Origin of the sequence: Sphaerisporangium krabiense, assembly GCF_014200435.1 — a bacterium.
Classification (GTDB): Bacteria; Actinomycetota; Actinomycetes; order Streptosporangiales; family Streptosporangiaceae; genus Sphaerisporangium; species Sphaerisporangium krabiense.
In genome coordinates, this window is sequence record NZ_JACHBR010000001.1 from 1208899 (window position 1) to 1266569 (window position 57671).

General features: G+C 71.1%; 54 protein-coding genes and 1 tRNA gene (1 of these 55 running past the window's edge). 29 read left to right on the forward strand and 26 right to left on the reverse strand.

The window, feature by feature from the left end; translation table 11 throughout:
* A protein-coding gene (locus BJ981_RS05225) for an SAM-dependent methyltransferase (RefSeq protein WP_239139447.1) crosses the window boundary here: on the forward strand, positions 1-105 show its final stretch. 657 nt of this gene lie to the left of the window's left edge; the window shows 105 of its 762 coding nt (coding positions 658-762); its start codon lies off the left edge, out of view; it ends in the stop codon at positions 103-105.
* A gap of 120 nt (positions 106-225) precedes the next feature.
* Here the strand turns inward: BJ981_RS05225 and BJ981_RS05230 are convergent, their stop codons facing one another.
* From BJ981_RS05230 to BJ981_RS05250, 5 genes are all read right to left on the reverse strand, one after another.
* A complete protein-coding gene (locus tag BJ981_RS05230) occupies positions 226-732 on the reverse strand; it encodes a TrmH family RNA methyltransferase (RefSeq protein WP_239139446.1) in 507 nt (168 codons plus the stop codon).
* A gap of 272 nt (positions 733-1004) precedes the next feature.
* Positions 1005-1391, reverse strand: coding sequence for a tautomerase family protein (locus BJ981_RS05235; RefSeq protein WP_184608569.1), 387 nt, complete (start codon positions 1389-1391; stop codon positions 1005-1007).
* A gap of 83 nt (positions 1392-1474) precedes the next feature.
* Entirely contained in the window at positions 1475-2026 is a 552-nt protein-coding gene (locus tag BJ981_RS05240; RefSeq protein ID WP_184608571.1) for a hypothetical protein, read from the reverse strand.
* A 202-nt stretch (positions 2027-2228) separates the two neighbouring features.
* On the reverse strand, positions 2229-2531 hold the full coding sequence (locus tag BJ981_RS05245; RefSeq protein ID WP_184608573.1) for a hypothetical protein: 303 nt from the start codon (positions 2529-2531) through the stop codon (positions 2229-2231).
* Positions 2532-3018: 487 nt separating this feature from the next.
* Positions 3019-3312, reverse strand: coding sequence for a hypothetical protein (locus tag BJ981_RS05250; protein ID WP_184608574.1), 294 nt, complete (start codon positions 3310-3312; stop codon positions 3019-3021).
* Positions 3313-3506: 194 nt separating this feature from the next.
* On the opposite strand from BJ981_RS05250, the gene BJ981_RS05255 reads away from it, so the two are divergent.
* Positions 3507-3707, forward strand: coding sequence for a site-specific integrase (locus tag BJ981_RS05255; RefSeq protein WP_204070435.1), 201 nt, complete (start codon positions 3507-3509; stop codon positions 3705-3707).
* Between the two features lie 107 nt (positions 3708-3814).
* On the opposite strand, the gene BJ981_RS05260 is transcribed toward BJ981_RS05255, so the two are convergent.
* Positions 3815-3899 (reverse strand) — tRNA-Tyr (locus BJ981_RS05260).
* Between the two features lie 141 nt (positions 3900-4040).
* On the opposite strand from BJ981_RS05260, the gene BJ981_RS05265 reads away from it, so the two are divergent.
* The 3 genes from BJ981_RS05265 to BJ981_RS05275 all read left to right on the forward strand — a co-directional run bounded on the left by BJ981_RS05265 (position 4041) and on the right by BJ981_RS05275 (position 6939).
* Entirely contained in the window at positions 4041-4529 is a 489-nt protein-coding gene (locus BJ981_RS05265) for a YajQ family cyclic di-GMP-binding protein (RefSeq protein ID WP_184608575.1), read from the forward strand.
* A gap of 954 nt (positions 4530-5483) precedes the next feature.
* Positions 5484-6311: a TolB-like translocation protein gene (locus BJ981_RS05270; protein WP_184608576.1), complete on the forward strand. Its 828-nt coding sequence runs from the start codon at positions 5484-5486 to the stop codon at positions 6309-6311.
* 52 nt (positions 6312-6363) lie between these two features.
* Positions 6364-6939: a pyridoxamine 5'-phosphate oxidase family protein gene (locus tag BJ981_RS05275; protein WP_184608577.1), complete on the forward strand. Its 576-nt coding sequence runs from the start codon at positions 6364-6366 to the stop codon at positions 6937-6939.
* A 20-nt stretch (positions 6940-6959) separates the two neighbouring features.
* Here the strand turns inward: BJ981_RS05275 and htpX are convergent, their stop codons facing one another.
* The 7 genes from htpX to BJ981_RS05310 all read right to left on the reverse strand — a co-directional run bounded on the left by htpX (position 6960) and on the right by BJ981_RS05310 (position 14713).
* Positions 6960-7814 carry a zinc metalloprotease HtpX gene (gene htpX / locus BJ981_RS05280; RefSeq protein WP_184608578.1) on the reverse strand — a complete coding sequence of 285 codons (855 nt, stop codon included), beginning with the start codon at positions 7812-7814 and terminating at the stop codon, positions 6960-6962.
* A gap of 182 nt (positions 7815-7996) precedes the next feature.
* Positions 7997-9460, reverse strand: coding sequence for an NADH-quinone oxidoreductase subunit N (locus BJ981_RS05285; protein ID WP_184608579.1), 1464 nt, complete (start codon positions 9458-9460; stop codon positions 7997-7999).
* Positions 9457-11187: a complex I subunit 4 family protein gene (locus BJ981_RS05290; protein WP_184608581.1), complete on the reverse strand. Its 1731-nt coding sequence runs from the start codon at positions 11185-11187 to the stop codon at positions 9457-9459. Before BJ981_RS05290 ends, BJ981_RS05285 begins: the two co-directional genes overlap by 4 nt.
* Positions 11184-13133, reverse strand: coding sequence for an NADH-quinone oxidoreductase subunit 5 family protein (locus BJ981_RS05295; RefSeq protein WP_239139445.1), 1950 nt, complete (start codon positions 13131-13133; stop codon positions 11184-11186). The genes BJ981_RS05290 and BJ981_RS05295 overlap by 4 nt, the downstream gene beginning before the upstream one ends.
* Positions 13130-13486, reverse strand: a complete 357-nt coding sequence (nuoK, locus tag BJ981_RS05300) for an NADH-quinone oxidoreductase subunit NuoK (protein ID WP_184608583.1) — start codon at positions 13484-13486, stop codon at positions 13130-13132. Before nuoK ends, BJ981_RS05295 begins: the two co-directional genes overlap by 4 nt.
* Before the next feature lies 1 nt (position 13487).
* Positions 13488-14018: an NADH-quinone oxidoreductase subunit J family protein gene (locus BJ981_RS05305; RefSeq protein WP_184608584.1), complete on the reverse strand. Its 531-nt coding sequence runs from the start codon at positions 14016-14018 to the stop codon at positions 13488-13490.
* The gene (locus tag BJ981_RS05310; RefSeq protein ID WP_239139444.1) at positions 14015-14713 is read right to left on the reverse strand and encodes a NuoI/complex I 23 kDa subunit family protein; all 699 of its coding nucleotides are present in this window, start codon (positions 14711-14713) and stop codon (positions 14015-14017) included. The genes BJ981_RS05305 and BJ981_RS05310 overlap by 4 nt, the downstream gene beginning before the upstream one ends.
* 185 nt (positions 14714-14898) lie before the next feature.
* Here BJ981_RS05310 and BJ981_RS37795 point away from each other — a divergent pair, with 185 nt between their 5' ends.
* The 6 genes from BJ981_RS37795 to BJ981_RS05340 all read left to right on the forward strand — a co-directional run bounded on the left by BJ981_RS37795 (position 14899) and on the right by BJ981_RS05340 (position 21223).
* Positions 14899-15975 (forward strand): ComEA family DNA-binding protein, encoded by a 1077-nt coding sequence (locus BJ981_RS37795; RefSeq protein ID WP_184608586.1) that lies wholly within the window; start codon positions 14899-14901, stop codon positions 15973-15975.
* A 126-nt stretch (positions 15976-16101) separates the two neighbouring features.
* Positions 16102-17520 carry a serine/threonine-protein kinase gene (locus tag BJ981_RS39020; RefSeq protein WP_184608588.1) on the forward strand — a complete coding sequence of 473 codons (1419 nt, stop codon included), beginning with the start codon at positions 16102-16104 and terminating at the stop codon, positions 17518-17520.
* A gap of 216 nt (positions 17521-17736) precedes the next feature.
* Positions 17737-17997 carry a hypothetical protein gene (locus BJ981_RS05325; RefSeq protein WP_184608590.1) on the forward strand — a complete coding sequence of 87 codons (261 nt, stop codon included), beginning with the start codon at positions 17737-17739 and terminating at the stop codon, positions 17995-17997.
* Between the two features lie 22 nt (positions 17998-18019).
* Positions 18020-19408 (forward strand): hypothetical protein, encoded by a 1389-nt coding sequence (locus BJ981_RS05330; protein WP_184608591.1) that lies wholly within the window; start codon positions 18020-18022, stop codon positions 19406-19408.
* Complete coding sequence (locus BJ981_RS05335) at positions 19405-20355, forward strand: MBL fold metallo-hydrolase (RefSeq protein WP_239139443.1); 951 nt, start codon at positions 19405-19407, stop codon at positions 20353-20355. Before BJ981_RS05330 ends, BJ981_RS05335 begins: the two co-directional genes overlap by 4 nt.
* 124 nt (positions 20356-20479) lie before the next feature.
* Complete coding sequence (locus tag BJ981_RS05340) at positions 20480-21223, forward strand: SDR family NAD(P)-dependent oxidoreductase (RefSeq protein ID WP_184608593.1); 744 nt, start codon at positions 20480-20482, stop codon at positions 21221-21223.
* Here the strand turns inward: BJ981_RS05340 and nuoH are convergent.
* From nuoH to BJ981_RS05360, 4 genes are read right to left on the reverse strand one after another with little or no spacing between them, the layout of a single operon-like run.
* Entirely contained in the window at positions 21220-22173 is a 954-nt protein-coding gene (gene nuoH, locus BJ981_RS05345; protein ID WP_184608595.1) for an NADH-quinone oxidoreductase subunit NuoH, read from the reverse strand. The two genes, BJ981_RS05340 and nuoH, sit on opposite strands and share 4 nt — an antisense overlap.
* On the reverse strand, positions 22166-22792 hold the full coding sequence (locus BJ981_RS05350) for an NADH-quinone oxidoreductase subunit C (protein ID WP_184608597.1): 627 nt from the start codon (positions 22790-22792) through the stop codon (positions 22166-22168). Before BJ981_RS05350 ends, nuoH begins: the two co-directional genes overlap by 8 nt.
* Positions 22789-23349, reverse strand: a complete 561-nt coding sequence (locus tag BJ981_RS05355) for an NADH-quinone oxidoreductase subunit B (RefSeq protein WP_443729011.1) — start codon at positions 23347-23349, stop codon at positions 22789-22791. Before BJ981_RS05355 ends, BJ981_RS05350 begins: the two co-directional genes overlap by 4 nt.
* A 33-nt stretch (positions 23350-23382) precedes the next feature.
* Complete coding sequence (locus BJ981_RS05360; protein WP_184608599.1) at positions 23383-23754, reverse strand: NADH-quinone oxidoreductase subunit A; 372 nt, start codon at positions 23752-23754, stop codon at positions 23383-23385.
* 533 nt (positions 23755-24287) lie between these two features.
* Between BJ981_RS05360 and BJ981_RS39025 the strand changes: the two genes are divergently transcribed.
* The 5 genes from BJ981_RS39025 to BJ981_RS05380 all read left to right on the forward strand — a co-directional run bounded on the left by BJ981_RS39025 (position 24288) and on the right by BJ981_RS05380 (position 29499).
* On the forward strand, positions 24288-24377 hold the full coding sequence (locus tag BJ981_RS39025) for a putative leader peptide (RefSeq protein WP_311745338.1): 90 nt from the start codon (positions 24288-24290) through the stop codon (positions 24375-24377).
* Positions 24378-24720: 343 nt separating this feature from the next.
* Positions 24721-26574, forward strand: a complete 1854-nt coding sequence (locus BJ981_RS05365) for a 2-oxoacid:acceptor oxidoreductase subunit alpha (protein ID WP_184608600.1) — start codon at positions 24721-24723, stop codon at positions 26572-26574.
* Positions 26567-27640 (forward strand): 2-oxoacid:ferredoxin oxidoreductase subunit beta, encoded by a 1074-nt coding sequence (locus tag BJ981_RS05370; protein WP_184608602.1) that lies wholly within the window; start codon positions 26567-26569, stop codon positions 27638-27640. Before BJ981_RS05365 ends, BJ981_RS05370 begins: the two co-directional genes overlap by 8 nt.
* A gap of 110 nt (positions 27641-27750) precedes the next feature.
* Positions 27751-28194 carry an RrF2 family transcriptional regulator gene (locus tag BJ981_RS05375; protein WP_184608604.1) on the forward strand — a complete coding sequence of 148 codons (444 nt, stop codon included), beginning with the start codon at positions 27751-27753 and terminating at the stop codon, positions 28192-28194.
* A 72-nt stretch (positions 28195-28266) separates the two neighbouring features.
* Positions 28267-29499, forward strand: coding sequence for a globin domain-containing protein (locus tag BJ981_RS05380; protein WP_184608606.1), 1233 nt, complete (start codon positions 28267-28269; stop codon positions 29497-29499).
* Here BJ981_RS05380 and BJ981_RS05385 read toward each other — a convergent pair.
* A complete protein-coding gene (locus BJ981_RS05385; protein ID WP_239139442.1) occupies positions 29457-30518 on the reverse strand; it encodes a substrate-binding domain-containing protein in 1062 nt (353 codons plus the stop codon). The two genes, BJ981_RS05380 and BJ981_RS05385, sit on opposite strands and share 43 nt — an antisense overlap.
* A gap of 90 nt (positions 30519-30608) precedes the next feature.
* Here BJ981_RS05385 and BJ981_RS05390 point away from each other — a divergent pair, with 90 nt between their 5' ends.
* The 3 genes from BJ981_RS05390 (at position 30609) to BJ981_RS05400 (ending at position 33138) form a co-directional block, all read left to right on the forward strand.
* Complete coding sequence (locus tag BJ981_RS05390) at positions 30609-31040, forward strand: MarR family winged helix-turn-helix transcriptional regulator (RefSeq protein WP_184608609.1); 432 nt, start codon at positions 30609-30611, stop codon at positions 31038-31040.
* A 126-nt stretch (positions 31041-31166) separates the two neighbouring features.
* A complete protein-coding gene (locus BJ981_RS05395) occupies positions 31167-32378 on the forward strand; it encodes an acetamidase/formamidase family protein (protein ID WP_239139441.1) in 1212 nt (403 codons plus the stop codon).
* Positions 32379-32532: 154 nt separating this feature from the next.
* Positions 32533-33138, forward strand: coding sequence for an AmiS/UreI family transporter (locus BJ981_RS05400; RefSeq protein ID WP_184608612.1), 606 nt, complete (start codon positions 32533-32535; stop codon positions 33136-33138).
* Between the two features lie 62 nt (positions 33139-33200).
* On the opposite strand, the gene BJ981_RS05405 is transcribed toward BJ981_RS05400, so the two are convergent.
* Complete coding sequence (locus BJ981_RS05405; protein ID WP_184608614.1) at positions 33201-34910, reverse strand: DUF4082 domain-containing protein; 1710 nt, start codon at positions 34908-34910, stop codon at positions 33201-33203.
* A gap of 391 nt (positions 34911-35301) precedes the next feature.
* On the reverse strand, positions 35302-35910 hold the full coding sequence (gene rfbC, locus BJ981_RS05410; protein ID WP_184608616.1) for a dTDP-4-dehydrorhamnose 3,5-epimerase: 609 nt from the start codon (positions 35908-35910) through the stop codon (positions 35302-35304).
* 216 nt (positions 35911-36126) lie between these two features.
* Between rfbC and BJ981_RS05415 the strand changes: the two genes are divergently transcribed.
* The 10 genes from BJ981_RS05415 (at position 36127) to BJ981_RS05460 (ending at position 49939) form a co-directional block, all read left to right on the forward strand.
* Positions 36127-36786 (forward strand): class I SAM-dependent methyltransferase, encoded by a 660-nt coding sequence (locus tag BJ981_RS05415; RefSeq protein WP_184608618.1) that lies wholly within the window; start codon positions 36127-36129, stop codon positions 36784-36786.
* A 215-nt stretch (positions 36787-37001) separates the two neighbouring features.
* The gene (locus BJ981_RS05420) at positions 37002-41009 is read left to right on the forward strand and encodes a DUF4082 domain-containing protein (protein ID WP_184608620.1); all 4008 of its coding nucleotides are present in this window, start codon (positions 37002-37004) and stop codon (positions 41007-41009) included.
* 78 nt (positions 41010-41087) lie between these two features.
* Positions 41088-42125: a Gfo/Idh/MocA family protein gene (locus BJ981_RS05425; protein ID WP_184608622.1), complete on the forward strand. Its 1038-nt coding sequence runs from the start codon at positions 41088-41090 to the stop codon at positions 42123-42125.
* The gene (locus tag BJ981_RS05430; protein ID WP_184608624.1) at positions 42122-43090 is read left to right on the forward strand and encodes an NAD-dependent epimerase/dehydratase family protein; all 969 of its coding nucleotides are present in this window, start codon (positions 42122-42124) and stop codon (positions 43088-43090) included. The genes BJ981_RS05425 and BJ981_RS05430 overlap by 4 nt, the downstream gene beginning before the upstream one ends.
* Positions 43087-44247 carry a glycosyltransferase gene (locus BJ981_RS39030; RefSeq protein ID WP_184608626.1) on the forward strand — a complete coding sequence of 387 codons (1161 nt, stop codon included), beginning with the start codon at positions 43087-43089 and terminating at the stop codon, positions 44245-44247. Before BJ981_RS05430 ends, BJ981_RS39030 begins: the two co-directional genes overlap by 4 nt.
* The gene (locus tag BJ981_RS05440; RefSeq protein WP_184608628.1) at positions 44244-45368 is read left to right on the forward strand and encodes a DegT/DnrJ/EryC1/StrS family aminotransferase; all 1125 of its coding nucleotides are present in this window, start codon (positions 44244-44246) and stop codon (positions 45366-45368) included. The genes BJ981_RS39030 and BJ981_RS05440 overlap by 4 nt, the downstream gene beginning before the upstream one ends.
* A 2-nt stretch (positions 45369-45370) precedes the next feature.
* A complete protein-coding gene (locus BJ981_RS05445; protein ID WP_184608630.1) occupies positions 45371-46582 on the forward strand; it encodes a glycosyltransferase in 1212 nt (403 codons plus the stop codon).
* Between the two features lie 43 nt (positions 46583-46625).
* Positions 46626-48098 carry an oligosaccharide flippase family protein gene (locus BJ981_RS05450; protein ID WP_184608632.1) on the forward strand — a complete coding sequence of 491 codons (1473 nt, stop codon included), beginning with the start codon at positions 46626-46628 and terminating at the stop codon, positions 48096-48098.
* Positions 48099-48174: 76 nt separating this feature from the next.
* On the forward strand, positions 48175-48840 hold the full coding sequence (locus BJ981_RS05455) for an acetyltransferase (protein WP_184608634.1): 666 nt from the start codon (positions 48175-48177) through the stop codon (positions 48838-48840).
* Position 48841: 1 nt separating this feature from the next.
* On the forward strand, positions 48842-49939 hold the full coding sequence (locus BJ981_RS05460; protein ID WP_184608635.1) for a DegT/DnrJ/EryC1/StrS family aminotransferase: 1098 nt from the start codon (positions 48842-48844) through the stop codon (positions 49937-49939).
* A gap of 90 nt (positions 49940-50029) precedes the next feature.
* Here the strand turns inward: BJ981_RS05460 and BJ981_RS05465 are convergent, their stop codons facing one another.
* The 6 genes from BJ981_RS05465 to BJ981_RS05490 all read right to left on the reverse strand — a co-directional run bounded on the left by BJ981_RS05465 (position 50030) and on the right by BJ981_RS05490 (position 57571).
* Entirely contained in the window at positions 50030-50782 is a 753-nt protein-coding gene (locus tag BJ981_RS05465; RefSeq protein ID WP_372436951.1) for an ABC transporter ATP-binding protein, read from the reverse strand.
* Positions 50779-52650 carry an ABC transporter permease gene (locus tag BJ981_RS05470; RefSeq protein WP_184608637.1) on the reverse strand — a complete coding sequence of 624 codons (1872 nt, stop codon included), beginning with the start codon at positions 52648-52650 and terminating at the stop codon, positions 50779-50781. The genes BJ981_RS05465 and BJ981_RS05470 overlap by 4 nt, the downstream gene beginning before the upstream one ends.
* Before the next feature lie 467 nt (positions 52651-53117).
* Positions 53118-53780, reverse strand: coding sequence for a DUF4097 family beta strand repeat-containing protein (locus BJ981_RS05475; protein ID WP_184608639.1), 663 nt, complete (start codon positions 53778-53780; stop codon positions 53118-53120).
* A 59-nt stretch (positions 53781-53839) separates the two neighbouring features.
* Positions 53840-54481 carry a response regulator gene (locus tag BJ981_RS05480; protein WP_184608640.1) on the reverse strand — a complete coding sequence of 214 codons (642 nt, stop codon included), beginning with the start codon at positions 54479-54481 and terminating at the stop codon, positions 53840-53842.
* Positions 54469-55725 (reverse strand): sensor histidine kinase, encoded by a 1257-nt coding sequence (locus BJ981_RS05485; protein ID WP_239139440.1) that lies wholly within the window; start codon positions 55723-55725, stop codon positions 54469-54471. Before BJ981_RS05485 ends, BJ981_RS05480 begins: the two co-directional genes overlap by 13 nt.
* 628 nt (positions 55726-56353) lie before the next feature.
* Positions 56354-57571, reverse strand: a complete 1218-nt coding sequence (locus BJ981_RS05490) for a serine hydrolase domain-containing protein (RefSeq protein ID WP_239139439.1) — start codon at positions 57569-57571, stop codon at positions 56354-56356.
* Positions 57572-57671: the final 100 nt, after the last annotated feature.

Genomic DNA, 57671 nt, shown 5'->3' on the forward strand with positions numbered 1-57671 from the left:
CTGGAGCCGGGCGTCGTCCCGGTCACCAAGTGGCGCCCCAACCACCCCGAACTGAGCGAGCCGCCCGAGGTGGCCTGCGCGGGCGGCGTCGCCAGAAAACCCTGACCGCGAAGCCGGAATCACGGTCGCGGGACATCTCCGCGCAGGGACCGCCGGCGACGGCGGATCCCGGCCGAGTTCATGGCGTCCTTTCGTCGTCCGTCTCCGGGCCCCTGTATTCGGGCCTCAGGCGAAGCCCGCGAGTTTGTAGAGCACCAGCGAGCCCGCGACCGCCACGTTGAGACTGTCCCCCACGCCGATCATGGGAATCTCCACCACACCGTCGAGCAGGTCGAGCGCCTCGGGCGGGATACCGTCCCGCTCGTGCCCGAGCACGGCGACGGTCGGCCGGCGGGCCATCGGCAGGTCCGCCAGCCGGATCGCGTCCTCGGCCAGCTCGACCCCAAGGACGGACACCCCGTCCTCCCGCTGCCCGCCAAGCCAGTCCAGCGGCTCACGCACCCAGTGGACACACGACGACTGCCGCAGCGTGTTCCCCCGGTCGAGCGCCTCCCGCACCCACGGCAGCCGAGGCACGGCCAGGCACGCGCCGACGGCGTCACAGGTACGCAGCAGCGTGCCCAGGTTCACCCCGTACAGCGGCCACAGCGGCGCGGCGATCAGATGCCCGAGACACCGAGGCGGCCGCCGCCGCCGCTCAGCACGCAGTTCCTTGGTCGTGCGAACCCGCACAGCGGGCCGGCTCACCACAACCTGCGGACGGCCTCCGCACAATGAAAACGCGACTGAAAAGGACGCTTTCAGCGGCGCGCCCGAACCATCGACGAAACGTCTGGACCCCCAGCATACGGGCAAGCCCTCGCCCCACCGCAAGATCCGCTACGCCGTACCAGCCGTACCGGCCTCAACAGCGCAGGTCATACAGGGTACGGCTTCCCACCGGGCACGGCTCGGCCGTACCACCCACCGGCAAGGTCTCACCTACCCGTGCCCGGTGGGGCCTTTCACAGATTGACGGGATAGCTGAGCGACAGCTCATCCGCCGGAACCCCCCGGATTCCCCAGTTGGCTTTCGGCATCTCGACAATGGTGAGCTCGATGTCATCGACGGACAGCTCGAGCCCCGCCGCCAGCCGCTCGTACACGGTACGGATCAGCTCACGCTTGGCCTCGTCGGAACGCCCCGTGAAGCACAGCACCTCGATGATCAGATACCGATCACTGCGCTGCGGGCAGATCATGTCCTCGGGATCGAGCAGCAAGAAGCGATGAAACCGCTTCTCCGACGGCAGCCTCCACGCCGCCCCCAGACACTCCTGCAACAGATCGGAGATCCTCCCCTGCTGCCCCGCCCAAATGTCGCGCCGACCATAAACCTTGATCTGAGCCATCTACCCAGTCTGCACCGCATCGCCCCATCTCGGAGGAGTCCCCGAAGGGTCTCGGCTGGGATGGGAACGCCTGGGGCCGAGTGCTACTTGGGCCGTTTGCAGAAGCCGATGTACTGCCAGTGCCATGGCGTTTCGCCTGATGACTTCAGGTAGACGGCCTGCTCGCCTCCCGATCTCAGCACCCGGACCGGGATGGGCCACTCCGTACGGGGAACGGCCTTGCAGTCGGTTACCCGGTACTTCACCTGCAACCCCATCTCCTCACCGGGAAGCAGCACGTAGGGGCCGCGCCGCGCCGGCAGGAGAAGCTTCATCCCCGGTCCACTCCGCCCGAACCCGACGATCGTGACGGCTTCCTTGCCCTCGTTCGTGATGCCTATCGTGAGGTCAAGGTCACCCCCGCCCTTGCCATCACCCGAGCTGGATCCACCGGCGCCACCGTTCGCCACGATGCGAGGCGCAGAGACCGACACCGGAACCGGAACACTAGTGATCTTGGGAGTCGCGGCGCCAGACGCCTCTGCCACGCTGATCGCGCAACCGGCCTCAGCGACAAGGCCGACAGCCGACACGACGGCAAGGGCGAACCGACCAGGCCGCGACCGTAAGAAGGGCTCTTTGCTCACGTCGGCCATGATCCACCATGGTCGGACGACGCGCGACAGACATTCAGAATCGTCAACAAGCGGATCGTGGACGCGCTTGCCCCCGGACACGCGCCGGATGAGATACGAAGGGTCCTGGATGATCTCCAGGACCCTTCGACGTTGCCAGGAGTACGGCGCCCCCGTCCTCCGTACTGGAAGCGGGGGCGTCGTCACGCCGCTCGGCGTCGCGTCAGTCGGCGAACACGGTGTATCGGTACCGCACGTAGCACGGGCAGTTGACCGACGAGATCTCGCCCACCCCCACCAGTGGACCGGACATAGCGACCCCTCCCACCCAAGGGTTCACGTGCACGCCGCTCACGTAAACCGCCTGCCTGCCTGTGCCGCCCGTGCACTGGCTGTAGGCGACGTACCCCTCCTGCCAAGTGGTGCAGCCCGTCTGGATGGCGTGGGCGGGGGATGCGGAGCCCACAAGCAGCGAGGCGGTGAGCAGGGCGAGGGCGGACACGGCTGCGGTCCGGTTCATTCTCATGTGCGCTTCCTCCGGCTCCGAAGGTAAATGGCGCGTCCATTAAGAAACTTTCCTAAGCAGAAGATACGCGCTGGACGATGCGAGTCAAGAACGTTCCGCCACCCACCTCGGCAACCACAGGCCTACCGGCGAGGGGAAGTTCTTCTTACGTCGATGGCCGCGTTCGTCGAGTTGGGGGGACCGGGACATCATGTGCCTGACGCTCGATGTGTCCTGGCCGGAGGTCAACGCGATGTCCAGGACACATCGCCGTTGCCTGGACGGGACGCCTTCCGTGAGAGGTCCGGATCATGGTGTGCGACATGGACAAACGGCCCTTGTTCCATTCCGCGTATATTCCGGGAGCAGTGACGCACGGCTGCTTTCGGCCGTGCCCGGCTGCATGGGGCCGGAAACCAGAAGAGGCCCCGGAGGGCCTCTGAGCTAGAGTTCTGCTGGTGGCAGGTCCAGGTTCGAACCTGGGCAGGCTGAGCCGACCGCCTGTCGATCAGGGGATGTACACCTCGTAGTAGTAGCCCGCCGGATTAACGCTACCTCCGCGGTACCAGTGGCAGCCGAGAAGCGAGGTGTATTGACCGTTCTGCACAGCATCATCGAAGGCGAGTTTACAAGCGGCCTTGGTCTGGTAGGGACCCTGCAGATACCAGTCCTGTGCCGGCCAGCCCGCGGCGGCCACGGCCGCGCCGGTCTGGGTGGCGGCGAAGGCGGATCCGGTAGTAGCCAGGATACCGGCGCCCAGCGCCACGGCGAGTACAGCGGAATTCAATCGGCGAATCCTCATTGTGGGTGACTCCTCACATTCGGGAAGCAACACCTTCAGATGACCACCGGCTACGAGCATCGTCAAGACCGAGCAAGGCATTCCCCGTGTGCTACCAATCACCTTCCCTGGGTTCCTTTCGGCCCTCAGCGAGAGCTACAGCGCGCCCGGCCAGAGAGCAGGCGTTCACGGCCGATGAAGCCGCCCCACTGCTCATGGATGTGCCCTACACCCTGCGGCCCGCGGCCGTGTCCACGTGGCTCAACGCCGGCGTCCCAGGGCTCCAGGTCGCCGAGTGGGCAGGGCACAGCGTGAACGTGCTTCTGCGGATCTACGCGAAGTGCGTCCTGGGACAGGACGCCACCGCCCGGAAGCTCATCAGCGCCGCCCTGAAGCCGCCACAGGAGGCCAACTGACAGCGACGCGGATACGACGCGGAGGGCCGTAGAGAGCCAGCGTCAGCCGAACACGACAAGAACGGCCCCTGACCGCGTTCACGCTGGTCAGGGGCCGTTTCTGCTTGTGGTGGCAGGTCCAGGGTTCGAACCTGGGTAGGCTGAGCCGACGGTTTTACAGACCGCTCCCTTTGGCCACTCGGGCAACCTGCCGTGTCGGCCGCTCTCGCGGTGACAGGTAGAAGAATAGCGGACTTCAGAGGTGCCTGTGACACCGGTTTGTCCCTGGCCTGATCCACACGAGACGGGGTGAGTGTCGCTAGGGTCGGGGGGACGAGAGAGGACACCTAACCGATGGCCGACAGCAGTTTCGACGTGGTGAGCAAGATCGACCGGCAGGAGGTCGACAACGCGCTGAACCAGACGGTCAAGGAGGTCGGGCACCGCTTCGACTTCAAGGGCACGGGGGCCGGGATCGCGTGGTCGGGGCAGGACATCACGATCAAGGCGAACAGCGAGGAGCGGGCGAACGCGGTCCTTGACGTGTTCAAGGAGAAGATCATCAAGCGTGGCCTGTCGCTGAAGATCTTGGATGCCGGGGAGCCGAAGTTGTCCGGCAAGGAGTATCACCTGACCGTCGGTCTCAAGGAAGGCATCGACCAGGAGCACGCCAAGAAGATCTCGAAGATCATTCGGGATGAGGGGCCGAAGGGCATCAAGGCGCAGATCCAGGGGGACGAGCTCCGGGTCAGCTCCAAGAAGAAGGACGAGCTGCAGGAAGTGATCGCGCTCCTGAAGGGCAAGGACCTGGACATCGCCCTGCAGTTCACCAACTACCGGTAACCGGTAGGACGGTTCTGCACGGCGGGTAGGACGGGTCACCGTCAGGACCGGTAGGGCGGGTCTGCACGGCGGGCAGGACGGGTCACCGTCAGGACCTGTAGCACGGGTCGGCACGGCGGGCAGGACGGGTCACCGTCAGGCCGGTAGGACGGGTCGCGTCAGGGCCGGGTCGGGCATCACCGTGAGGATGGGGGCGGGACGTGCTCAGCGGAGTAGTCGGTCGCTGAGGTGTCTCGGGGCTGGTCCGGCGTGGGCCTGGCCGTGTTCGAGGGCGGCCATCCCGGCTTTTCTTCGTGATGGTGTGGAACCGGCTGTTCGGTGTCTGGGGGTGGGGTGGTGGGGACCGGCCGCGGCCTTGTGCGAGGCGGCCATCCCCTCCTCTTCTCGTGATGGGGGCGAGCCGGCTGTTCGGCGTCTCAAAGGCCGCAGTGGTGGGGACCTAGCGCGACCTTGGTCGGGGCGGTCGTCCCGTCTTCTCGTGAGTCGAGGCGGTCGTCCCGGCTTCTTCTCGTGATGGGGGCGAGCCGGCTCTTGCGCGTCTCAGCGGGCGGGGGCGTTGGGATCGGGCGCAACCTTTTGTGGTGTGGCGGCATCTATTGGGGATGTCGAAAGGATTGCGCCATGGAGAAGGTGCGCAGGGTTGGGGTCGTCGCCGGGGCCGTTGTGATGGTGGCGGGTGTGGTCGTGGGAACGGCTCCGGGGGCGAGTGCGAGTGTGTCGGAGGTCAGGCATGCCTCCGCCGCTACGACGGCCAGGGCCGCAGCCGAGGGCACGGCGGGTGCGCGGTCCTCGGCGGAGGCGGAGGCCCGGTCCTCGGCGGGGGCGGAGGCGTCCGGCAGGGGGGCTCGGGCGGCTGCTCGGACGCGGGGGGCGGCGGGGACCGTTCGTTACGCGTGGCTGGGGAGTTGTGCCAAGGGGAAGTACGAGGTCCCTTGCGGGGACTGGAAGTTGGTGATGCGGAGCGGGAAGACCCTCGCGGTGCGGGACGCGACGGTCTTTCCGGTCAAGGCGAACGGGAAGGCGGACAAGGAGGGCAGCGCGCCGTTCGCGGTGAGCGCGGACGGGACGCGGATCCTGTACTTCCGTAAGTCCGACCGCAAGCTGGTCTGGAGGGAGGCCAAGGGCGGCCGGGCGCACGGCCTGCCGGGAGCGACGGCGCGGGTTCCGAAGGGGATCGGCATGGACGACGTCCACGCGGCGCTGTCGCCGGACGGCGGCGTGGTGGTGCTGGACTACCTCGACGAGGGCGATCGGTTCCCCACGCTCGTCGTCGACCTGGCCGACGGCCACGTGGCGCGCATCCCGGGTTCGGACGCCGTCCACGGCTTCAGCCCGGACGGCCGCCGCATTCTCGTGTCGCGCCAGACCGGCGACAACACCACCGAGTTCGCGGTGTACGACACCGAGGGCGCGCAGGCGGAGAGCCGCGAGGTGCCGCAGGTGGTGTCGAACAACGCGCCGGTCGCGCTGGCGGACGACGGCGTGACGGTCGCGGTGGTGATCGTGCCGTCGAAGGGGCGGCCGCGCCTGCGGCAGTACGACCTGTCGACCGACGCGGTGTCTCCGGCCGTCGATCTGCCGATCCCGGCGCAGGACTCGCCGTACCAGATCTTCTGGGACGGCGCGGGCAAGCTGACGCTCTGGCACCTGAGGGCACAGGAGGGCGGGATGATCTCCCGCATCACGGCCAGCGCCGTGGATCCGGCGACGGGCGGTCTGCGGAAGATCGATTCCTTCAAGGGCCCGTCCCACGTATGGACCTGGTGGCTTCCCGGGGAATGACCTCGCACCGGCCCCCGCCGTAAAGTCCCAGGAAAGGGACTAGGAGGGGCACATGGGGAAGGTGCATGAACGACTGAACGACCGGCTGCGCGAGTTCATGGCTCGCCAGCCGGTCTTCTTCGTGGCGACGGCGCCCGAGCACGGCGGGCACGTGAACGTCTCGCCCAAGGGGTACGCCGACACGTTCGCCGTCCTGGACGACACCACGGTCGCCTACCTGGATCTGGACGGCAGCGGCGTGGAGACGATCGCCCACGTCCGGGACAACGGGCGGGTCACCCTCATGTTCGCGGCGTTCTCCGACCCGCCGAACATCCTGCGGCTGTACGGCCGGGGGCGGGTCGTGACGCCGGGGGACGCGGACTTCGCCGAGCTGCTCACGCTGTTCGGCCCGCATCCCGGCGTCCGGTCGATCATCGTCGTGGAATGTGATCGCATTTCCGACTCGTGCGGGTTCAGCGTGCCGTTCATGACCTTCGACAAGGACCGCACGCTGCTGGACGAATGGGCGGAACGCAAGGACGTCCAGCAGAAGCGCGCCTACCGGGCGAGGAACAACCGCGAGAGCGTCGACGGCCTCCCCGCCCTGAGCGCCGAGGAGACGGACCCCGTGACGCAGCGCTCCTGACGGCGGCCCGCACGGGCCGGTCAGCGCGGGTAGCCGGCGAGGCGTTCGAGGCGGGCGACGCGGGCGGCGGTCGAGGGGTGGGTCGCGAACAGGCGGCCGACCCCGGCGCCGCGGAACGGGTTGGCGATCATGAGGTGGGACGCCGAGGTGAGGCGGCTCTCCTCCGGCAGCGGCAGCTGCCGGGCGCCCATCTCGATCTTGCGCAGCGCCGAGGCGAGGCCGAGCGGGTCGCCGGTGAGCAGGGCGCCGGACTCGTCGGCCTGGAACTCGCGGGACCGCGAGATCGCCATCTGGATCATGCCGGCGGCGACCGGGCCGAGGATCATCATCAGCAGCGCGCCGAAGAAGCCCGGCCCGCCGTCGTCGTCGTCCGAGCCGCCGAAGAACACGGCGATGTAGCTGCAGTAGGTGATCATCGTGGCGAGGGCGGCGGCGACCGAGGAGATCAGGATGTCGCGGTTGTAGACGTGCGACAGCTCGTGCGCGATCACCCCGCGCAGCTCGCGCTCGTTCAACAGCCGCAGCAGCCCGTAGGTGACGCAGACGGACGCCCTGCGCGGGGAGCGGCCGGTGGCGAAGGCGTTCGGCTGCATGGTGGGCGAGACGTAGAGGCGCGGCATGGGCTGGCGGGCGTCCGTCGACAGCTCCCGGACGATGCGGTACAGAGTGGGCTGTTCGACCTCGCTGACGGGCCGGGCGCGCATGGCGGACAGGGCGATGCGGTCGGAGAAGAAGTACGCGACTCCGTTGGCGGCCAACGCGACGACGACGGCGAGTTGCACACCACGACCGCCCCCCAGCCACGCGCCCCCCACCAGGATCAACGCGGACAGGGCACCGAGGAGAACGGCGGTTCGCAGGCCGTTGTGGTGCACGCTTCCCCCTTCCGGATGTTGCGCTCATCCCTGGCAACGCTTGTGGCCTGCCCGAACGTTCCCGCCGACCGGGCGTGGCGGCTCAAATCCATGGGGGAGCGCACGATCGCGACAAGCGCCGCCGGGCCGGTCCGGTATTCCCACGGCGCGCCGGGCGGCGTACGGCACCGGCCGCCGAGGGGTCAGCCGACGGCGGAGAGCACGAGTTGCGGCGCCACGGAGAAGGCCACGGAGACGAGCAGCGCGGCGGCGACGGCGATCGTCACCGGACGGACGGCGACGCCTCCCGCGGGTCGCGCGCCGGGGGCCGGGGTGAAGAGGCGGGCGGTCCAGGCGATGTAGTAGTAGAGCCCGATCACGGTGTTGACCGCCATGACCACGGCGAGCCATCCGAGGCCGCCCTGGACGATCTCGCGGAACACCACGATCTTGGCGAAGAGCCCGGACAGGCCCGGGGGCAGGCCGGCCAGGCAGATCAGGAAGAAGCCGAGCGCGACCGCGGCGGCGGGCCGGCGGAAGGCCAGCCCCCGGTAGTCCTCCAGCTCGTCGCGCCCGCCGGTGGTCATCACGACGGCGAACGCGCCGGCGTTCATCGCCGCGTAGATGGCGAGGTAGGCGGTGGACGCCGCCGCGGACGTCTTCGCGGCCACGGCCAGCGCGGCGAGGATGTAGCCGGACTGGGCGACCGAGGACCAGGCGAGCAGCCGTACGGCGTGCCGCTGCCGCAGGGCGAGCAGGTTGCCCGCGGTCATGGTGAGCGCCGCCAGGACGGCCACGACGGGCCCCCAGAGGGCCGCCTGGCCCGCGAGCGCGATCGTCAGGACCAGGATGAGCCCGGCGAACCCGGCGGCCTTGGAGATGACCGAGAGGAACGCGGCGACCGGGACGGGCGCGCCCTGGTAGACGTCGCCGGCCCAGAAGTGGAAGGGAACCGCGGCGATCTTGAAGGCGAACCCGGCCAGGACGAGCACGACCGCGACCGTGATCACCCCGGCGGGGACGGCCGCCGGGGGCGCGGCGAGGCGGGCGGCGATGCGGTCGAGGTGCACGGACGCGGTCAGGCCGTAGATCAGCGAGACGCCGAACAGCATGACCGCCGTGGAGGTGACCGAGACGAGGAACAGCTTCAGCGCCGCCTCCGACGCCCGCGCGTCGTACCGCTTGAGCGCGGTGAGCGCGAACACGGGCAGGGACACCAGTTCCAGCGCGACGACCAGCATGACCAGGTCGCGGGACGCGGGCAGCGTGACGGCGCCGGTCAGCGCGCACAGCAGCAGGAAGTACCACTCCCCCGCCGGGATGGCCGCGCCGGCGAGCTGGGTCATCGAGAGCAGCACGATGACCACGGCCGTGGCGAGGACGATGGCGGCGAAGACCTGCGTGAGACCGTCGGCGACGTACGAGCACGAGGCGGGGAGGCCCGAGGGCTCGGCGGGCACGCAGAACGTGGCGAGCCGGTCGCCCCGCGCGGCCTGGACGGCGACGGCGGCCAGCGCGCCGAGGACGCCGGCGAGCGTGACGAGACCGAGGGCCGTACGGGTGGCGGGCGTGCGCGGGAGGAAGACGTCCAGCAGCAGCACCGCCCCGGCCAGCAGCGCCAGGATCAGCGGGGGCGCGACGGCCGCGTAGTCGATGGACTGGATCATCGTGCCCCCAGGAACGCCTGGACGGCGGGGTCGGTGAGGGAGAGGAGCAGCTTGGGCCAGAGGCCGAGGGCGAGCGTGAGGACCACCAGCGGGATCCAGGAGGCCAGCTCGTACGGGGTCACGTCGCCCGGACGGCCGGGGCCGGCGGCCGGGCCGGGGGGCACGGGGCCCTCTCCCGCGGCGGCGAGCCGGGCCTCGCGCTCCTCGGCCACGGCGGTGCCGGTCGCGACGGGCTCGACGGGCTCGGCCCCCTCCACCGGCTGGACGCTTCCGGGGCGTGACACGTCGGGCGGGGTGCGGACGCGGGGTTCCTCCGGTATCTCGGCCGTGACGACCAGCGGTTCTTCGGCCGCGGGGCCGCCGCCGGGGTAGGCGAGGGCGGGCAGGGGCTCGCGGGGCGGGCCGTGGGTCAGGCGGGAGAGCATGAGGAGGAAGTAGGCCGCCGTGAGCACGCCGCCGAGGCCGCCGACGGCCATGAAGGCGAGGAACAGCGGGCGTGACTGCCCGGGGGCGGGCCGGAAGGCGCCGAGCAGCGCGAGCATCTCGCCCCAGAACCCGGCCAGGCCGGGCACGCCGAGCGAGGCGATGGCGGCGAAGGTGAGCAGCGAGGCGAGGTACGGCAGGCGGGCGAGCATGCCGCTGCCGAGCCGGGACATCTCGGTGGTCCCGTACCGCTCCTTGACGGCGCCGGCGAGGAAGAACAGCAGCCCCGTGATCACACCATGGGCGATATTTCCGAACAAAGCGGCGTTCATCCCGACGGGCGTGAGCGTCGCCAGCCCCAGCAGGACGAACCCCATGTGCCCCACCGACGAGTACGCGATCATGCGCTTGAGGTCGCGCTGCGCCAGGCAGGCCAGCGACCCGTACACGATGCCCGCCACGGCGAACGCGCCGAGGAACGGCGCCACGGCGGCGGCCCCCTCGGGCAGGACCGGGACGGCGATCCGTGCGAGCCCGTAGGTGCCCATCTTGAGCAGGACGCCCGCGAGCAGCACCGACCCGACCGTCGGCGCCTCGGTGTGCGCGGCGGGGAGCCAGGTGTGCAGCGGCCACATCGGCGCCTTGACCGCGAACCCCAGCGCGACCGCGAGGAACGCGAGCACCTGGACGCCGCGCGACAGGCCCGCCCCGTGGGCCTCGGCCAGCCGGACCATGTCCAGGGTGCCGGTGTGCGCCCAGATCAGCAGCAGGCCGAGCAGGAGGACGGCCGAGCCGAGCAGGGTGTAGAGGATGAACTTCACCGCCGCGGCCCTGCGCCCCGCGCCGCCCCAGACCGCGATCACGAAGTACATCGGGACCAGGACGATCTCGAAGAACACGAAGAACAGCAGCAGGTCCAGCGCCAGGAAAGTGCCGATCATGCCGACTTCGAGCACCAGCAGCGTGAACACCAGCGCGCGGTGGCGTCCCCCCTCGGGACGGTGGCGGGTCAGGTAGAGGAAGCACAGGAACGTCAGCAGCGCCGTCATCACCACCAGCGGCAGCGACACCCCGTCCACGCCGAGGTGGAAGCGCAGGCCGAGCCCGGGGATCCAGGGACGGTCGATCGCGAACTGCACGTCCCCGGCCCTGCCGGCGTCGAAGCCCGCGGCCACCACCACGGCCACGGCCAGCGTCACGCCCGAGACCACCGCGCCGTACCAGCGGGGCGCGGCGCGGGTGAGCAGCAGCACGGCCGCGCCGGCGAGCGGAACGGCGAGGAGGACCACCGGCAGAACGCTCATCCCAGCACCACCGCCGCGACCACGAGGATCAGCACGCCGGTGAGGACGCCCGTGAGGTAGAGCTGGGCGTTGCCGGTCTGGACGCGGCGCAGCGCGCCGGAGGCGGCGAGCGTGAGCCTGCCGGACCCGCGCACCGCGCCGTCCACGACGGTGTCGTCCGCGCGGGCGACGACGCCGGCCAGCCACAGCACGGGGGTGACGAACAGCCGGCGGTAGACGGCGTCGACGTGGAAGGCCGCCTCGCACGGGGCCCGCAGGGGGCCGAGGACGCGGGCCGGGTCGGCGGCGGGGTCGGCGCGCCAGGCCGCGTAGACGACGCCCGCGCCGAGCAGGGCGACGAGGACGCTGGTGACCGCCGACGGCCACTCCAGCAGCTCCGTACCCCCGAAGCCGAGCAGCAGCGCGGGGACGGCGAGCGCGCCGATGGGCAGCAGCATGGACGGCGGGGCCTCGCGGCCGTCGTAGACGTGCGCGACGCCGGGCTCCGGCTCGGGCAGGCCGACGTTGTGGACGCGGCTCGCGCCGAAGAACGTGCGCAGCCAGAGCCTGGTGGCGTACGCGCCGGTCACGGCGACGGTGAGCAGCGCGCAGCCGTACAGCAGCCAGGCGGCCGCGTCGGTGAGGACGTGGCCGCCGGTGGAGTGCTCGATGGCGGCGAGCACGGCGTCCTTGCTGAAGAAGCCGCTGGTGGGCGGCAGCCCGGCGAGGGCAGCCAGGCCGATGGTCATGGCGGGGAAGGTGATCGTCATGGAGCGGCGCAGGCCGCCCATGTCGCTCATCAGGTTGGAGCCGACGGCGTGGATCACCGCGCCCGCGCACAGGAACAGCAGCGCCTTGAACGCGCCGTGCGTGACCAGGTGGAAGATCGCCGTGAGGTCGGACCCGGCGGCCAGGCCCCCGGCCATGTAGGCGAGCTGGCTGATCGTCGAGTAGGCGAGGACGCGTTTCAGGTCGTCCTGGGCGAGGGCGGCGAGGGCGGCGCCCAGCATGCCGAGGGAGGCGATGACGGCCAGCAGGTCGAGCGTGGGCCGGGCGGGCAGGAACGCCGGGAAGAGCCGGGCGACGACGAAGATTCCGGCGGCGACCATGGTGGCGGCGTGGATGAGCGCGCTGATCGGCGTGGGACCGGCCATGGCGTCGGGCAGCCAGGTGTGCAGGGGGGCCTGGGCGCTCTTTCCCGCCACGCCGAGCAGGATGAGCATGGTGGCGGCGACCAGCACGGGCGTCGGGAGGTACGGCGCGCGGGCGATCACCTCGTCGACGCGGAAGCTCCCGGCGGCGACGCCGAGCGTGAACAGGCCGAAGAGGAAGCCCACGTCGCCGAGGCGGGTGACGAGGAACGCCTTGACGGCCGCGCGGGAGTTGGCGCGGTCCTCCCACCAGTGGCCGATCAGCAGGTAGGAGCACAGGCCCATGACCTCCCAGCCCACGTAGAGGATCAGCAGGTCCCCGGCGTGGACGACCAGCAGCATGGCGCTGGTGAAGAGGCTGATGAACGCGCTGTAGGACGGGTAGCGCGGCTCGTCGCGCATGTACCCGACCGAGTAGATCTGCACGGCGAGGGCGACCACGGTGACCAGGACGGCGAGGAGCGCGGCGAGCGGGTCCACGCGCAGGCCCACCGTGATGGGGATGCCGCCGGTGTCGACGGTGAACGGCAGGGTGGCGGTGATCACGCACGTCCGGTCGTTCCAGGCGGAGGCGCCGGGCGGGGTGACGGCGGGCGGGGCGTAGTGCCAGACGTAGGCGAACAGCCAGACGGCCAGGACCATGGAGATCGCCGTGGGCAGTGTCGCGATGAGCGAGGCGCGCCAGTAGGCGTGACGGTCCACCGCGCCGGGCGGCGTGGCGCGCCACGGGCGGCGGGTGAGGAGCAGCCCGGCCGCGGCGGCGAGGAAGGGCAGGAGGACGACGGCGACCGGGGTCCAGGCGCCCGGGGCGATCACGACGCGCCGTCCCTGGCGTGCGCGGCCTCGGCCTCCCGGTCGGCGCCGGGCTCGGCGAGGTCGTGGACCTGGTCGAGGGCGACCGTGCGCCGGTTGCGGAAGACGGCGAGGACGATCGCCAGGCCGACGCCCAGTTCGGCGGCGGCGATCACGATGACGAACAGCGTCAGCACCTGGCCCCCGTGGAGGGCGTCCCTGAGCCAGACGTCGAACGCGACCAGGTTGAGGTTGACCGCGTTCAGCATCAGCTCGACGGACATCAGGACCAGGATGGTGTTGCGCCGGGCCAGCACGCCGTACACGCCGATGGAGAACAGCAGCGCGGCCAGCACGGCGGGGTAGACGACGTGCACGTCAGTCCTTTCCGCCGATGTCGGTGCGGGAGAGCACGATGGCCCCGATCAGCGCGGCGAGCAGCAGCACCGACAGGGCCTCGAAGGGCAGCACCCAGTTCCTGAAGAGGCTCCGGCCGAGCGGCTCGGCGGCGCCCCTGCCGGGTTCGAGCGGGGCGTAGGCGGTGCGGAAGCCGTCGATCACGGTGGTGACGAGCACGGCCGCGGTGGCCACGGCGACGACGACGGCCGCCGGCCTGTTGCCGGAGTCCAGGTCGGGGGACGGGCCGATGGGGGCGCGGGTGAGCATGATGCCGAAGAGCAGCAGCACGATGACGGCGCCGACGTAGATGAGGACCTGCACCCAGGCGACGAACTCGGCGGTGAGCACGAGGTAGCAGCCGGCGAGGGCGCCGAAGGAGACCACCAGCCACAGCGCGGCGTGGACGATCTGGCGGGTGGTGACGACGAGCAGGGCGGAGGCGGCGGTGACCACTCCGAGCAGCAGGAACACGATCTCCTGCGCCGTGGGAGGCCACAGCGCGGGTGTCACGGCCCCTCCGCCGGCCCGGACGGCTCCGGAGGCTCCTTCTCCGCTCTCTCGCGCGGCCCCTCGGGTGAGGGCTTCTTCGGGAGCGCGCCCGGGGGGCGGATGGCGCGGACGGCGGCACGTGCCGTGGCCTCGGACCTGGCCGAGGTCTCACGGGTCTGAGGGGTCTCGCGTCCGGTGGGCGCGGGGCGCGCGGGGGCCGCCGGGGAGGGACGGCCGGGGGCGGGGCGCGCGGCGGCGGCGATCTCCTTGGGCGGCTCGGCGTTGGGGTCGTGCGCCGGGGGGATCGGGATGGTCTGCACCCATTCGCCGAGCCTGTCCTTCTCGTGGAGCAGGTCGCGGATGTCGTACTCGGCGTACTCGAACTCCGGCGACCAGAACAGGGCGTCGAAGGGGCAGACCTCGATGCAGATGCCGCAGTACATGCACAGCGAGAAGTCGATCGCGAAGCGGTCGAGGACGTTGTGCGCGCGGGGGCGTCCCCCCTCGGGCGCGGGGGTGGTCTCCTTGTGGGAGTCGATGTAGATGCACCAGTCCGGGCATTCCCGGGCGCAGAGCATGCAGACGGTGCAGTTCTCCTCGACCAGGGCGATCACCCCCCGGCTGCGCGCGGGGAGATCGGGCCGTACCTCGGGGTATTGCTGGGTGACCGACTTGCCCAGCATGTGGCGCAGGGTGACGGCAAGCCCCTTCGCCAACCCTTCTCCTGGTATCCCGGCCACGGTTCAACATCATGGCGCACGAGCGCGTCCGCGTGAATGCGGGGCCGCCGGTCCGCTCCACGTTTTCCACAATCATCACGATTTTGGGGGACTAGCCGGACAGGACGGGTGGTCCTTGTGGCCGATGCGAGACGTCCCTGCGAAGCCGTATTGTTCGCGTTATGCACCCGACCAACGGCCACGGGGGCACGGGATCGGGGCCGAGGGAAACCCCGCCCCACGACTCCGGTGATCCGAACGGCCCGACCGCGCCACGGCCCCGCCAGACCGGCCGCCCCCTGCCGGGACGCGCCCCCGAGCCGCGCCGCGACCCTCCGCGGGACGCGCCGGGCGAGTCGCCGCGCCTCAAGCACGGCCCCCGGTCCGGCGCCGAGGGCGCCCGCACGTCGTCCGGCGACCCCGACCGCACGCAGCGGCGCACGCCTCCCCGGCGGCCCTCCCCCGAGTCGCGGCCCCGCCCGCCGTACGCCTCGCCGGGCGCCGGGCCGTACGTGCCCCCGTCGTATCCCCCGCCGGGCCCGCCCCTGGCCCCCTACACCGCGCCGCCCTCCCCCGCCGGCCCGTACCACGTCCCCCACGGCGCCCAGCCGCCCTTCCCGCCGCCGCCGCCGAAGAGCGACACGGCGGCGAGCATCGTGTGGGCACTGGCCCCGATACTGACCTGCGGCGCCGCGACGCCGTTCACGATCGGGTGGGCGGCGGCCAAACTGCGCAGCACCATGCTCGGGATCAGCGCCGCGCTGTACGGGCTCGGCATGGTGGCGTTCGTGGCGGCGGTGGCGAGCGACGGCTCCAACTCGATGGAACTGCTGGGCATGCTCGGGTCCGGCGCGAGCTGGATCGGCGGCTTCGTCCACTCGTTGATCATCCGCAAGCGGGTCTTCACCTCCTCCGAGACGCCGAACGACTACGCGATCGCCGCCGCGCAGCAGCGCCGCCAGCTCCGGCAGCAGGCCCGCGAGCTGGCGGAGAACGACCCGGCGCTGGCCCGCGAGCTGCGCATCGGCCGTCCCGACCTGCCGCGCACCTACGACGACGGCGGGCTCGTGGACGTCAACCACGCGCCGGCCGAGGTGATCGCGGGGCTGCCGGGCATGAACGCCCAGCTCGCGCGGCGGGTCGTGGAGGCCCGGGTGGAGGTGGGCGGGTTCGTCTCGGCCGAGGACGTCTCGATCGCGCTGGACCTGCCGCCGCGCCTCACCGCCGACCTGGTCGAGCTGACGATCTACCTTCCCTGAGCGGCCCGCACGGGGTCCCGGCGGGTCCGGCCGGGCTCCCGAGCGGCCCGCGCGGGCGGGGTATCGGCTGGATAACCGTGCCCCCAAAGCCTGCGCGCCGCCCGCCATCTCCGTATTCTTCGCGATATGCAGCCAGCAAGGCCCTCACAGTCCACCCTCGCGATCAGCATCCTCTGGGCCCTGGCTCCGTTGTTCACCTGCGGCCTGGCGACGCCGTTCACCATCGGGTACGCGGCCTACCGCAGGCGCGCCCCGATGCTGGCCGTCGCGGCCATGTTCTACTTCCTCGGCCTGTTCCTGATGGTGCTGGTCATCGTCGCATTCGACAGCTCGCCCGAGTACCCGGGGTGGGCGGCCGTGATCGTGGTGGGCGGGCTGTTCACGAACTGGATCGGCGGGGTCATCCACTCCCTGGCGATCCGCTCGATGGTGTTCGCGCCGCGGACGGCGGTCCACTTCGCCGCCCCGCCCGCCTACCGGCCGTCCGGCTACACCCCGGCGCCGTACCCGGGCACCCCCGTCCCGCCCACGACGCCGCTTCCGCCCGTGCCGTCCCCGTACGGCCTCCGCCCGCCGGCCGCGCCGCCCGTCCCCGGCTCGCGGCTGCGCCACCACCCGCCGCAGCCGCCGTACCCGGTGCCGCCCGCGGTGGCCACCAACCCGCCCGTGCGCGACCACGTCACCACGCCGGCCGACGCCGTGCGCCGCACGCCGTCGCCGCTGCACGTCTCGACGCCCCCGGCCCAGGCCGTGGGGCCGCTCCCGGCGGGCGAGCCCGACCACATCGGGCGCTACCGGCTGGTCGGCAGCCTGGGGCAGGGCGGCCAGGGGTCGGTCTACCTGGGCGAGACGCCGGAGGGGTCGCGGGTGGCCATCAAGGTGCTGCACGCCCGCCTCGCCGCCGAGGCGGGGGCCCGGCAGCGGTTCCTGCGCGAGGTCGAGGCGGCCCGGCGCGTCGCGCCGTTCTCCACCGCGCGCGTGATCGACGCGGGCGTGGCGGGCGAGCGGCCGTTCATCGTGAGCGAGTACGTCGAGGGTTCCTCGCTGGAGCAGCTCGTCCGCGAGCAGGGACCGCGCGGCCACGACGGGCTGGTGCGGCTGGCGCTCGGGACGTCGGGCGCGCTGGCCGCGATCCACAAGGCGGGCATCGTCCACCGGGACTTCAAGCCGAGCAACGTGCTGATCGGCGCGGACGGGCCACGGGTGGTGGACTTCGGCATCGCCCGCGTGCTGGACAACGCGACGGCGACCTCCAGCGGCGTGCTCGGCACGCCCGCCTACATGTCGCCCGAGCAGGTGGCGGGCGAGCGCGTCGGCCCGGAGTCGGACGTGTTCAGCTGGGCGGCCACGATGGTGTTCGCGGCGACCGGGCGCCCGGCCTTCGGCGAGGACAACATCGCGGCCGTGCTGAACCGCATCTTCACCGTGCAGCCGGACCTGTCGGCGCTGCCGGACTCGCTGGCCAAGGTGGTCGGGACCTGCCTGGACAAGCGTCCGGAGAACCGGCCGTCCGCCTCCGACGTGATGCTCGCGATCGTCCACTGACGCGGGAGCCGCCCGCTCCCGTCTGGGATATGTGCATTTTCAACGGCACATATCCCATGTCTTTGCCTATGGCCGAAACCTGGACTAATGACGACACATGCGGTGGATTGGTAATTTCAATTTCCAGAATCGGGAGGCCTGGTGGGGCGACGCTCGCTTCACTTAGGTTTAGGCGGCATCGGGCGGAGCCCCATCACGCCGCGGGGAGGAGTTCGCATGGCAGCGTCGGAGGCAGCGCAGTGCCAGGCGGACATGGCGGCGGCCACCCAGGTGGTGCACGACATCCTGCGCGCGCTCGGCGCCGTCCCCCCGATGTTCGGCGACCACACCTGGCGCGGCGGAGCGGCCGACCAGTGGGCCGAAGGCTGGAACCACAGAAAGGCCCAGCTCACCGAGCTGCTCTACGCGGTTCTCGCCGAACAGCCCCATCTCATCGCGCGCCTTTCCGAGGCCGAGCGCCGCATGCTCGCCTCCTAGACCGGAGGAAATGACGAATGACATGGGCGAATTCGTAGGCGTCGACCCCGCCAACCTCCGGGAGCTGGCCGTACGGCTCCAGCGGCTGCACGCCGTGCTGGCCCGGTACGGGCCCGCGATGCAGCAGAAGATGCAGAAATGGGGCAGCGGCCTGGACTACACCGCGCTGCCCCGGCTGCTGGACGAGGCGCTCAACGACGCCCGTGACATGGAGGCACGCACGACCCGCGCCTTCGACCTCGCGGCGCGCGCGGCCGGCGGCGCGGACGCCCCGCCGCACCACGCCCCCGCCGCGGGGGCCACCGTCGAGCTGGACTGGACGGCCAGCGGGCACAGCGCCCACCAGGCCGGGCACGACGCCGCGACGCTCGACGCGGCCCTCGCCGCCGGCCCCGAGCGCGCGGACACGCGGACGCACCCGGTGCGCGAGAGCCTCGTACGCCACCTCAACGACGGCTCCTACCTCGGGGCGTTCTGGGCCGGAGCGTGCCCGCTGGCGCTGCGCGCGGCCCGCTCGCTGGCCAGGCGCGCGGGCGCGGCGATGTTCAGCGCGGAGAGCGCGGGCATCCTGCGGGCGCTCGGCGCGTCGCTGGCCTCGGCCACCCAGATGCGCAAGGGCACCGGCAAGGACCGCCGCCCGCTGATGTCCGACGAGACCCGCGCCGCGATCATCGGCCACGACGACCTGTGGTCGGTGGCCATGCTGTTCAAGTACGGCCCCCGCGGCAACGCCTGGGACTCCCGGTTTCTGGCCGAGATGGTCCGCGCCGTCCTCGACGCCCGGGCCGCGGGCGCCCTCGACGTGCCCCTGCCCGAGCCCACCGAGGACAACGCCGCGCGGCTGGCGCGGCGGCGCGCCGAGTTCGACCCCGTCGTCGCGGTCCTCGGCCGGGCGAGCGAGAACGGGCAGGCCGCGCGGCACGTGCTCGGCTGCCCGGTGACCGGGCCCTCGTACGCGGCCATGCTCGTCGACGACGGCTGGCGCGCCCCCGGGGAGGGGCCCGACCTCGGCGGCCCGGTGGGCGACTTCCTCACCGCCGCCGTCTCCGCGGGCCGGGGCGTCACCGAGGACGCCAAGGAGTCGGCCTGGTCGGTGGTCACGATCGTCAGGGCGGCCTCGGAGTTCGGCGACCGCCGCCCGGGGGCCGCGCTGCCCGACGGGGTGCGCGCGGCGCTGGCCTTCACCGCCGACCGCTACCTGCCCGACCTCGCCGCGCCCGGCCCGGGCAACGAGGCGCGGCCGCCCGCCGGGTCCCCGCCGGGGTCGTGGACGCCGCACGTCGCCGAGGCGGACCTCACCCGGTTCGTCCACCACGCCTTCCCCGACCCTCGTGACGCGGCGGCGTTCCTCGCCCGCGTGGCCGAGCATCGCACCGGGCGCGGGCCGGACCCGGGCATAGTGGGAGGGTGACCTCTCACCCCCGCACACGGCCGGAGCCGGACGCTCCCGGCCTGCGCGAGATCGTGCCCGGCGTGCTCGCGTGGACCCAGCCGGACGGCTCCTGGTGGCTCAACAACGCGGGCCTGGTGACCGGCGGCGGCGAGGCGCTGGTGGTCGACACCTGCGCCACCGAGCCGCGCACCCGCCGCTTCCTCGCCGCCGTGCGCGAGACCACCGCCGACGCGCCGATACGCCTGGCCGTCAACACCCACCAGCACGGCGACCACACCTACGGCAACAGCCTGCTGCCCGCCTCCACCGTGATCATCGGGCACGCGGCGATGCGGGAGGCGCTGCGCACCGACCCGATCATCGACGGCTGCCCGCCGATCTGGAGCCCCGTGCCCGACTGGGGCGCGGTGACCCGCCGCGTCCCGGACATCGCGATGCGCGGGGAGCTGACCGTCCACGTGGGCGAGCGCCGCGTGGAGCTGCGGCACCCCGGGTTCGCCGCGCACACGCCGGGCGACGTCGTGGCCTGGCTGCCGGAGGAGCGCGTGCTGTTCACCGGCGACCTCGTCTTCCACGGGCTCACCCCGCTCGTGCTCATGGGCTCGGTGCCCGGGGCGCTGCGGTCGCTGGACTGGGTGGCCGCCTTCGAGCCCGAGCACGTCGTCCCCGGTCACGGCCCGGTGCTGGACGCCGCCGCGCTGCCGGAGGTCCTGGCCGCGCACGACCGCTACTACCGGCTGGTGCTGGAGACCGCCGAGCGGGGCCGCGCCGAGGGCCGCACGCCGCTGGAGGCCGCGCGGGCGTGCGACCTCGGGGAGTTCGCCGCCTGGGCGGACGCGGAGCGGCTGGTGCTCAACCTGCACCGCGCCTACGCGGACCTGGCGGGCGGCGGCGAGCCGGACGTCCTGGCCGCGTTCGGCGACGCGGTGGCCTTCCACGGCGGCCCGCTGCCGACCTTCGTGTGACGCTTCGACCCCGTCGATGTCCGGGCCTCGTCCCGGGGCCCGGACGCGGATGGCCGGGAAGTGATGTGACGATTCCCCGCAAGACGGTAAGAATGATCCGGTGTCCAGAGAAAGGGGCCTTGGCATGGCGCGACGGGTAGTGGTGTCCGGCGGAGGCACCGGCATCGGCCTGGCGACGGCCGCCGCCTTCGCCGCGGACGGCGACCAGGTGATCATCATCGGCAGGCGCGCCGCGGTGCTCAAGGAGGCCGCCGCCAAGCTGAACACCGCCCACGGCGCCGACCTGGTGACGTTCGCCACCGCCGACCTGACCGACGCCGGGCAGGCGCAGGCCGCCGTGGAGGCCGTCGCCCTGCACGGCCCGGTCGACGTCGTCGTCACCAACGCGGGCGGCAACGTGGCCTGGGGCGACGACGGCACGCCCGCCGGGGTCGCGGACGGCTACCGGGCCAACTTCGAGGCGAACGTCATCACCGCCGTGCTGCTCACCGAGGGCCTGCTGCCCTACCTGCGGCGGCCGGGCGGGCGGATCGTCCACCTGTCCTCGATCGCCGCGCTGCGCGGCCCCGGGTCCTACGGCGGCGCCAAGGCCGCGCTGCACGCCTACACCTACGAGCTGGCCCAGCGCCTCGGCGCCGACGGCGTCACGGTCAACGCCGTGGCCCCGGGGTACGTCGAGGACACCGAGTTCTTCGGCGGGCGCGCGACGCCGGAGTTCGTCCAGTCGCGCGTGGCGCAGACCCTGGTGGGGCGGCCGGGCGCCCCGGCCGAGATCGCGGCCACGATCAAGTACCTCGCCTCGCCCGAGGCCGGTTACCTGACCGGGCAGATCCTGCACGTCAACGGCGGCGCGATGCTGGGCCGCTAGCCGGCGAGCACCTTCACCACGCCCGTGAGCGCGAGCTGGAACAGCGCGAGCGGCACCAGGCCCGCCCAGGCCAGCTTCTGGAGCTGGTCGGCGCGCAGCCGCGGGAAGCTGACGCGCACCCAGATCACCACGAACGCCAGCGCGAAGACCTTGAGCAGCGTCCAGACCGGGCCCGGCAGCAGCGGCCCCTGCCACCCGCCGAGGAACAGCACGGCCGTGAGCGCCGACAGCACGACGATGCCGACGTACTCGGCCAGCATGAACAGGGCGAAACGGATGCCGGTGTACTCGGTCATCGGGCCCATGATGATCTCGGAGTCGGCGATCGGCATGTCGAACGGCGGCCTGCGCAGCTCGGCGAGGCCCGCGACGAAGAAGACCACCGCGCCGACGGCCTGCCAGGGCAGCCACCACCACCGCCACGCCTCGACGATGCCCGGCAGCGACAACGTGCCGGCCGCCATGGCCACCGACGCGGCCGCGAGCACCAGCGGCAGCTCGTACGACATGAGCTGCGCCGCCGCCCGCATGCCGCCGAGCGCCGAGTACTTGTTGGCCGACGACCACCCGGCCATGATCGCGCCGAGCACGCCGACGCCCATCACGGCGAGCACGAAGAACAGGCCGGCGTCCAGGTCGGCCCCGTACAGCCCGGGGCCCACCGGGATGACGATCATGACGATGAGGTAGGGCACCAGCGCGACGGCCGGGGCGAGCGCGAACACCCGGCGGTCGGCCGCCGCCGGGATGACGTCCTCCTTCTGGACGAACTTCACGCCGTCGGCGATGAGCTGCGCCCAGCCGTGGAAGCCGCCCGCGTACATGGGGCCGAGGCGGGACTGCATGTGGGCCATCGCCTTGTGCTCGGTCTGCCCGACGATCAGCGGCAGCACCAGGAACGCGATGACGATCACCAGGAGCCGCACCGCGACGTCGAGCACCTCAGCCATCGGCGTCCTTCCCGTCCTCGGGCCCGGGGGCGTCGCGGCGGTGGACGGCGCGCGGGCCGCGCGTGGGCGCGGGCGAGGCGGCCGCCTGCGGCCCCCAGCCGGCCGGCACGCCGGGCGGGAGGGTCTTGCGGCGGCTGGGCGAGCCCTGCCCGGACTCGCCGGGCTCCTTGGCCCCCGGCCACGGCTTGGCCACGCGCGAGGCGAGCACGAACTCCTTGCGCAGCGGGTGCCCCTCGAAGCCGTCGGGCAGCAGCAGGGGCCGCAGGTTCGGGTGCCCCTCGAAGATCACGCCGAACATCTCGAACGTCTCGCGCTCGTGCCAGTCGGCGCCGCGGTAGACGCCGGTCGCGCTGGCCAGGACGGGCGCCTCACGCGGCACGCGGGTGCGGGCCAGCAGGTGGACGTGCCGGACGGGGTCGAAGAGGTGGGCGACGACCAGGAACGCGCCGGGCGGGTCGTCCACGCCGGTCAGCCAGTCGAAGAACGCGCAGCCGAGCCCGTCGCGGGCGAAGGTCAGCAGGTCGAGCCAGTCGGCGGGCGCGACGTCGACGGTGGTCTCGCCGAAGGACTCCGAGACCTCGGCGCGCGCGCCGTAGCGCTCCTCGACGGCGGCCCTCATGAGCTCACGTCCCCCGGGGCCGGGGAGCCGTGCGTCGCCTGGGCGGGGTCCTCGTCGGTGTAGCGCTCGCCGAGCGACTCGGCCGCGATGCGCTCCTGCAGCTTCATGATCCCGTACAGCAGGGCCTCGGGACGGGGCGGGCAGCCGGGGACGTAGACGTCGACCGGGATGATCTGGTCCACTCCCTTGGTGACGCAGTAGGAGTCCCAGTAGGGGCCGCCGCAGTTGGAGCAGGCGCCGAACGAGATGACGTACTTGGGGTCGGGCATCTGCTCGTAGAGACGCTTGACGGCCGGGGCCATCTTGTCGGTGACGGTGCCCGACACGATCATGAGGTCGGCCTGCCGGGGGCCGTTGGCGAACGGGATGACGCCGAAGCGGATGAAGTCGTGGCGGCTCATCGAGGTGGCGATGAACTCGATGGCGCAGCAGGCGAGCCCGAAGTTGAACACCCAGAGCGAGTAGCGCCTGCCCCAGTTGAGGATGAAGCGCATGGGCTTGGGCGCGAGCCGGGACACCGGCCCGACCGTCGGCATCGGGAGATCTCGGGCGGCCATGTCAGGCATTCTCCCCTCTGTCTCGGGTGCGGGTCACGTCCAGGCGAGGACGCGCTTGCGCCAGGCGTACAGGATGCCGAGGGCGATGAACGCCAGGAAGACGAACATCTCGACCAGCGTGGTCATGCCGAAGCCGGGCGCGGCGAAGACGGTCGCCCAGGGGAACAGGAAGACCGCGTCCACGGCGAACACGACGTAGAGGTAGGTGAAGACGTAGTAGCGGATCTGCGACTGCGCCCACCCCTCGCCGACCGGGTCGACGCCGCACTCGTAGGTCAGGAGCTTCTCGGCGGTGGGGCGGCTCGGGCTCACGAGGCGGTTGGCGAGCAGCGCTCCGGCGAAGACGGCGGCGCCGATCGCGAACAGGACCGCGACGAGCGCGTAGGAACCGAAATATCCGTCCACACGGCCTCCTACCTGGCGGCCTCGGCGGCAGGCGCCTCGTGGCGTGGCCGGCGGCCTCGGATGTGATCGTAGCCCGGCGGCGGGCGGCCGTCCGCGAAGAATCCCGCGCGGCGGCGAAGGCGAGGGCACGCGTCGCTTTCCGTCACCTCGACGCTACCCGTCGCGGTCAAAAGCCGATCCCTGGTCACACAAAACACCGGTAAATCCCTACTTCGCGTGCTCAACCGGACGTCATGGCGCCCGCACCCGAGATCCCCGGCCGCGCCGGGGATCTCGGGGCCACACTTTCGTGACCTTCCCGGCACCGTACGGGCCGGGAGCCATGGCGCAGGGCCAGGTCCGCGACCGCGGGCCGCGAACGCACGCCGGCCAGGGATGACGGGTATCCGCGACGACCGCACGAAGTGCTCGGGAACGACCGACGAAGTCCACCCCACTTCCACTCCGGAGCGACCCCGTGCGGCCCCGGCGTGACCCAGCACACTCCCACCACCCTCGGAGCGACCATGGACGAAGACATATAGTTGGTGACCGTGACCCGAAACGCGCTCTACTCCCGGCTGCACGTCGACCTGTGCCGGCTCGCGGCAGGGCTGTGTACCGAGGGCGGTTTCCGGTCGTGACCGTGCTTTCCAGGCTGCCCGGGCTTTCCGGGCGATCCTTGCTCGCGTGGCCACCAGGGCTCTCCGGCTTCCCGGACCCCCCTGCGGTGGTCACCCGCCGCGTACCGACCTGAGCCGCAACCGGTACGGCGCGCGCCCCGCGCCACCGGCTCCCCCACCGTTCCATCAGGGCGGGCCCTCCGGCCCGGCCGACACCGGCGCGTCACAGGGACGGCACGGACACGGGCCGACCGCTGTCCGACGCGCATGCGTAAAGAAGCCCGCGCAGCCCCAAGGGATCTAGCATGGAAATGTATACGTGCCACGAGCGACGGCGCCCAGACGCGTCGAGGAGGACCGAGCTGTGACCAAGCAGGTTCAGCAACTCGACCGCGTGATCATCCGCTTCGCGGGAGACTCCGGCGACGGCATGCAGCTGACCGGTGATCGCTTCACGGCGGAGACCGCGCAGTTCGGGAACGACCTGTCCACCCTTCCCAACTTCCCCGCCGAGATCCGCGCCCCCGCCGGCACGCTCCCCGGGGTGTCCAGCTTCCAGCTGCACTTCGCCGACCACGACATCCTCACGCCCGGCGACGCCCCCAACGTCCTGGTCGCGATGAACCCGGCCGCGCTGAAGGCCAACCTGGGCGACCTGCCCCGGGGCGCCGACATCATCGTCAACACCGACGAGTTCACCAAGCGCAACCTGCAGAAGGTCGGCTACGCCGCCAGCCCCGTCGAGGACGGGTCGCTCGGCGAGTGGCGCGTGCACGCCGTGCCGCTGACCTCGCTGACGGTCAAGGCCCTCGAAGGCTTCGACATCTCCAAGAAGGACGCCGAGCGGGCGAAGAACATGTTCGCGCTCGGCCTGCTGTCCTGGCTGTACCACCGGCCGACCGAGGCGACGGTCAAGTTCCTCGAGGCCAAGTTCGCCAAGATGCCCGAGATCGCCAAGGCCAACATCGCCGCCTTCCAGGCCGGCTGGAACTACGGCGAGACCACCGAGTCGTTCTCGGTGTCCTACGAGATCAAGCCCGCCCGCCTGGCGCCGGGCCTGTACCGCAACATCTCGGGCAACCAGGCCCTGGCGTACGGCCTCATCGCCGCCGCCGTGCAGGCCAAGCTGCCGCTGTTCCTCGGGTCCTACCCGATCACGCCGGCGTCCGACATCCTGCACGAGCTGTCCAAGCACAAGCGGTTCGGCATCCGCACCTTCCAGGCGGAGGACGAGATCGCGGGCGTGGGCGCCGCGCTCGGCGCGGCGTTCGGCGGCGCGCTCGGCGTGACCACCACCTCGGGGCCCGGCGTGGCGCTGAAGGCCGAGACGGTGGGCCTGGCCGTCGCCACCGAGCTGCCGCTCCTGGTGGTGGACGTCCAGCGCGCCGGCCCGTCCACGGGCATGCCGACCAAGACCGAGCAGACCGACCTGCTCATGGCCATGTTCGGCCGCAACGGCGAGTCGCCCGTGCCGATCGTCGCGCCGTCCACGCCCTCGGACTGCTTCCACGCGGCGGTCGAGGCCGCCCGCATCGCGGTGAAGTACCGCACGCCGGTCATGCTGCTGTCCGACGGCTACCTGGCCAACGGCTCCGAGCCGTGGCGGCTGCCCGAGATCGACGAGCTGCCGGACATCTCGGTCGAGTTCACCGTGACGCCGAACGGCGACGACGGCGAGACCTACCTGCCGTTCCGCCGCGACCCGGAGACCCTGGCCCGCCCGTGGGCCGTCCCGGGCACGCCGGGCCTCGAACACCGCATCGGCGGCATCGAGAAGGCCGACGGCACGGGCAACATCTCCTACGACCCCAACAACCACGACCGCATGGTCCGGCTCCGTCAGGCGAAGATCGAGGGCATCGCGCAGGACATCCCGCCGCTGGAGGTCGACGACCCCGACGGCGACGCGCGGGTGCTGGTCCTCGGCTGGGGCTCCACCTACGGGCCGATCGCCGCGGCGGTGCGGCGGGTGCGCAAGGCCGGCGGCAAGGTCGCCCAGACCCACATCCGCCACCTCAACCCGCTGCCGTCCAACACCGGCGAGGTGCTGCGCTCGTACGACAAGGTGCTGCTGCCCGAGATCAACCTCGGCCAGCTCGCGTTGTTGCTGCGGGCGAAATTCCTGGTGGACGTCATCAGTTACAACCGTGTACGTGGTCTTCCCTTCAAGGCCGAGGAGCTGGCCGGAGTGATCCAGGACGTGATCGACAGTGAGTGATATCGCGACCAACGGGCACATCAAGGCCCCCGAGGGGCGCAGCGGGCTCGCGCTCATCCCGAGGACGACCGAGAAGCAGACGCTGAAGGACTTCAAGAGCGACCAGGAGGTCCGCTGGTGCCCGGGGTGCGGCGACTACGCCATCCTGGCCGCCGTGCAGTCCTTCCTGCCGGAGCTCGGGCTGCGGCGCGAGAACATCGTCTTCATCTCCGGGATCGGCTGCTCCTCGCGCTTCCCGTACTACCTCAACACCTACGGTTTCCACTCGATCCACGGCAGGGCCCCGGCCATCGCCACCGGCCTGGCCGCCTCGCGCCCCGACCTGTCGGTCTGGGTGATCACCGGGGACGGCGACGCCCTGTCGATCGGCGGCAACCACCTGATCCACGCGCTGCGCCGCAACGTCAACCTGAACATCCTGCTGTTCAACAACAGGATCTACGGGCTGACCAAGGGCCAGTACTCCCCGACCTCCGAGGTCGGCAAGATCACCAAGTCGACGCCGATGGGGTCGCTGGACAAGCCGTTCAACCCGATCTCGCTGGCGCTCGGCGCCGAGGCGAGCTTCGTGGCCCGCACGATCGACTCCGACCGCAAGCACCTGCAGTCGGTGCTGCGCGAGGCGGCCTCCCACCGGGGCGCGAGCCTGGTCGAGATCTACCAGAACTGCAACATCTACAACGATGGCGCGTTCGACCAGCTCAAGGACCCGGGGCTGCGTGACGACATCACGCTGCGGCTGGAGCACGGGCAGCCGATCGTCTCGGCGTCCAAGGCCGTGCGCCGCGGGCCCGGCGGCGGCATCGAGGTCGTGGACCGCGCCTCGGTCCCCGAGGGCGAGATCCTGGTACACGACGCGCACGCCCCGGACCCGTCGGTGGCGTTCGCGCTGTCCCGGCTGGACGAGCCGGCGTTCGAGCACGTGCCGATCGGCGTCTTCCGCTCGGTCGACCGCCCGGCGTACGACACGCTGATGGCCGAGCAGCTCGAGCACGCCACCGAGCAGCGCGGTGCCGGCGACCTGGCGGACCTGCTGCGCGGCGGGGACACCTGGGTCGTGAGCTGACCCGCGCCCGAGAAGCGGCGACGCCCTCCACGGATCCGTCCGTGGAGGGCGTTTCGCTTGAGGGCATCCCAGAATAAGCATCCTAAATTCCAGTTTGATAGCGTCATGGCATGCGGTTGACGAAGTTCACCGATCTGGCGTTGCGCGTCACCATGCGCCTGGCCGTCGTCGACACGGCGGTGGCGCCCACGTCGCGAGAGGTGGCGGAGTCGGTGGCCGCCCCGTACACCCACGTCGCCAAGGTGGTGAGCAGGCTTCAGCACCTGGGGGTCGTGGAGGCCAGGCGCGGGCGGGGCGGCGGCCTTGAGATCACGAGCGCCGGACGGCGGGCCTCGGTCGGCCGCCTGGTGCGCGAGCTCGAAGGTTCCGGCGAGGTGGTGGGCTGTGAGGACTCGCCCCCCTGCCCGTTGCGCGCGGCGTGTCGCCTGCGTGCCGCGCTGCGCGACGCACAGGAGGCCTTCTACGCCAGCCTCGACCCGCTGACCATCCAGGACCTCGTCGGCGACCCGGCGAGGCCGGGGCTGGTGAACCTGCTCATGCCCGCCCGCAGATAGCCGGACCCGCCGAGGGACCCGGTGGCCCTCCGCCGTAAAATACGAATCTCAGATGCATATTAAGGAGTCGCGATGTTGACCGAGCAGTCCGCAGCCGTCGTCCGCGCCACCCTTCCCGTCGTGGCCGAGCACATCGAGCAGATCACGCCCGTCTTCTATCACCGGATATTCACCGCGCACCCCGAACTCCTCCGCGACCTGTTCAACCGCGGCAACCAGGCCAACGCCGCCCAGAGCCGCGCGCTGGCGCGCTCCATCGCCACCTTCGCCTCGATGCTGGTCGAACACCCCGACCGGCGCCCCGACGAGATGCTCGCCCGCATCGCCCACAAGCACGCCTCCCTGGGCGTCACCCCCGACCAGTACCCGATCGTGCGCCGGCACCTGTTCGCCGCCATCGCCGACGTGCTCGGCGACGCCGTCACCGAGGAGGTCGCCGCCGCATGGGACGAGGTGTACTGGCTGATGGCCGGCGCCCTGATCGCCCTCGAAGCGCGCCTGTACGCGCGGGCCGGAGTGACCGGAGGGGATGTCTGGCGGCCCTGGGAGGTGGTGGGCCGGACCGAGGAGACCCCCGACGTGGCGACCTTCGCGCTGCGCCCCGCCGACGGCGGCCCGGTCCCGCCGTTCCGGCCGGGCCAGTACGTCTCGGTGCAGGTCGAACTGCCCGACGGGGCCCGCCAGATCCGGCAGTACAGCCTGTCCTGCGCGCCCGGCGGCGCCGACCGGTGGATCTCGGTGAAGCGCGTGACCGGCGACCCCGCGGGCGAGGTGTCGAACTGGCTGCACGCCAACGTCCGCGAGAACGACCTGCTCACGGTGAGCGCGCCGTTCGGGGACGTGGTGCTCGACGACACCGACAGCCCCCTGCTGCTCGCCTCGGCCGGCATCGGCTGCACTCCGATGATCAGCATGCTCGCCCACCTGGCCGCGTCCGGCGCCACGCGCCCGGTGACCGTGGTCCACGCCGACCGCTCGGAACGCACCCACCCGTTCCGCGCCGACCTCGGCCGACTGACCGAGAAGATCCCGCACGCGGTCACCCACGTGTGGTACGAGCACCCCGAGGGACCGTGGCCCGCCGAGCGCGTCGGTCTCGCCGACCTGTCGGACATCGAGATCCCCCACGACACCCGGGCCTACCTCTGCGGGCCGGTCCCGTTCATGCGCTCGGTGCGCACGCAACTGCTCCGGCGCGGAGTGCCCGCCTCCCGCGTCCACTACGAGGTCTTCGGCCCCGACCTGGGGCTCGAACGGGATGGTCAGACCATCGGGTCGAGCGCGTCGATGACGTCGAACTCGTAGCCGCCCGCCGCGGCCAGGTAGACGGTCTGGCGAGCGTGCCCGCCGGAGATCGTCATCGTGCCGCGCGGCCCCTCGTAGCCGACGCCCGCGGAGTGCCGGACGATGTCTCCCACCTCCGCCGACCGGGCCCGCTCGCTCAACGCGGCCAGGGTCATGATGCCCTCGTAACAGGACTCCGCCGCGTTGTTCAGCGGCGGGGCGCCGGATCCGAAGCGCCGCACGTAGGCCGACATGAGGTCGAGCGCGTCGGCGGTGGCGAGGGATTTGAAGTAGCCGGCCGCGACGAAAAGGTTGCCGGTGGCGGCCGCCCCGCTGGCGAGGAGCATGTTCTCCTCCATGAGCGGAGCGAAGCGCACCATGCGCTCGTGCAGGCCGCGCCGGGCGAAGGCCCGGTTGAACTTCACCGCGTCACTGCCGACCATGAGCATGAGGACGCCCTCGGCGCCGCTGTTCTCCAGTCGCGGCAGCGTGGACGCGAAGCTCGGGGTGCCGTACGGAACGTAGATCTCCTCGACGAGGTCGAATCCCAGCGGCAGACAGTATTCGCGCACCACGCGCGCCGTGCGCCTGGGCCAGACGTAGTCGGAGCCGATGATCGCCCAGCGCCTCAGCCCCAGGTTCTGTCGCAGCCAGCGCAGCGCCGGACCCACCTGAAGTCCGGGGGTCTCTCCGGAGCAGTAGATGCCGCGGCGTGATTCGCCCCCCTCGTACAGCGATGTGTAGACGTAGGGAACCCGGTCGGCGACGACGGAGGACAGGTGCTCCCGGACAGGCGAGATGTGCCACCCGGTGACCGCGTCGATCCGTCCCGCGTCGAGCAGCCGGGCGATGTTCCCGCGGAGCTCTGCCGGCGGTCCGCTCGCGTCGACGACCTCGATCGCGACCTCCCTGCCGAGGATGCCGCCGTTGTCGTTGAGGTAGGCCGCCGCGAGATCGGCCACCGCTTCACAGGACGGGCCGAAGATGCCGCCCGGTCCCCGCAGCGGGATGACCAGGCCGATCTGGTAGCGCCTCGCCACGACACCACCTCCATGTGGCTGTCGAGACAATGAAATCTCCATCTGGAAGTATCACTATGAACGAACGATCCTTCAAGGAGGTGCCCGCAAATGCGGACCGAGCACGACGAGGTTGCGTCCCGGGTCCTGCCCCTCGCCCTCAACCGCGTCGCCGCGCGGCTCAACACCGAAACCGGGCAAGCGCTCGCCGGGACAGGACTCACGCTCGACCAGTGGCGGGTGCTGGACGTGCTGGCGACGACGGAGGGACTGGCGATGAGCGAGATCGCCGCCGCGGCCGTCATCACGGGTCCCACGCTCACCCGGGCGGTCGACCGGCTGGTCGACCGGGCGTACATCTATCGCAATCTCGACCACACCGACCGGCGCCGTGTGCTCGTACGGCTGAGTGAGCGCGGCGCCGAGGTGCACCGCGAGCTCGCCTCACGTGTCGCCGACGCCCTGGCCGCGTCCTTGCGAAGGTTGGACGCCGCGGAGGCGGCGCAGTTGCGCATGCTCCTCGATCGGCTCGCCGGGGGCTAGGTCGTATCTGACAACTCAGGATTCTGCGGTGCGCGGCCCCCCGGTCGTCCAGGCCCACCGAGATAGAACCACTTGACATATTTTCATATGGAACTAATGTCGTCCGCACCACACACCCTTCGATCCTTGGAGGACACGTTGTCTGGTGTGGACTTCACCCGCTCGGGTGTCTCCCGCTTCCGTGATCGCGATCTCGGTGTACCGCACTACCGCTGCGAGGTCGGAGTACCGCTGGCGGAGCAGAAGGAGCTCGGGCACAACCGGTGGCATCCCGACATCCCGCCGCTGCACGAGCTCGGCCCCGGCGACGAGGTGATCCTCGAGGCCCCCGGCTACGACGACTACCAGCTCAAGGACGTCGACGACGAGCAGGACATCCGTGACTTCGACCTGACCCGCACCCACCCCATCGCCGGCCCGGTCAAGGTCGACGGCGCCGAGCCGGGCGACCTGCTGGTGGTGGACGTGCTCGACGTCCAGCCCCTCTCCGGCATCGGCTACTCCAACATCCTGCCGGGCATGGGCGGCCCACTCGCCTCCTGGTTCCCCCGGGGCTACAAGACCGTCTGGGACCTGCACGGGCTGTTCGCCACCAGCCGCCAGATCCCCGGTGTGGAGATCCCGGCCATCAGCCACCCCGGCGTCATCGGCGTGGCCCCGTCGCACGATCTGCTGCGCATCTGGAACGAGCGCGAGGATCCCCTCATCGACCAGGGACTGGCCGGCCCCCGAAGCACGGCGACGTCCACCGCCGTCCTGCGCACGCTGGAGGGGGCGGAGTGGGAACGCGTCGCCGCCACCGCCGCGCGGACCGTGCCGCCCCGGGAGAACGGCGGCAACCTCGACATCAAGAACCTCTCTCGCGGGTCGCGGGTGTACTTCCCCGTGTTCGTGGAGGGTGCGCTGTTCTCCACGGGGGACTTCCACTTCTCCGAGGGCGACGGTGAGATCACCTGGAACGCCATCGAGATGGACGGCATCGGCTGGTTCCGCTTCAACGTCATCAAGGGCGGCATGGCACGGTACGGCATCCGCACGCCGATGCTCCGCCCCTCCCCTGTTGACCCGAACCTGGGCACTCGGTACCTGAGCTTCAGTGGCCTGTCCGCCCGCGGCACGGATCAGAAGTACCTTGACGCGACCGCCGCCGCCGTGGACGCCGTCGAGCAGGCGATCGAGTATCTCGGCAAGTTCGGCTACACGCCGGAGCAGGCGTACACGATCATCTCCGTCGCGCCCTGCGAGATGCACGTGGGCGGCATCGTCGACATCCCGAACGCCGCGGTGACGCTGAAGGTGCCGCTGGACATCTTCGACAAGGACATCCTGCCGTCCTGAGTCATCCCTGCCGGGGTGCCCGCACCACTCTGGGGCGGGCGCCCCGGAACCGCCGCGAAACACCGGGCTCGGTACATCACCCAGGCCCGGGCACGGTTCCGATCACCCCGGCTGAGGGCCGGATCCCCCCACGAAAGAGGAGAGCGCATCTGGCATGAGCGACGTGGGACTGTTGTTCGTCGGCGCGGTGCTGATCATCAACGGCATCATGCTTCTCGGCGCGATCACGGACAAGGCGGCGGCTCCGCTCAACTTCTTCGTCGGCGCACTGCAGGTGGTGACGCCGACGTTTCTCATCATGACGGCCGACGGCGACCGGGCGATCATCGCCGGGGCCGCCGGGCTCTACCTGTTCGGCTTCACCTACCTGTGGGTGGGCATCAACGCCGCGACGGGGTGGCCAGGGGAGGGGCTCGGCTGGTTCTCGCTCTTCGTCGCGGCCGCCGCCGTGGGGTACGCCGTCTACACCTGGCAGACCGGCGGCCGGGTGTTCACGGTCATCTGGCTCGCCTGGGCCCTGCTGTGGTTCCTCTTCTTCCTGGTGCTCGCTCTCGGGCATACGAGACTCAGCCGCTTCACCGGATTGGTCGCGGTCGCCGAAGGCGTGCTCACGGCCGCCGTTCCGGCCGCGCTCGCGCTCACCGGGCTGTGGCGCGACTCGACGGGGGCGGCCCTGATCGCCGCCGTGCTCACCGTCGTCGCACTCGCCGTGCTGTGGTGGGCCGGGCGTGTGCCCGGCCGGCGTACGAGTGCGGCCTGAGGTCGCGACGGCGACGGCCACCCCTTCCAGGCAGGTCGGGGTGGCCGTCGGCGCGCCGAGGGTCAGCTCGGGGCGTTCACCGGCTTGCCGTCCTCCCAGACGTTGCCGCTCCAGACGTTGCCGGAGCCGTTCTTGTCCCAGTAGGCGGCGTGGCCGTTGTAGCCGCCCTTGGGCCAGACGTCCTTGCTGAAGACGTTGTCGATGACCTTGATGTTGGACGAGGTGCCCTTGCTTCCGGCGCCCGCGTAGATCGAGTAGCCGCCGCCGGCCAGGAAGTTGCCCTCGACCGTGACGTTGCGGACGACGCCGAAGTCCTGGAAGAGGGCCACCGCGCCGGTCTGCTCAAGGGTGTTGACGACCGTGTTGTTGCGGATCACCAGCTTCTCCCCGGACGGCGGGCCCGACGTACACATGATCATGTCGGTGTGGTCGCCGGAGAAGTACTTCGGATCGTGCAGGTAGGAGTCCTCGATGAGGCCCTGCTCGGTCAGGATGCCGTTGCTGATCGTGTGGATGTCCACGCGCCTGACCGTCAGGTCGCCGCCCTGGTTGAGGATGCCGAACTGCGTCCGCTGGCTGCCGTTGCCGAAGATCTCGCTGTCCTCGACGGTGAGACCGCTGCTGCCCTGGCGCTGGATGATGCCCCAGTCGCCGGGGGCCGCCGCGAGGCGGACGTTGCGGATGGTCACGTTGTCGGCCTCGATGTTGATCTCGCCCTTGACCTCGAGGTTCTCGACCACCGTGCCGTCCTTGGTGACCCGCACCGAGCCGCTCTTCTCCAGCGTGACGCCGGAGGAGACCCCGGTGGTCGACGCGTTGGGGAAGTTGCCGGTCGGCGGCTTGCTCGTCGGCTCCTCGCTCGGCTTGGTCGGGGACGGCGTCGGCGTGCGGGTCTTGGTGGCGCTCGGGGACGGGGACGGCGTCCGGGTCCTCGTGGCGCTCGGCGACGGCGACGGGGTGCGGGTCCTGGTGGCGGTCGCCGACGGCGAGCCGCTCGGGGAACTCGACCCGGTCGGGGTCGGGTCGCCGCCGCCCGTCAGCGTGGGCGTGGGGCTCGCGGTGAGCGTGGGCTCGGCCGACCCGCTGGACGTCGGGCTCGCCGACGGGCTTCCCTGGGTCGCCGAGGACGACGGCGAGGCCGTCGGGGACCCGTGCGGACGCGGGCGGTGCCGGCGCCACTCGCGGTGCCGGAACACCACGTCGACCCAGTAGCTCACCTTCTTGCGGTGGACCTGGGACGGGTACCCGCCGGGGCCGACGCCGAACACGCCGGCCTGGCCGGTCAGCGGCCCCTCCGTGACCGGCTCGTCGAAGACGCCGGCCGAGGCCACGTAACGGCCGTCAGGGGTGTGGTACGAGACGGTATACGTGCGCCCGGCGGTCACCGGGACGGGCTTGTCGAACATCGCCTGCTGCCAGCCGCTGCGGGTCTCGCCCTTGAAGGTCACCTTCGCGAGGAGCTTGCCGTCGGAGTCCCACAGGCTGCCGCGGTGCGTGCCGCGCTCGGAGGCGGGCTTGTAGAAGCGGACGCCCGCGACCTCGCCGTTGCGGCTCGCCTTGAAGCGGGTGCCCAGTTCGAGCGGGGCGTTCTCGGCCTTGGACGCGCCCTTGACGACCTTGCGCGACTTCCAGAGGCTGGTCTCCAGCGTCACTTCCGTCGAGACGGGAGCCGCGTTGACCACGGACCCGGCGGGTTCCGCCGTGTCCTTCTTGTTGATGACGACCACCGTGACGGTCGCGCCGATGACCGCGGCGGCCGCCAGCAATGACACCTTTCCCAGCACGGGGAAACGAGCCCCGCCGGATCGAGGTTCAACGGAAGCGGGCCCGCGTCGCTCGCGCGGCCCGTCCGCATGCCGGGGATTGCTCACTACCCGAGCCTCCACCTCCGGCGCTTTCTCGGGCGCCGGACTCCGATCATGTTCAGTGCGAGGCCATTGTTGCGGTTGGGAAACGGTGTGACAACCGGAACAGCCATCTTTAAGCGGTTAATCCGCTGAATTCAGCATGGAAAGCGTGATTCCGGCACCACAATTCCTGGATCGGAGCCATCCGAATGTGTGGTATGCAAGACCGCCGCCGGTCAATACCGGCGACGCGCGCCGTCAAACCGGGCGGCCAGAGAAATGATCTTTCTCAAAGCCGCCCGGCCAGAAAAGATCATCAGACGGCCGGCCGCCCGCCTCTCAGCCGCGCGTAATAGGCCACGCAGTCGTCGTACACCGGCAGAAGCCCCTTGTCCCTGGCCTCCTCCAGCGTGGGCGCGACGGAGTCCTTGGGGGAGAGCAACGGCTCCACGTCCTGCGGCCAGACGATGCCGACGGCCGGGTCGAGGGGGTGGATCCCGTGCTCGCGCGAGGGCGCGTAGGGCTCGGAGCACACGTACACCACGCTCGCCTGGTCGGTCAGCGCCATGAAGGCGTGGCCGAGCCCCTCACCGACGTACACGCCCTGCCTTTCCTGATCGTTCAGCTCGACGGACTGCCACCGGCCGAAGGTGGGCGATCCCACGCGGATGTCGACGACGACGTCCATCACCCTGCCGGAGACGCAGGTGACGAACTTGGCCTGGCCCGGGGGCACCTCGGCGAAGTGGACGCCGCGGATGACGCCGCGCCGCGAGATGGACAGGTTTCCCTGGGCGAGGTTCAGGTCGTGCCCGACGGCCTCACGCAACCGGTCGGCACGGAACCACTCCAGGAACGTTCCTCTTTCGTCTCCATGGATGGCGGGGGTGTAGAGGTACGCGCCACTGATGCTGAGTTCCTTCACGTGCCCAAGAGTGACATCTCCCATCTCGGTGCGCTATCCAATGACCCGGGCGTGCGACAGTAGTGTGCGCCCTTCTGCGATAGTTGGCGCGGTCTGATTGGAACGTGCCGGAGCCTCTCCCCCGGCGATCCCGGCCCGTCCCAAGCAGACGGCTCTCCCGTAATCCGAAGTCTCCACCTTGGAGTCTCCGCCCGTACTCGCCGCCTAGGAGAGACCATGAGCCGGCTGAACGCTCTCCGGAGCCGCTTCGTCGACGCCCCCGACTCGCTCGGCGCCAAGGCGCGGACCCGCCGCTGGCACTGGTTCGCCCAGAACTTCCCCGACCTGTCGTCCATGTCGGTGATCGACCTCGGAGGCACGGCCGGCGCGTGGATGCGCGCCCCGGTACGCCCGGCGCACGTTCACGTCGTCAACCTGGAGAAGCCCCCGGCCGACCTGCCGTCATGGCTGCGGGCGGACGTGGCGGACGCGTGCGAGCTGCCCCGCGAGATCCTGGGCACCAAGTACGACCTCGTCTTCTCCAACGCGGTCATCGAGCACGTCGGCGGGCACCTGCGCCGCCAGATGTTCGCCGACTCGGTGCAGCGCCTGGCGGACCTGCACTGGGTGCAGACGCCGTACCGGTACTTCCCGGTCGAGCCGCACTTCCTGTTCCCGTTCTTCCAGTACATGCCGATCGCGATGCGCACCTCCCTGCTGCGCCGCTGGCCGCTGGTGCACACCCCCACCTCCGACCGCGTGGCCGCCCGCAACATCGTCATGGAGGTCGAGCTGCTCAGCATCACCGAGATGCGGCACTACTTCCCCTCCTCCACCATCCGCTTCGAACGCCTCGGGGGGCTGGTGAAGTCCGTCATCGCGATGAAGACCCACTGAGGCGCCGAAGCCGAAGGGACACTCCTGTGACTCTTGGGACGGATGTTGGCGAAGCACGTAAACCGAGCTCGCCGTCCGGACGTCGATTCGACGGGACCACGCTCCGCAGCGTGAGCACCGCCGGGGATCACCACCCAGATCACGTGGGAGCTTCATTGAATTCGCGCCATGCCGCGCGCCGGTTCAGAGCGGCCATCTCAGCGACACTGCTGACCGTGGCCGCCCTGCTGTCGGCACCCGCAGCGCCCGCACAGGCCATGGCCCTGTGCAACCCGGGCAGTGCGGGCGAAAACAAGATCACCTGTGAGAACCTCAACACAGGCACCGACAAGAACGTCTGGGACACCAACCCTCACGGCACCGTCGAGGGTTACGGCGACCAGATGAGCGTCAACCTCGGCCAGACGATCAACTTCAAGGTCCGGTCCACCGCGCTCAACCTGCAGATCGACATCTACCGGATGGGCTACTACCAGGGGAAGGGCGCGCGGTTCATCACCTCGGTGCCCGCCACCACCTCGGTCTCCCGTAACCAGCCGGGCTGCCCGGAGAACACCACCACGGGCGAGGTCGCCTGCAACTGGGGCAACGTCGCCAACTGGACCGTTCCGTCCACGGCCGTCTCCGGTATCTACTTCGCCCACGTGATCCGCACCGACACCAACGACGACACCCACATCGTCTTCGTCGTGCGCGATGACGCGAGCACCGCCGACCTGCTCTTCCGCACCTCTGACAGCACCTGGCAGGCGTACAACTCCTGGGGCGACATCCCGGCCACCGAGGACAACCCCTACAAGGTGAAGAACAGCCTGTACCGCGGCGACAGCGTCGCGGCGCCCGGCCGCGCGGTCAAGGTGAGCTACAACCGTCCCTTCAACACGCGGGAGAGCACCCCGTGGGGACGCGACTTCGTCTTCGCCAACGAGTACCCGATGGTGCGCTGGCTCGAGGCCAACGGGTACGACGTGACCTACCAGTCGTCGCTGGACGCGGCGCGCGCTCCCTCCGCGCTGCTGAACCACAAGACGCTGATGTCCGTCGGCCACGACGAGTACTGGTCCGGCGAGGAGCGCACGGCGTTCGAGAACGCCCGCGACCACGGCGTCAACCTGGCCTTCTTCAGCGGCAACGAGGTCTACTGGAAGACCCGCTGGGAGAACTCCTACCGCACGCTGGTCTCCTACAAGGAGACGCACGCCAACGCCAAGATCGACCCGATGCCGAAGGTGTGGACGGGCACCTGGCGCGATACGCGGTTCAGCAAGCCCAACCTCCCGGACGACGTCGCGGCCGACGGCGGCAGGCCGGAGAACAGCCTCACCGGCACACTGTTCACCGTGAACTGCACGGTGAAGAACGACGGCTGCCCGGCGATCCCGCTCACGGTGCCCGCGGCCGACGGCAAGATGCGGTTCTGGCGCGGCACGTCGGTCGCCAACCAGGTCAGCGGCTCGCAGAGCATCCCCGGCCTGGTCGGCTACGAGTGGGACGAGGACATCGACAACGGGGTCCGGCCCGGGGGCCTGGTGCCGCTGTCCACGACGACGGCCGTCGCCGACGAGGTGCTGATCGACTACGGCACCAACGTCGCCCAGAAGAGCGCCACGCACCGCATGACCATGTACCGGGCGGAGAGCGGCGCGCTGGTGTTCGGGGCCGGAACGGTGCAGTGGACCTGGGGCCTGGACGACGAGCACGACAGCTACTCCGAGAACGGCTTCGCCGACGGCCGTATCAAGCAGGCCACCGTGAACCTGTTCGCCGACATGGGCGTGCAGCCGAAGTCGCTGCAGTCGGGCAGCCTCGCCACCAAGTCCACCGACACCACCGCCCCCACCGTGACGCTCACCGCGCCCGTGGCCAACGCGACCCTGAACAACGGCGCCACCGTCACGGTCAGCGGCACCGCGGCGGACGTCGGCGGCCAGGTCGGCGGGGTCGAGGTCTCCACCGACGGCGGCACCACGTGGCACCCGGCCACCGGCCGCACGGCCTGGACCTACTCCTGGAAGGTCACCGGGGTCGGCGCGACCACGATCAAGGTGCGGGCCGGGGACGACAGCGGCAACATCGGCGCCGAGGCGAGCAGGAACGTCACCGTCGAGTGCCCGTGCAGCCTGTTCCCCTCCTCCGCGGTTCCGAAGAACCCGGCGGAGAACGACTCCAGCCCGCTGGAGGCCGGCGTCCGCTTCACCTCCTCGACCAACGGCTACCTGACCGGGATCAAGTTCTACAAGGGCACCGGCAACACCGGCACCCACACCGGCACGCTGTGGTCGGACACCGGCGACGTGCTGGCGACCGGGCAGTTCAAGAACGAGACGGCGACCGGCTGGCAGAAGCTGACCTTCGACTCGCCGGTCTACATCACCGCGAACACGCCGTACGTCGCCTCGTACTTCGCGCCGAACGGCCACTACGCCGCCGACTCGGACTTCTTCCGGTACGAGAAGCTGGTCAACGAGCCGCTCACCGCGCCGAAGACCATCGAGACCGCGCCCAACGGCGTCTACAGGTCCGGGGAGGGCTTCCCGACCCAGACCTTCAACGGCGGCAACTACTACGTCGACGTGGTGTTCACGGTCAAGGACGTCTACCCGCCGGCGGCCACCTCGGTGACCCCGGTCCCGGGCTCGTCCAGCGTGCCGACGACCGTCCAGCCGAAGATCACCTTCGGTGAGCCGATCAAGACCGGCACCGCGACCTTCACGCTGAAGGACCAGACGCAGGCCTCCGTCGCGGGCAACGTCTCGCTGGACGCCACCCGCAAGACGCTGACCTTCGTGCCGACCGCGCCGCTCGCGGCCGGCGAGAAGTTCACCGTCACGGTCAGCGGCGCCGAGGACGACGCCGGCAACGTCATGGCCACGCCGTACACGTTCACGTTCACCACGGCCAAGGCGTTCGCGGCGGGCGTGTGCCCGTGCAGCGTGTGGCCGGACGTGACCGTCCCGGCGGAGCCGAGCGTCAACGACAGCGCCGGGGTCGAGGTCGGCGTGAAGTTCCAGACCACCTCCGACGGCTTCATCGAGGGCATCCGGTTCTACAAGGGGCCGGGCAACACCGGCACCCACACCGGAACCCTGTGGAGCGGCACGGGCCAGGAACTGACCACGGCCACCTTCACCGACGAGTCGACGCAGGGGTGGCAGGAGGTCTACTTCGGCACGCCGTGGCCGGTGACCAAGGACACCACCTACGTCGCCTCCTACCACGCGCCGAACGGCCACTACTCGGCCACGGGCAACGGGCTGGCCTCCCAGGTCAACGCCACCCCGCTGCGCGTGCTCGCCAGCTCGTCCAGCGGCGGCAACGGCGTCTACAAGTACGGCGCGCGCTCGTTCCCGACCAGCTCGTGGGGCGCGACCAACTACTGGGTCGACGTGATGTTCACGAAGCTGGCGGACACGACGGCGCCGTACATCACCGGCAAGTCGCCCGACCACGGCGGCACCGGCGTGGCGACCGGCACCGCGGTGGCGGCGACGTTCAGCGAGGCGATCGCCGCGAACACCGCCCAGATCACGGTGAAGAACGCCGCGAACCAGACGGTCGCGGGCACCCGGGCGCTCAACGAGGCGCGCACGATGCTCACCTTCACCCCGGACGCCGCGCTGGCGCAGAGCACGACCTACACCGTGTCGGTCACCGGCGCCAAGGACGACGACGGGAACACCATGACGGCGACGTCGTGGTCGTTCACGACCGGCGGCGCGGCGAGCTGCCCGTGTTCGATCTTCGCCAGCAACGCCGTGCCGAACAACCCGGCCGACGGCGACACCTCGGCGGTCGAGCTCGGCGTGAAGTTCACGGCCGAGATGGACGGCAAGGTGACCGGCGTCCGGTTCTACAAGGGCGCGGGCAACACCGGCACGCACGTCGGCAACCTGTGGAGCGCCACCGGCACTCCGCTGGCGAACGGCACCTTCCAGAACGAGACCGCCACCGGCTGGCAGACGCTGATCTTCGACCAGCCCGTGGACATCGTCGCCGGCCAGGTGTACGTGGCCTCCTACCTCGCGCCCAACGGGCACTACTCGGGCGACGGCGGCTTCTTCAACTCCGGGCCGTACGACAACTCGCCGCTGCACGCCGTGGCCAACGGCGGGCCGGCGGGCGGCAACGGCGTCTACCGGTACGGGGAGACCTCGGGCTTCCCGGCCTCCAGTTACAACGGCGCGAACTACTGGGTGGACGTTCTGTTCACTCCAGCGAGCTAATCACGTCACCCGCGTGCGGTTCGCTCGTCCTCGGGCGGGCCGCACGCGGGCGGCCCAGCGGTACGAGAGGAGATCCGCGTGACATCGATCGGCCTTGCCGTCATCGGGGCGGGCTATTGGGGACCCAACCTGGTGCGCAACGCCATGGCCACCCCGGAGCTGCGCCTGGAGTGGCTGTGCGACCTCGATGAGGACCGCGCGAAGGCGGTCCTCGGCCGCTACACCACGGTGAGGCCGACCACATCCGTGGAGCGGGTGCTCGCCGACCCGGCGGTGGAGGCCGTGGCGATCGCCACCCCGGCGCGCACGCATTTCGACCTGGTGCGGGCCGCCCTGGACGCGGGCAAGCACGTGCTGGTCGAGAAGCCCCTCACCCCGACCCACGCCGAGGGCGCCAAGCTGGTGGCCCTGGCCGAGGAGCGGAACCGGGTGCTCATGCTCGACCACACCTTCTGCTACACGCCGGTGGTCCGCAAGATCCGCGACCTGATCGCCACGGGCGAGCTCGGCGACGTGCAGTTCGTCGACTCGGTGCGCATCAACCTGGGCCTGGTCCAGCCGGACGTGGACGTCCTGTGGGACCTGGCGCCGCACGACCTGTCGATCCTCGACTTCGTGCTGCCCGAAGGGGTCTCCCCGGTGGCCGTCGCCGCGCAGAGCTCCGACCCGATCGGCGCCGGCAAGCCGTGCCTGGCCTACCTGACCGTGTGGCTGTCCTCGGGCGCCATCGCGCACGTCCACGTGAACTGGCTCAGCCCGACCAAGATCCGCACCACCGTGATCGGCGGCTCGCGCCGCACGATCGTGTGGGACGACGTCAACCCGGCCCAGCGCCTCGCCGTGTACGACAGGGGGGTGGACCTTTCGGCCGTAGGGGAGGACGAGCGAAGGGCGGCCCTCATCTCCTATCGAACCGGTGACGTCGTCGTACCCGCCCTGCCCGAGCGCGAGGCGCTGCGCGGGGTGATGAGCGAGTTCGCGGCCTCGATCACCGAGGGCCGCGCTCCCCTGACCGACGGGAAGGCGGGGCTGCGTGTGCTCGCTCTCCTGGAAGCGGCGGGGCAAAGCATCCAAAATGACGGCAGACGAATCGACCTTGGGGGATCCACCCGATGATCAAGAACAGCCGCTGCCTGGTGACCGGGGGCGCGGGGACGATCGGCTCGACGATCGTCGACCAGCTCCTCGCCGCGGGCGCGGACGAGGTCGTCGTGCTCGACAACTTCGTCCGGGGCCGCCGGGCCAACCTCGCCGCCGCCGAGGCGGTCGCCGAGGGGCGCCTGCGCGTGGTCGAGGGCGACATCCGTGACACCGCGCTGGTCCGCCAGGTCACCAAGGGCATGGACGTGGTCTTCCACCAGGCCGCCATCCGCATCACCCAGTGCGCCGAGGAGCCCCGCCTGGCCCTGGAGGTCCTGGTCGACGGCACCTACGAGGTCGTCGAGGCCGCGGCGGACGCGGGCGTGCGCAAGGTCGTCGCCGCATCCTCCGCCTCGGTGTACGGCCTGGCCACCGAGTTCCCCACCCGCGAGGACCACCACCCGTACGACAACGACACCCTGTACGGGGCCGCCAAGACGTTCAACGAGGGCCTGCTGCGCAGCTTCAAGGCCATGCGCGGGCTCGACTACGTGGCGCTGCGGTACTTCAACGTGTACGGCCCGCGCATGGACATCCACGGCCTCTACACCGAGGTGCTGATCCGCTGGATGGAGCGCATCGAGAACGGCCAGGCCCCGCTGATCCTCGGCGACGGCCTGCAGACCATGGACTTCGTCTACACCGAGGACATCGCCCGCGCCAACCTGCTGGCCGCGGCGAGCGACGCCACCGACCAGGTGTTCAACATCGCCAGCTCCACCGAGACCAGCCTGCGCGAGCTGGCCGAGACGCTGATGTCGGTCATGGGACGCTCCGACCTCGGCCTGGAGTTCGGCCCCGCCCGCGCGGTGAACGGCGTCACCCGCCGCCTCGCCGACGTGGGCGCCGCCGCCGAGCGGCTCGGCTGGAAGGCCGAGGTCGACCTGGAAGAGGGCCTGCGCCGCCTCGTGGCATGGTGGCGCGCCGAGAAGTCCCGGTGAACGGCGCGATCGTCTACGCGGGAGGCACGCGCTACGACGGCGTGAGCGGCACGGACCGGCACGTGGCCGACCGGCTGAGCGCGTACGCGGACGTCCTGTACGTCGATCCGCCCCGGCCGCTGCGCTCGGGCCTGCGCGACCCGGAGACCGGGAAGGCGGGCCACGTGCTGCGGCAGGCCGGGCCGCGGCTGTGGCGGCTGAGCCCGGTGGCGCCGCCCGCCGCCTACCGTCCGGGCGTGGACCGCGTCACCGCGGCCCTGGCCCGGCGCGCGGTGCGCGCGGCCGCCCGCGAGGCCGGCCTCGGCATCGGCGCCGTCGTCGTCGCGGGCACGACCGACCTGATGGACGTCCGGCGCGGCGCCCGCACCGTGCGCTTCGTCACCGACGACCTGGTGGCGGGGGCCTCGCTCATCCGCATGTCGGCGGCTCGGCTGGAGCAGTCCGAGCGCCGCATGACGCGGCGCGCGAGCGAGGTCGTCGTGGTCTCCCCCGGCCTGGCCGAACGGGTGGCGCTCATGGGCCGCACGGCGACGCTCGTCCCCAACGGGTGCGACGTGGCGGCGTACGCCGCCGTCGACGACGCGCCGCACCCCGCCGACCTGCCCGCCGACCTGGCCGCCACCCCGGTCGCGGGCTTCGTCGGCCACATCAACGCGCGCATCGACATCGCGCTGCTGGAGGCCGTCGCCGACACCGGGGCCCCGCTGGTGCTGGTCGGGCCGCGCGTCGGCGAGTACGAGCCCGAGCGCTGGCCCGCGCTCGTCGGACGGGCCAACGTCCACTGGGTGGGGCGCAAACCCTACGAGGAGCTGCCGTCGTACCTGCGGCTCATCGACGTCGGCCTCACCCCCTACGCCGACTCGGAGTTCAACCGGGCGAGCTTCCCGCTGAAGACGCTCGAATACCTGGCGGCCGGGCGCGGGGTCGTCTCCACCGACCTTCCCGCCACCACGTGGCTGGAGGCCGGGCCGCTGATCCCGGTCGCCCGCGGCGCGGCGGAGTTCGCCGCGACCGTCACCGCGCAGCTGCGCGTCGCGCGCACGCCCGCGCTCGCCGAGCGGCGGCGGGCGTTCGCGGCGCGGCACGACTGGAACGAACGGGTCCGCCTGCTGGCGGACCTCCTCGGAATCGACATCAGGGAGGTGGCCGGGCGATGATCCCGGTGATGCGGCCGTGGTTCGGCCCGGAGGAGCAGGCGGCCGTCGGCGAGGTCATCGCCTCGGGCTGGGTCGCCCAGGGGCCGAGGGTCGCCGAGTTCGAGCGCAGGTTCGCCGCGAGCGTCCAGGCGGGTCACGGCGTCGCCGCCTCGTCCTGCACGACGGCGCTCCACCTCGCCCTGGTGCTCGCCGGCATCGGCCCCGGCGACGAGGTCGTGGTGCCGTCGCTGTCGTTCATCGCGACCGCCAACGTCGTCAGGTACGTCGGCGCCACCCCGGTGTTCGCCGACATCGACCCGGCGACCGGCAACCTCACCGCCAAGACCGTCGAGGCCGCCCGCACCCCGAGCACCCGCGCGGCGATCGTCGTCCACCAGGGCGGCCTGCCCGCCGACGTCGAGGAGATCCGCGCCGCCCACGAGGGCCTCCTGCTCATCGAGGACGCCGCCTGCGCGGCCGGGTCCACCTACCGCGGCCGGCCGGTCGGCGCGGGCGCGCACCTGGCGGCCTGGTCCTTCCACCCGCGCAAGCTGCTCACCACCGGCGAGGGCGGCATGCTCACCACCGACGACCCCGAGGTCGCCGCGCGGGCGCGGCGGCTGCGCGAGCACGGCATGAGCGTCAGCGCGGCCGACCGGCACGCCTCCGGCTCCACGGCACCCGAGCAGTACACCGAGGTCGGCTACAACTACCGGATGACCGACCTGCAGGCGGCCGTCGGGCTCGTGCAGCTCGACAGGCTGCCCGAGATGGTCGCCCGCCGCCGGGCCCTCGCCGCGCGCTACATGAACTTCCTGGGCGGCATCCCCGGGCTGACCATGGCGCGCGACCCCGAGTACGGCACCGGCAACTTCCAGTCCTTCTGGATCGCCCTGCCCGAGGACTTCCCCATGAACCGGGGCGAACTGCTGGACTTCCTCGCCGCGCGCGGCGTCTCCGCCCGGCGCGGCATCATGGCCGCCCACCTGGAGCCCGCCTACGCCGGCACCGGCGCCTGGGATCTGCCTGCCACCGAGTGGCTGACGGCCAACTCGCTGATCCTGCCGCTGTACCACAGCATGACCGACGCCGAGCACGACCAGGTCGTGGAGGCGATCCACGCCGCCGCCGCGGGCGGCTGACCGTGCGCGTCCTGGTGTACCCGCACGCCATGGAGGTCGGCGGCAGCCAGCTCAACGCCATCGAGCTCGGCGCCGCCGTCCAGGCGATGGGCCACGAGGTCGCCGTCATCGGCGAGCCCGGCCCGCTGGTCGAGTACGTCCACAAGGCCGGCCTCGAACACCTGCCGCTGGACCCGGGGCGGCGCCGTCCGTCCATGACCACGGTGCGCATGCTGCGCGACCTGTCGGCGCGGCGCGGGCTCGACGTCATCCACGGGTACGAGTGGCCGCCCGGCGTGGAGGCGTTCTACGCGGGCCTGCGCGGCCCCGCCGCCGCGGTCTGCACGATCATGTCGATGGCGGTGGCGCCGTTCCTGCCGTCCTCGCTGCCGCTGGTCGTCGGCACCCGCGAGATCCAGGAACAGGCCGCACCCGGACGGCGGCACGTCCACCTCATCGAGCCGCCCGTCGACGTCGCCGCCAACGCCCCCGGCCACCCGGCCGGCGAGTTCCGCCGCGAGTTCGGCCTGGAGGAAGGGCCCTTCGACCTCGTCGTGGTGAGCCGTCTCGCGCCGGAGCTGAAGCTCGAAGGCATCCTCACCGCCGTGGACGTCGTCGGCAGGCTCGCCGCCGAGCTGGACATCCGGCTCATCCTCGTCGGCGACGGCGCGGCCCGCGCCCAGGTGGAGGAGCGCGCCGCCGCCGCCAACGCCGCCGCCGGCCGCCGCGTCGTCGTGCTCACCGGCCAGATCCTCGACCCCCGGCCCGCGTACGCGGCCGCCACGGCGTGCCTGGCCATGGGAGGGTCGGCGCTGCGCTCGCTCGCGTTCGCCAAGCCGCTCATCGTGCAGGGCGAGGTGGGCTTCTTCGAGCTCCTCACCCCCGAGACCGAGAAGATCTTCCTCAAGCAGGGCTGGTACGGCATCGGCCGCGCCCCCGAGGACGGCGCCCCGAAGCTGGAGAGCATGCTGCGCGGCCTCTACGCGAGCCCCGGGCTGCGGCGCGAGCTCGGCGAGTACGGCAGACGCCTGGTCGTCGAGCGCTTCAGCCTGGAGCGGGCCGCGCGCGTCCAGCTCTCCATCTACGAGCAGGCGGTCAGCGAGCGGCTCGCCGCCGTGGACGCCGTCGGCACCGCCGCCGGGGTGCTGCGCTACAAGCTGCGCCGCAAGTACGAGCGCTGGCGCGGCACCCACGCCCAGGACGACTTCAACGCCGTGGCGCGGAGGCCCCGGTGACCGATCTGGTTCCCAGGTCCGCCGCCGGCGGTGGGAGGGCCGCGTGACCGACCTCGACCCCGGATCCGGCCCTCCCGCTCAGGCCCCGGCGGACTCCTCTTCGCTGCGGGCCAGGGCGGGCAAGGCGCTCGGGTTCAGCTTCCTCAGCACCATCGCCGCGCGCCTCGGCACGCTCGCCATCGGCATCACGCTCGCGCGCGTGCTCGGGCCGCACGAGTTCGGCACGTTCGCGGTCGCGCTCGTCGCGCTGCTCGCCATGCTGAGCATCAACGAGCTCGGTGTCAGCCTCGCCATCGTCCGCTGGCCCGACGAGCCGCGCGGGATCATCCCGACCGTCGCCACGCTGTCGGCCGGGTTCAGCGTGCTGGTGTGCGGCGCGTTCATGCTCGCCGCGCCCGCGTTCGCCGAGGCCATGGGCAACCCCGCCGCCACCGGGCCCGTCCGGGTGCTCTCGCTCAGCGTCCTCATCAACGGCCTGGTGGCGACGTCCGCGGCGGTGATCCAGCGGCGCTTCCTGCAGGGCCGCAAGATGATCGCCGACCAGGTGGACAACTGGCTCGGCGCGCTCGTGTCCCTGGGCCTGGCGCTGACCGGCTGGGGCGCGATGAGCCTGGCCATCGGCCGGGTCGCCGGGTCGCTGGCCGGCGGGGCGCTGCTGATCCGCTTCTCGCCCGAACGGCTGCGGTTCGGCTTCGACCGGGAGGTGGCCCGGCGGCTGCTGTCGTTCGGCGTGCCGCTCGCCGGGTCGTCCCTGCTGGTCTTCGCCGTCGGGTACGCCGACCAGCTCGTCATCGGCCACCTGCTCGGGTCCACGGCCCTCGGTTTCTACGTGCTGGCCGTGAACCTGTCGGGATGGCCGGTCGCGGTGTTCTCGCAGCCGGTGCGCGCGGTGGCGCCCGCCGCGTTCGCCCGCCTCCAGCACGACCGTCCGACGCTGAACCGGTCGTTCGTCGCGGTCGCCGGGCTGCTCGTCGGGCTCACCCTGCCGATCTGCCTGCTGCTCAGCGGCGCCGCGCCCTCCGTCATCCGCTTCGTGTACGGGCCGGAGTGGGAGCCGGCGGCCGTCGCCCTGGCCGGGCTCGGCGTGCTCGCCGGGCTGCGCATCTTCTTCGAGCTGGTCTACGACTACCTGGTCGTCCTCGAACGCTCCCGCGCGGTGCTCGCCGTCCAGGCCCTGTGGCTGGTCGTGCTGGTCCCCGCCATGTGGATCGGCGTGAGCAGGGACGGGCTGCGCGGCGCGGCCGTCGCGCTGGTCGCGGTCGCGGCGGTCGTCGTCCTGCCCACCTACCTGGGGCAGTTGCGCGGCTCCGGGGTCGGCCTCATGGACCTCGCCGCCAACCTCTGGCAGGCGGTGCTCGCCGCGCTCGCCGTCGGGGCCGCGGCGGTCCTCGCGGTGCGCACCCTCTCGCCCGACCTGGTGGTGCTCGCCGCCGCAGGACTGTTCGCGGTGCTCGTCGTCGGGGCGTACGGCTACCGCAGGCGCGGCGTGCTGCGCGCCGTCAAGGAGACGTCATGACCGCCGCCCCGCGCGCACGCTCGCGTCCCGGCCTGGGAGGATTCGTGCCGGGCCGCACCACTTCGAAGGAGCTCCGATGACGCCGCTTCTCCTCATCGGAGCGGGCGGGCTGGCGCGGGAGGTCGCCCAGCTCGTCCACGCGATCAACGACGCCTCCCCCACCTGGGACCTGCTCGGCCACCTGGACGACGACCCGGCGAAGCAGGGCGCCCTCGTGGACGGCGTGCCCGTGCTGGCGGGATCCTCCGAGGTGTTCGAGCGGAAGGACGCGCGGGTCGTCATCTGCACGGCCAGCCCGCGCGACACCGCCAGCCGCGCCCGCATCGCCGCCCGCCTCGGCCTGCCCGACGAGCGGTACGCCACGCTCGTCCACCCGTCCGCCTCGGTGTCCCGGTCCTCCGCCATCGGGCCGGGGTCGATCGTGCTGGCCCAGGTCGTCATGACCGCCGCCGTCGCCGTGGGCGCGCACGTGTGCGTGATGCCGCACGTCACCCTCACCCACGACGACGTGGTCGAGGACCACGCCACGATCGCCTCGGGCGCGCGGTTCGCCGGAGGCGTGCGCGTCGGACGCGGCGCCTACATCGGGGCCGGTGCCCTCGTCCGCGAGAACCTCACGATCGGGCGCCACGCCCTGGTCGGCATGGGCTCCGTCGTGACCAAGAACGTCCCCGCCCAGGAGGTCTGGGCGGGCGTGCCCGCGAAATTCATCCGTCCCGCCACAGTCATCACGGAGCACTGACATGATCCCATTCGTCGATCTGCGCGCCGCCCACGCCGAGGTGGCCGAGGAAGTGGCTCAGGGCTTCGACCGCGTGCTCCAGGACACCGCCTTCGTCCAGGGGCCGGACGTCGCCGCCTTCGAGCAGGAGTACGCGGAGTTCTCCGAGGTGCCGCACTGCGTCGGCGTCGGCAACGGCACCGACGCGATCGAGCTGAGCCTGCGCGCCGCGGGCCTTGAGCCGGGCTCGGGCGCCGTACTGCCCGCCAACACCTTCGTCGCCACGGCCGAGGCCGTCGTGCGCGCGGGCCTGCGCCCCGTGCTCGCCGACTGCGACGACGACCACCTGCTCCTCGACCCGGCCGCCGCCGAGGCCGCCGTCACGCCGGACGTGGCCGCCGTCCTGCCCGTCCACCTGTACGGCCAGCAGGCGCCGATGGCCGCCGTGCAGGACCTCGCCGCCCGGCACGGCCTCACCGTCGTCGAGGACGCCGCCCAGTCGCAAGGGTCCCGTCAGGAGGGACGGCCGCCGATCGGCCTCGCCTCCACGAGCTTCTACCCCGGCAAGAACCTCGGCGCCTACGGCGAGGCGGGCGCCGTCCTCACCTCCTCAGCCGAACTGGCGACCGCCCTCCGGCTGCTCACCAACCACGGCAGCCGGCAGAAGTACCAGCACGAGACGCTCGGCTTCAACTCCCGCCTCGACACTTTGCAGGCCGTGGTGCTGCGCGCCAAGCTCAAGCGCCTCGCCCGCTGGAACGAACTGCGCCGCGCCGCCGCCGAACGCTACGACAAGCTCCTGTCCGGCGTGCAGGGCGTCCGCCTGCCCCGCGTCGCCCCCGGCAACCTGCACGTCTGGCACCTGTACGTCATCCGCGTCCCCCAGCGCGACAAGGTGCTGGCCGGCCTCCACGCCGCCGGCGTCCAGGCCCAGATCCACTACCCCTACCCCGTCCACCTGACCCCGGCCTTCCACGACCTCGGCTACGCCCCCGGCGACTTCCCCATCGCCGAGAAGGCCGCCACCGAGATCCTCTCCCTCCCCATGCACCCCCACCTGACCCCCTCCCAGCAGGAGCGCGTGGCGGAAACCCTGGACAAGGTCCTCAGCAGCCTCTGACCACGCACCGGACCACGAGGGACGCTTCCACCGGCGCCGGTGGGGCGTCCCTCACCGTGCGTGATCGAGCGGGTCGCCGTGGTGAGGACGTCATCGGCGTTCCAAGCGGGTCATGTGGGCGGCGATGTGATCCGCGGTGGGCCGATGCAGGGTGTCGACCAGATGTCCGTCGGTCAGGAACACCACCGTGTCGGCGTAGGAGGCGGCGACCGGGTCGTGGGTCACCATGATCACGGTACGGCCGTGCCTGTCGACCATGGCGCGGAGCAACTCCAGCACCTCCTTGGCGCTACGGGTGTCCAGCGCACCGGTCGGCTCGTCGGCGAACAGCACCGCCGGGCCGGTGATGAGGGCGCGGGCGAGCGCGACCCGCTGCTGCTGCCCGCCGGACAGCTCAGCGGGACGGTGCGACCTCCGCTCCGCCAGACCGACCGCGGCCAACGCGTGACCGACCTCCTCGCGGGAGGGCTTGCGGCCGTCCAGCAGCAGCGGCAGCATGACGTTCTGCTCGGCCGTCAGCGCGGCGACCAGATTGAACGCCTGGAAGACGAAGCCGATCCTTTCTCTGCGCAGCACGGTGAGCCGGTGCTCGTCCAGCGTGGCCAGATCGACACCGGTGAGCAGCACCTGGCCGGCGTCCGGCCGGTCCAGACCCGCCGCGCACTGCAGCAGCGTGGACTTGCCCGACCCGGACGGCCCCATCACGGCGGTGAAGCCGCCCGTGGCGAATCTCAGGCTCAGACTCGCCAGTGCGGTCACCGCCGCACTCCCGGTTCCGAACGTCTTGTGTACCGAGCGCAGCTCGACGGCGTGGTCCATGGCGGGCACCTTCTCTGTGGTCACTCGGACACCAGGGCGGGAGTACGCAGCGCCGCCATGGCGGTCAGTGTCGTGGCGAGGACGGCGAGCAGGGCACTCGTGGCGGCGAGCGCGAGGACGGGCGCCCACGGGATGGCGAGTGAGGCGCCGGGCACGATCCGGGTCAGCGCGGCGAGCAGCCCCGCGAAGTTGACCGCGGACGCCCCGGCGGCCGGCACCATCGCGGCCGCCACGACCACGATCGACTCGGCCAGCAGCGCGGCCACCGCCTGCCGCGACGTGGCTCCGACCAGCCGCAGCATGGCCAGATCCCGTCGGCGGCCGGTGGCGGCCATCACCATGGTGTTGACGATGGCGACGCAGCTATAAACGATGGCGATCCCGAGCGTGACCATCATGCCGATCGCGCTCGTGCCCTGGTCGCCGCCGGCCGCCGTGCCGGCCCATTGGCTCTTGGTCAACAGCGTGGCGCCCAGTTCGGCGCTCTTCTCGCCCAGTTCCGCGGCGGCGCCGCTGGTGGCCGTCACATACGCCACCTCCGCCGCACTCGCTCCACCGTGGGAGGCGTCCAGATAGAAGTCCGCCCCGCCGGTGCCGCTCCCCACCACCGCGACCACCGTGAGGGACAGCGGCTTACCGTTTCCCGGTGTGATCCGCACGCGTTGGCCGACGCCGAGTTCCCACCGTTCGGACACCACGATGCCGCCGGGCCCCAGGTCCCGCAGCGATCCTGAGGTCAACGGCAGCGAGGTCATCGCGGCGAACTGCGCGGAGTCGGTGGCGTAACCCTCGAATTCGTCGGTGCCGCCGGGCTCGATGGTCGAGCGTACGGTCACCGGCGCCAGCGCGGCGATCTGGACACCGGGTATCGACCGGGCCTGTTCGAGCGCCTTCGCGCTGATCATGGCGTCGCCGGAGGGGACCAGCACGTAGTCCGCGCGTAACCGGCTGCCCGCCTCGGCCACCTGGGCCTGGCCGATCGTCTCCAGGGCGCCGAGCAGGCTGATCGACATGCCGGCGGTGATGAGAATGGGCAGGGCCGTGGCCGCCGTGCGCCGGGCCATGCTGAGGGTGTTCTCCCGCACCAGGGTGCCGATCGCGCTGCCACCACGCGCCCATGGCAAGGTCAGCAGCTTGAGGATGGGCGGGATGAGGGCCGGCGCCAGCAGTGCCACTGCCGCGACCAGGGCGAGGAGCACCCAGAGATAGATCACGGGGACCATGGCGATCTCCGGCAGGACGGTCGCGACGACGCCCATTCCCATGAGCGAAATCACCAGGAGGGCGATGCCCCACGCCGTTCGCGCCGACCGGCCGCGGTGTGACCTGGGCGGGTCTCCAGCCGCCTCCCGCAGCGACTGTGTCGGCCGGATGGTCGCCGCGCGTCGCGAGGCGGCCGACACGCTCAGTGCCGTCACCGCCAGCCCGGCGAGGCAGGCGAGCACGAGCGGCACGGGCGAGATCGACACCTTGAACCACGACGGCGCCATGTCGCCCGAGACCAGCACGGCGGCCAGCACCGGGGCGCCCGCCATGCTGATCAGGACGCCGATGGCGCAGCCGGCTCCGGCCAGGAGCAACGCCTCGACCAGGATCATCCGCCGCACCTGACGCGGGGTGGCGCCGACCAGGCGTAAGAGCGCCAGCTCGCGCGTGCGCTGAATGACCGTCAGGGCGAAGGTGGAGGCCACGATGAAGACGGTGGCGAACCCCGTCACCCCCGCGGACACGCCGAGCAGCACCACGGTCCCGGTCAGCGCGGCGCGTTCGTGCGAGAAACCCGTGAGCGCCGAGTTCATCACCAGCGCGACGGTGGCGATGACGCCGACGCCGAGAGCGAGCGCCACGAGAGCCGCGGCGAAGGACACCCATCGCGCCCGAAGCGTGCTCAACGCGATGCTCAGCACTGGCGAACCCCCCGACCTCCCGCGAACGGGGAGACAGCGGTGCCGGGCCGTACGAGGTCGGGGTTGCTTTCAGCCCGTTCCCGCACGACAGGAAGAAGAGTTCTCATACCGATTCTCCAGATGGCTCGTATTCGGCGGCGTACCCGATCGCGGGTGATACGCACGCGAATTCCTCCCGCCAATGGGCGAAATTCAACGCTGCGCCGAAGATAGTGGATTCATAGCGGTTCACGGAATAGTCGCGCGGGGCGCGATCATAGCCCTCCACAATTACGGCAGGGGGCACTGATGTCACTTTCTGAGTGCGGCCGCCACCGCCGAGAAGGTGGTGCACCGGGTGTCCCAGCAGAGCGGCATCGGAGCCGGCATCAGAGGTCACGCGCGGGCGGACGGCGGACCACGATCATGGCCGAGGTGTGGGCACGCGGCCCCGGCCCACTTTCACCCGCCGTTCACGACCCCAAATACGCCACCCGTACTCCGCCCGCGGTGTTGCGCACCGAAATGATATTCGCGGCGTCGGCGGTGGCGCGAACACCGATATTCTGCTCGCCGACACCCCCGCGAATGTCGAGGGCGTAACCATCGCTTTCCGGCACCTCCAGATCGATGTCACCGGCCTCGGAATTCGTCCGCAACGAACCCGGCGCCCGAACGAACCTCAACACGATGTCGCCCATTCGGGTCCCCGCCCCGACGTCCGCCGTGCGCAGCCCTGTGCCGGTGATCGTGCCGGTCGCCGTGGCGAGCCGTAGTACCCCGGTCAGGTCGCGCAGCGTGATGTCGCCTTCGGAGGTCCGCGCGTCGACCGTGACCCCGGGGGGAACCGTGAGCCTGTAGCCGACCCAGCAAGCCGCGATCAAGGAGTCCTGGTCGCACGTCGCCTCCACCCGGAAGGTCTCCCCGGACCACCGCTCCTCCAGCACCGGTTTGGGACCCGACCAGGTCATCCGCCGTTCGACGCCGACCTGTCCGGCCTGGCCCGCGACGAGACGCACCTCGCCTATCCCGAGATCCAGCTCGATCCGGCTGACCGGCCGCCGGTGGGTCTGCTGCTGCGTCTCGCTCTGCCTGGCCAACCACGACAACAGCGACATTCCGCTCAGCGTGGCCATAAGAAGCGCCGCACCCGCCCCGAGAGTGATCCATCCCGCACGGGCCCACCTCGACGCGGTCATACCTTCAGGTATCTCAGCACGGCGAGCACCCTCCGGTGGTCGGTGTCCGCGGCGGGCAGGTCCAGCTTGGTGAAGATGCCGTTGATGTGCTTGGCGACCGCGCTCTCACTGATCGCCAGGCCCGTCGCGATGCCCGCGTTCGACCTGCCCTCGGCCATCAGCGACAACACCTCCCGTTCACGTCGTGACAGCCTGCCGAGGCTGTCCGGCCTACTTCTGATGAGCAACTGCGAGACCACTTCCGGATCGAGCGCCGTACCACCCGCGGCGACACGGCGTACGGCTTCGAGGAACTGGCTGAAGTTCCCCACACGGTCCTTGAGCAGATAGCCGAGGCCGCTGGACTCCCCGGCGAGCAACTCGACGGCGTACCGCTCCTCCACGTACTGGGAGAGAACCAGCACGGCGACCTCCGGCCACCGCTCGCGCACGACCACCGCGGCGCGCATGCCCTCGTCGGTCTGTGTGGGGGGCATCCGCACGTCGATCAGCGCGAGGTCCGGCCGATGCCGGTCGACGGCGTCCAGCAGGCCATCCGGGTCCGAGGCCGTCGAGACGACGCGGATCCCGGCCAGTTCGAAGAGCCGCACCAACCCTTCCCGCAGCAGCGCGGAATCCTCGGCGATCACGACACGCACGGCAGCTCCACAGTGATCACGGTCGGCCCGCCCACCGGGCTGTCGATGGCCAGTTCGCCGCCCGCCGAGATCACCCGTTCCCGTAGTCCGCGCAGTCCGGTGCCCTTCTCCAAACTGGCGCCGCCACGGCCGTCGTCGACGACACGAATCCGAAGCCGGTCGTCGAGCCGGTTGACATCGATGTGCACCTCGTCAGCCTCCGCGTGCTTGGCGACATTGGTCAGCGCCTCCGAGACGACGAAGTAGGCCGCCGCCTCGATCGTCGGCGCGGGCCGTGGCACGACGTCCACGGTGAGACACACCGAAACCGGCAACCTCGCCGCGATACCCGACAACGCCGCGTCCAGGCCGCGCTCGTCCAGGACCGCCGGATACAGCCCGCGGACGAATCCGCGCAGCTCGGTCAGCGTCTGCATGGCCTCGTCGTGCGCGTCGACGACGAGCTTGTGCTCCTCCGGCGGGAGATGGGAGAGCAGTTCCCTGGCGATGCCCAGGTTCATCGCCAGAGACGTCAACCGCTGCTGCGTGCCGTCGTGCAGGTCGCGCTCGATCCGTCTGCGTTCCGCGTCGGCGGCGTCGATGAGACGCACCTGGCTCTCGGCCAGGACCTCGACCCGCTGGGCCAGGTGATCGGCGCGAGACGGAGCCAGCAGGCGACGCGCGACCGCGGCGTCCCAGGCGGCCATCGCCCGCACCACCCATGGCGTGCCGTACAGGCACAGCAGGCCGACCGAGGTGAGCACGATCAGCGTCACCGGCTCGTGCAACCGCCAGCCGAAGTCGTTGCGCTCCGGAAGCGCCCAGGCGTAGGCGGCGATCGGCGTGCCCAGCAGGCCGATCGTCCACAAGGTCATCGAGACCGCCGTACCCGGCATGAGAGCCACGCCGCTGAGCAGGCCGTAGGCCAGGCGCGAGCGCACGACGGGCTGCTGTGCCTCTGCCCATACGCGTGAACGCAGGCTGGGGCCGCCAGGGGGCGACTGGATGACGGCCGGAATCGGCTCACCTCGCAGGGCGGCGAACCTGGACCTGTTCATCCGCGTGCACATCCGGCCGCACCGCAGCAGGACGGACAAGGGGAGCCGGCGAATCCCGGCGACGGCGAACATCAGCACCACGGAGCCGACCACGCTGAGCAGCGTGAACGTCAAGATCCCGACGATGCCGCCCACGACGATCTGAAACGTGGCCATCCAGGTGCTGACCCGCCAGGGCGCACGCAGCACCCGGCCCCCGACGGTCACGAGAACCTCCCGGTTTCCACGCATCGGTGTGGCCGTCTCTGTCGGTAGGAGATCACGTACCCGGCTCCGCGACAAACCCGGAGCCGCGGCGGCGGAAGCAGAGACCGCCGATCCGACTCAGCATGTTCTTCACTGTGGCGGTCGAGGAGCTCGGTGTCTGTAATGCCTGCTCCCGTTTCCGGGTGGTACTAGGTACAGCCCCACGAGAACACGACGAGATCCCCGGCCCGGGGGCGCGGCCGACCACTCCCGGCGTCGCTCGGCAGTGGTCGTCGCGTACGACACCATGGACAGGTGGCCCCGTACTCGCCGGCCTCGAGAGGGTGCCCATGTCGGTGTCGTGGACCATCCGCGGTGCGGAAACGGTCAGGGAACTCGGCGCGTCGTCCACGAGACACCGAGGAAGGCTGGAACTGACGACCGCTTGGCGTACCAGCACGACCGCCCAGCGTCGGAACCGCTCCTATGGGCACCGGACGTGCTGCATGGGCCTATGGAAAAGGGGGCGACTGGCGCCGCCACGCCAACGGGGTGGTACAAACCGTCCTCAAGATCGGCTTCTGAAACGCGAAACCCGGCCGACTCACCGTCCGGAGAGCTGCCGGGTCCACTCAGTGGATCGCCGCGGCTACTTCTGGAGGCAGAGGGCGGCATCGAAGGCGGTGTTGACCTGGTTGGCGCTTTCTCGGGTGCGGGGTTGCGCGGTTACGACGATCGTGGCCGCCCGGCCGTCCTCGGTGACGCCGTCGCGGGTCTCGTAGCCCGGGATGTCGCCGCCGTGGCCCCACGCGTAGCCGCCGCAGCTCAGCTTGATCTTCATGAGGCCGAGCCCGTACGACCATTCCGCCTGTCCGGGCACCGTGACCGTCTGCTTCATCTGTTCCAGGACCTCCGGCTTGAGCAGTTCGCCGCCCAGCAACGCGCCCAGGAAGCGGTTGAGATCCTTTGGCGTACTGATCATCTGCCCGGACGTCCATGCCATCGAGGGGTCCATGTCCGTGAAGTCGGCCAGTTCGGCGCCGGGCTCGGCCGTCTTCGGGTAGTACCCCTTGGGGTGCGGGCCTCGGATGGTCTGCTCGCCGACGGCCGGCCAATAGGTGTCGCGCAGCCCGAGCGGCGTGATGATCCGGTTGGTGATCTCCTCGCCGACCGGCCGTCCGGTGACCTTCTGCACCAGCAGGCCCAGCAGCACGTACCCGGTGGTGTTGTACCGCCAGCCCTGGCCGGGAGCGAACACCGGCTTGTAGGCCAGGGCGAGATCGACCAGTTCCCGGGGCTCGAAGTAGCGGTGCTGGAAGTCGAAGTACGACGGGTATCGCTCGGTCAGGCCCCTTCCGTAATCCTCCAGGCCGGAGGTGTGCTGGAGCAACTGCCGGACGGTGATCCGGCTACCGTCGTTGCCGTTGCCTCGCACGAGGCCAGGAAGATACTTCTCGATCGGGGCGTCCAACTCGACCTTGCCCTCTCCCGCTAACTGCAGCACGACGGTGGCGGTGAAGGTCTTGGTGGTGCTGGCGACGCGTACCCGCCCGTTGACCGGAACCTTCGCCCCGGAGGCGAGGTCGCCCACCCCGGCGGTGTAGTCGCGGACCCGCCCGCCGCGACCCCGCACCGAGGCCAGGGCGCCGGGGAACTCGCCACCACGAACGAGACCGTTCAGGCTCGTCTGCACGCCGTCGTCGGGACGGCCCGCCCGCGCGACACCGGCGGACACACTCGACGGGGCGGGATCGGCGCCGGCCGGGGCGACGACGAGCCCAAGGGTGCTCAGCGTGACGGCGGCCACGGTGGTCAGCGCCAGGAGCCTACGCGGCCCGGACCTGGGCTTGGCCTGGCGGGCACGCACAGTGGTGGGGTGCGACTGCGACATTGGAGACCTTTCTCCCGGCTCGACGACTTACTCGCGGTCCGCACAGCATGTCGGCGCCACCACCACAAGATCGATA

Excerpts from the sequence above, each read along its gene's own strand:
- BJ981_RS05245 (WP_184608573.1), bottom strand. The coding sequence starts at position 2,531 with ATGAGAATGAACCGGACCGCAGCCGTGTCCGCCCTCGCCCTGCTCACC.
- BJ981_RS05325 (WP_184608590.1), top strand. The coding sequence starts at position 17,737 with ATGGCAGCGTCGGAGGCAGCGCAGTGCCAGGCGGACATGGCGGCGGCC.
- BJ981_RS05330 (WP_184608591.1), top strand. The coding sequence starts at position 18,020 with ATGGGCGAATTCGTAGGCGTCGACCCCGCCAACCTCCGGGAGCTGGCC.
- BJ981_RS05475 (WP_184608639.1), bottom strand. The coding sequence starts at position 53,780 with ATGGCCACGCTGAGCGGAATGTCGCTGTTGTCGTGGTTGGCCAGGCAG.
- BJ981_RS05290 (WP_184608581.1), bottom strand. The coding sequence starts at position 11,187 with ATGAGCGTTCTGCCGGTGGTCCTCCTCGCCGTTCCGCTCGCCGGCGCG.
- BJ981_RS39020 (WP_184608588.1), top strand. The coding sequence starts at position 16,102 with ATGCAGCCAGCAAGGCCCTCACAGTCCACCCTCGCGATCAGCATCCTC.
- BJ981_RS05355 (WP_443729011.1), bottom strand. The coding sequence starts at position 23,349 with ATGGCCGCCCGAGATCTCCCGATGCCGACGGTCGGGCCGGTGTCCCGG.
- BJ981_RS05350 (WP_184608597.1), bottom strand. The coding sequence starts at position 22,792 with ATGAGGGCCGCCGTCGAGGAGCGCTACGGCGCGCGCGCCGAGGTCTCG.
- BJ981_RS05265 (WP_184608575.1), top strand. The coding sequence starts at position 4,041 with ATGGCCGACAGCAGTTTCGACGTGGTGAGCAAGATCGACCGGCAGGAG.
- BJ981_RS37795 (WP_184608586.1), top strand. The coding sequence starts at position 14,899 with ATGCACCCGACCAACGGCCACGGGGGCACGGGATCGGGGCCGAGGGAA.
- BJ981_RS05270 (WP_184608576.1), top strand. The coding sequence starts at position 5,484 with ATGCGGAGCGGGAAGACCCTCGCGGTGCGGGACGCGACGGTCTTTCCG.
- BJ981_RS05275 (WP_184608577.1), top strand. The coding sequence starts at position 6,364 with ATGGGGAAGGTGCATGAACGACTGAACGACCGGCTGCGCGAGTTCATG.
- BJ981_RS05390 (WP_184608609.1), top strand. The coding sequence starts at position 30,609 with ATGCGGACCGAGCACGACGAGGTTGCGTCCCGGGTCCTGCCCCTCGCC.
- BJ981_RS05240 (WP_184608571.1), bottom strand. The coding sequence starts at position 2,026 with ATGGCCGACGTGAGCAAAGAGCCCTTCTTACGGTCGCGGCCTGGTCGG.
- BJ981_RS05285 (WP_184608579.1), bottom strand. The coding sequence starts at position 9,460 with ATGATCCAGTCCATCGACTACGCGGCCGTCGCGCCCCCGCTGATCCTG.
- BJ981_RS05400 (WP_184608612.1), top strand. The coding sequence starts at position 32,533 with ATGAGCGACGTGGGACTGTTGTTCGTCGGCGCGGTGCTGATCATCAAC.
- BJ981_RS05460 (WP_184608635.1), top strand. The coding sequence starts at position 48,842 with ATGATCCCATTCGTCGATCTGCGCGCCGCCCACGCCGAGGTGGCCGAG.
- BJ981_RS05415 (WP_184608618.1), top strand. The coding sequence starts at position 36,127 with ATGAGCCGGCTGAACGCTCTCCGGAGCCGCTTCGTCGACGCCCCCGAC.
- BJ981_RS05375 (WP_184608604.1), top strand. The coding sequence starts at position 27,751 with ATGCGGTTGACGAAGTTCACCGATCTGGCGTTGCGCGTCACCATGCGC.
- BJ981_RS05455 (WP_184608634.1), top strand. The coding sequence starts at position 48,175 with ATGACGCCGCTTCTCCTCATCGGAGCGGGCGGGCTGGCGCGGGAGGTC.
- BJ981_RS05380 (WP_184608606.1), top strand. The coding sequence starts at position 28,267 with ATGTTGACCGAGCAGTCCGCAGCCGTCGTCCGCGCCACCCTTCCCGTC.
- BJ981_RS05430 (WP_184608624.1), top strand. The coding sequence starts at position 42,122 with ATGATCAAGAACAGCCGCTGCCTGGTGACCGGGGGCGCGGGGACGATC.
- nuoH (WP_184608595.1), bottom strand. The coding sequence starts at position 22,173 with ATGGCTGAGGTGCTCGACGTCGCGGTGCGGCTCCTGGTGATCGTCATC.
- BJ981_RS05235 (WP_184608569.1), bottom strand. The coding sequence starts at position 1,391 with ATGGCTCAGATCAAGGTTTATGGTCGGCGCGACATTTGGGCGGGGCAG.
- BJ981_RS05250 (WP_184608574.1), bottom strand. The coding sequence starts at position 3,312 with ATGAGGATTCGCCGATTGAATTCCGCTGTACTCGCCGTGGCGCTGGGC.
- BJ981_RS05340 (WP_184608593.1), top strand. The coding sequence starts at position 20,480 with ATGGCGCGACGGGTAGTGGTGTCCGGCGGAGGCACCGGCATCGGCCTG.
- BJ981_RS05255 (WP_204070435.1), top strand. The coding sequence starts at position 3,507 with ATGGATGTGCCCTACACCCTGCGGCCCGCGGCCGTGTCCACGTGGCTC.
- BJ981_RS05440 (WP_184608628.1), top strand. The coding sequence starts at position 44,244 with ATGATCCCGGTGATGCGGCCGTGGTTCGGCCCGGAGGAGCAGGCGGCC.